Origin of the sequence: Microbacterium sp., from assembly GCF_047607465.1 — a bacterium.
Classification (GTDB): domain Bacteria; phylum Actinomycetota; class Actinomycetes; order Actinomycetales; family Microbacteriaceae; genus Microbacterium.
This window is the reverse complement of record NZ_JASGCY010000050.1, coordinates 1-52,934: the sequence shown is the minus strand read 5'-3', so window position 1 is coordinate 52,934 and position 52,934 is coordinate 1. Positions and strand designations below refer to the sequence as shown.

General features: G+C 65.4%; 58 protein-coding genes. 5 read left to right on the top strand and 53 right to left on the bottom strand.

The features are described 5' to 3' along the window. Positions 1-42 precede the first annotated feature (42 nt). The 4 genes from QM568_RS06780 to QM568_RS06765 form a co-directional block, all read right to left on the bottom strand. Positions 43-1,173: a UDP-N-acetylmuramate dehydrogenase gene (locus tag QM568_RS06780; RefSeq protein ID WP_415137121.1), complete on the bottom strand. Its 1,131-nt coding sequence runs from the start codon at positions 1,171-1,173 to the stop codon at positions 43-45. Then, positions 1,173-1,571, bottom strand: a complete 399-nt coding sequence (locus QM568_RS06775; RefSeq protein ID WP_415137117.1) for a MaoC/PaaZ C-terminal domain-containing protein — start codon at positions 1,569-1,571, stop codon at positions 1,173-1,175. The genes QM568_RS06780 and QM568_RS06775 overlap by 1 nt, the downstream gene beginning before the upstream one ends. Continuing rightward, on the bottom strand, positions 1,571-2,026 hold the full coding sequence (locus tag QM568_RS06770) for a MaoC family dehydratase N-terminal domain-containing protein (protein WP_415137115.1): 456 nt from the start codon (positions 2,024-2,026) through the stop codon (positions 1,571-1,573). The genes QM568_RS06775 and QM568_RS06770 overlap by 1 nt, the downstream gene beginning before the upstream one ends. Before the next feature lie 343 nt (positions 2,027-2,369). Further along, positions 2,370-3,164, bottom strand: a complete 795-nt coding sequence (locus QM568_RS06765; protein ID WP_415137113.1) for a sulfite exporter TauE/SafE family protein — start codon at positions 3,162-3,164, stop codon at positions 2,370-2,372. Positions 3,165-3,286: 122 nt separating this feature from the next. On the opposite strand from QM568_RS06765, the gene QM568_RS06760 reads away from it, so the two are divergent. Beyond that, positions 3,287-4,861: an AMP-binding protein gene (locus tag QM568_RS06760; protein WP_415137111.1), complete on the top strand. Its 1,575-nt coding sequence runs from the start codon at positions 3,287-3,289 to the stop codon at positions 4,859-4,861. Positions 4,862-5,014: 153 nt separating this feature from the next. On the opposite strand, the gene rplQ is transcribed toward QM568_RS06760, so the two are convergent. From rplQ to QM568_RS06720, 8 genes are all read right to left on the bottom strand, one after another. Beyond that, entirely contained in the window at positions 5,015-5,548 is a 534-nt protein-coding gene (gene rplQ / locus QM568_RS06755) for a 50S ribosomal protein L17 (RefSeq protein WP_415137109.1), read from the bottom strand. 64 nt (positions 5,549-5,612) lie between these two features. Then, on the bottom strand, positions 5,613-6,602 hold the full coding sequence (locus tag QM568_RS06750) for a DNA-directed RNA polymerase subunit alpha (RefSeq protein ID WP_067121133.1): 990 nt from the start codon (positions 6,600-6,602) through the stop codon (positions 5,613-5,615). Between the two features lie 139 nt (positions 6,603-6,741). Continuing rightward, complete coding sequence (gene rpsK / locus QM568_RS06745) at positions 6,742-7,140, bottom strand: 30S ribosomal protein S11 (RefSeq protein WP_045249905.1); 399 nt, start codon at positions 7,138-7,140, stop codon at positions 6,742-6,744. Between the two features lie 31 nt (positions 7,141-7,171). Beyond that, on the bottom strand, positions 7,172-7,546 hold the full coding sequence (gene rpsM / locus QM568_RS06740; RefSeq protein WP_067354346.1) for a 30S ribosomal protein S13: 375 nt from the start codon (positions 7,544-7,546) through the stop codon (positions 7,172-7,174). A gap of 178 nt (positions 7,547-7,724) precedes the next feature. Next, complete coding sequence (gene rpmJ / locus QM568_RS06735) at positions 7,725-7,841, bottom strand: 50S ribosomal protein L36 (RefSeq protein WP_005050492.1); 117 nt, start codon at positions 7,839-7,841, stop codon at positions 7,725-7,727. Positions 7,842-7,904: 63 nt separating this feature from the next. Further along, positions 7,905-8,126 carry a translation initiation factor IF-1 gene (gene infA, locus QM568_RS06730; protein ID WP_005050493.1) on the bottom strand — a complete coding sequence of 74 codons (222 nt, stop codon included), beginning with the start codon at positions 8,124-8,126 and terminating at the stop codon, positions 7,905-7,907. A gap of 168 nt (positions 8,127-8,294) precedes the next feature. Then, a complete protein-coding gene (locus QM568_RS06725) occupies positions 8,295-10,031 on the bottom strand; it encodes a choice-of-anchor A family protein (RefSeq protein ID WP_415137106.1) in 1,737 nt (578 codons plus the stop codon). 248 nt (positions 10,032-10,279) lie between these two features. Next, positions 10,280-10,987: a DsbA family protein gene (locus QM568_RS06720; protein WP_415137104.1), complete on the bottom strand. Its 708-nt coding sequence runs from the start codon at positions 10,985-10,987 to the stop codon at positions 10,280-10,282. 277 nt (positions 10,988-11,264) lie between these two features. Between QM568_RS06720 and QM568_RS06715 the strand changes: the two genes are divergently transcribed. Continuing rightward, entirely contained in the window at positions 11,265-12,290 is a 1,026-nt protein-coding gene (locus tag QM568_RS06715) for a hypothetical protein (protein ID WP_415137102.1), read from the top strand. A 436-nt stretch (positions 12,291-12,726) separates the two neighbouring features. Here QM568_RS06715 and map read toward each other — a convergent pair whose 3' ends face one another. The 32 genes from map to QM568_RS06555 form a co-directional block, all read right to left on the bottom strand. After that, positions 12,727-13,554 (bottom strand): type I methionyl aminopeptidase, encoded by an 828-nt coding sequence (gene map, locus QM568_RS06710; protein WP_415137100.1) that lies wholly within the window; start codon positions 13,552-13,554, stop codon positions 12,727-12,729. A gap of 1 nt (position 13,555) precedes the next feature. Beyond that, positions 13,556-14,176: an adenylate kinase gene (locus tag QM568_RS06705; RefSeq protein WP_415137098.1), complete on the bottom strand. Its 621-nt coding sequence runs from the start codon at positions 14,174-14,176 to the stop codon at positions 13,556-13,558. After that, positions 14,173-15,495 carry a preprotein translocase subunit SecY gene (gene secY / locus QM568_RS06700; protein ID WP_415137096.1) on the bottom strand — a complete coding sequence of 441 codons (1,323 nt, stop codon included), beginning with the start codon at positions 15,493-15,495 and terminating at the stop codon, positions 14,173-14,175. Before secY ends, QM568_RS06705 begins: the two co-directional genes overlap by 4 nt. A 102-nt stretch (positions 15,496-15,597) precedes the next feature. Then, on the bottom strand, positions 15,598-16,218 hold the full coding sequence (gene rplO, locus QM568_RS06695) for a 50S ribosomal protein L15 (protein WP_415137094.1): 621 nt from the start codon (positions 16,216-16,218) through the stop codon (positions 15,598-15,600). Then, positions 16,218-16,403, bottom strand: coding sequence for a 50S ribosomal protein L30 (gene rpmD / locus QM568_RS06690; protein WP_045256206.1), 186 nt, complete (start codon positions 16,401-16,403; stop codon positions 16,218-16,220). Before rpmD ends, rplO begins: the two co-directional genes overlap by 1 nt. Then, the gene (gene rpsE / locus QM568_RS06685; RefSeq protein ID WP_415137091.1) at positions 16,403-17,059 is read right to left on the bottom strand and encodes a 30S ribosomal protein S5; all 657 of its coding nucleotides are present in this window, start codon (positions 17,057-17,059) and stop codon (positions 16,403-16,405) included. The genes rpmD and rpsE overlap by 1 nt, the downstream gene beginning before the upstream one ends. Before the next feature lie 20 nt (positions 17,060-17,079). Continuing rightward, positions 17,080-17,439, bottom strand: a complete 360-nt coding sequence (gene rplR / locus QM568_RS06680; protein ID WP_415137119.1) for a 50S ribosomal protein L18 — start codon at positions 17,437-17,439, stop codon at positions 17,080-17,082. A 2-nt stretch (positions 17,440-17,441) separates the two neighbouring features. Then, on the bottom strand, positions 17,442-17,978 hold the full coding sequence (rplF, locus tag QM568_RS06675; RefSeq protein ID WP_415137089.1) for a 50S ribosomal protein L6: 537 nt from the start codon (positions 17,976-17,978) through the stop codon (positions 17,442-17,444). A 6-nt stretch (positions 17,979-17,984) separates the two neighbouring features. Beyond that, positions 17,985-18,383: a 30S ribosomal protein S8 gene (rpsH, locus tag QM568_RS06670; protein ID WP_415137087.1), complete on the bottom strand. Its 399-nt coding sequence runs from the start codon at positions 18,381-18,383 to the stop codon at positions 17,985-17,987. Between the two features lie 143 nt (positions 18,384-18,526). After that, positions 18,527-19,117: a 50S ribosomal protein L5 gene (rplE, locus tag QM568_RS06665; protein ID WP_415137085.1), complete on the bottom strand. Its 591-nt coding sequence runs from the start codon at positions 19,115-19,117 to the stop codon at positions 18,527-18,529. After that, the gene (gene rplX / locus QM568_RS06660) at positions 19,117-19,476 is read right to left on the bottom strand and encodes a 50S ribosomal protein L24 (RefSeq protein WP_415137083.1); all 360 of its coding nucleotides are present in this window, start codon (positions 19,474-19,476) and stop codon (positions 19,117-19,119) included. The genes rplE and rplX overlap by 1 nt, the downstream gene beginning before the upstream one ends. Before the next feature lie 2 nt (positions 19,477-19,478). Further along, positions 19,479-19,847 carry a 50S ribosomal protein L14 gene (rplN, locus tag QM568_RS06655; RefSeq protein WP_067354309.1) on the bottom strand — a complete coding sequence of 123 codons (369 nt, stop codon included), beginning with the start codon at positions 19,845-19,847 and terminating at the stop codon, positions 19,479-19,481. After that, the gene (gene rpsQ, locus QM568_RS06650; protein ID WP_415137081.1) at positions 19,844-20,161 is read right to left on the bottom strand and encodes a 30S ribosomal protein S17; all 318 of its coding nucleotides are present in this window, start codon (positions 20,159-20,161) and stop codon (positions 19,844-19,846) included. The genes rplN and rpsQ overlap by 4 nt, the downstream gene beginning before the upstream one ends. Further along, the gene (gene rpmC, locus QM568_RS06645; RefSeq protein WP_050722500.1) at positions 20,161-20,478 is read right to left on the bottom strand and encodes a 50S ribosomal protein L29; all 318 of its coding nucleotides are present in this window, start codon (positions 20,476-20,478) and stop codon (positions 20,161-20,163) included. Before rpmC ends, rpsQ begins: the two co-directional genes overlap by 1 nt. Continuing rightward, on the bottom strand, positions 20,478-20,897 hold the full coding sequence (gene rplP, locus QM568_RS06640; RefSeq protein ID WP_067354305.1) for a 50S ribosomal protein L16: 420 nt from the start codon (positions 20,895-20,897) through the stop codon (positions 20,478-20,480). The genes rpmC and rplP overlap by 1 nt, the downstream gene beginning before the upstream one ends. Then, positions 20,897-21,649 carry a 30S ribosomal protein S3 gene (gene rpsC, locus QM568_RS06635; protein ID WP_415137078.1) on the bottom strand — a complete coding sequence of 251 codons (753 nt, stop codon included), beginning with the start codon at positions 21,647-21,649 and terminating at the stop codon, positions 20,897-20,899. The genes rplP and rpsC overlap by 1 nt, the downstream gene beginning before the upstream one ends. Further along, the gene (rplV, locus tag QM568_RS06630) at positions 21,649-22,050 is read right to left on the bottom strand and encodes a 50S ribosomal protein L22 (protein WP_415137076.1); all 402 of its coding nucleotides are present in this window, start codon (positions 22,048-22,050) and stop codon (positions 21,649-21,651) included. Before rplV ends, rpsC begins: the two co-directional genes overlap by 1 nt. Further along, positions 22,050-22,331, bottom strand: coding sequence for a 30S ribosomal protein S19 (gene rpsS / locus QM568_RS06625; RefSeq protein ID WP_045249922.1), 282 nt, complete (start codon positions 22,329-22,331; stop codon positions 22,050-22,052). The genes rplV and rpsS overlap by 1 nt, the downstream gene beginning before the upstream one ends. Positions 22,332-22,343: 12 nt before the next feature. Beyond that, positions 22,344-23,183 (bottom strand): 50S ribosomal protein L2, encoded by an 840-nt coding sequence (gene rplB, locus QM568_RS06620; protein WP_415137073.1) that lies wholly within the window; start codon positions 23,181-23,183, stop codon positions 22,344-22,346. A 22-nt stretch (positions 23,184-23,205) separates the two neighbouring features. Continuing rightward, on the bottom strand, positions 23,206-23,529 hold the full coding sequence (rplW, locus tag QM568_RS06615; RefSeq protein WP_067194548.1) for a 50S ribosomal protein L23: 324 nt from the start codon (positions 23,527-23,529) through the stop codon (positions 23,206-23,208). Beyond that, entirely contained in the window at positions 23,526-24,188 is a 663-nt protein-coding gene (rplD, locus tag QM568_RS06610; RefSeq protein ID WP_415137071.1) for a 50S ribosomal protein L4, read from the bottom strand. Before rplD ends, rplW begins: the two co-directional genes overlap by 4 nt. Positions 24,189-24,190: 2 nt before the next feature. Continuing rightward, complete coding sequence (gene rplC, locus QM568_RS06605; RefSeq protein ID WP_415137069.1) at positions 24,191-24,850, bottom strand: 50S ribosomal protein L3; 660 nt, start codon at positions 24,848-24,850, stop codon at positions 24,191-24,193. Positions 24,851-24,858: 8 nt separating this feature from the next. Next, complete coding sequence (rpsJ, locus tag QM568_RS06600; RefSeq protein ID WP_017201594.1) at positions 24,859-25,167, bottom strand: 30S ribosomal protein S10; 309 nt, start codon at positions 25,165-25,167, stop codon at positions 24,859-24,861. A 1,023-nt stretch (positions 25,168-26,190) separates the two neighbouring features. After that, positions 26,191-26,403: a hypothetical protein gene (locus QM568_RS06595; RefSeq protein ID WP_415137066.1), complete on the bottom strand. Its 213-nt coding sequence runs from the start codon at positions 26,401-26,403 to the stop codon at positions 26,191-26,193. An 88-nt stretch (positions 26,404-26,491) separates the two neighbouring features. After that, the gene (locus QM568_RS06590; RefSeq protein ID WP_415137064.1) at positions 26,492-28,066 is read right to left on the bottom strand and encodes a sugar transferase; all 1,575 of its coding nucleotides are present in this window, start codon (positions 28,064-28,066) and stop codon (positions 26,492-26,494) included. Between the two features lie 70 nt (positions 28,067-28,136). Beyond that, complete coding sequence (locus tag QM568_RS06585; protein WP_415137062.1) at positions 28,137-29,900, bottom strand: DUF4012 domain-containing protein; 1,764 nt, start codon at positions 29,898-29,900, stop codon at positions 28,137-28,139. A 44-nt stretch (positions 29,901-29,944) separates the two neighbouring features. Then, a complete protein-coding gene (locus QM568_RS06580) occupies positions 29,945-32,023 on the bottom strand; it encodes a hypothetical protein (RefSeq protein ID WP_415137060.1) in 2,079 nt (692 codons plus the stop codon). Positions 32,024-32,063: 40 nt separating this feature from the next. Continuing rightward, on the bottom strand, positions 32,064-33,410 hold the full coding sequence (locus tag QM568_RS06575) for a UDP-glucose dehydrogenase family protein (protein ID WP_415137058.1): 1,347 nt from the start codon (positions 33,408-33,410) through the stop codon (positions 32,064-32,066). 293 nt (positions 33,411-33,703) lie between these two features. Then, positions 33,704-34,795 (bottom strand): NPCBM/NEW2 domain-containing protein, encoded by a 1,092-nt coding sequence (locus tag QM568_RS06570; protein WP_415137056.1) that lies wholly within the window; start codon positions 34,793-34,795, stop codon positions 33,704-33,706. Between the two features lie 179 nt (positions 34,796-34,974). Next, positions 34,975-35,529, bottom strand: coding sequence for an acyltransferase (locus QM568_RS06565; protein WP_415137054.1), 555 nt, complete (start codon positions 35,527-35,529; stop codon positions 34,975-34,977). Between the two features lie 7 nt (positions 35,530-35,536). Then, positions 35,537-36,820 (bottom strand): hypothetical protein, encoded by a 1,284-nt coding sequence (locus QM568_RS06560; protein ID WP_415137052.1) that lies wholly within the window; start codon positions 36,818-36,820, stop codon positions 35,537-35,539. Positions 36,821-36,867: 47 nt separating this feature from the next. Continuing rightward, positions 36,868-38,157 carry a hypothetical protein gene (locus QM568_RS06555; RefSeq protein ID WP_415137050.1) on the bottom strand — a complete coding sequence of 430 codons (1,290 nt, stop codon included), beginning with the start codon at positions 38,155-38,157 and terminating at the stop codon, positions 36,868-36,870. Between the two features lie 300 nt (positions 38,158-38,457). Between QM568_RS06555 and QM568_RS06550 the strand changes: the two genes are divergently transcribed. Beyond that, the gene (locus tag QM568_RS06550; RefSeq protein WP_415137048.1) at positions 38,458-39,627 is read left to right on the top strand and encodes a glycosyltransferase family 4 protein; all 1,170 of its coding nucleotides are present in this window, start codon (positions 38,458-38,460) and stop codon (positions 39,625-39,627) included. On the opposite strand, the gene QM568_RS06545 is transcribed toward QM568_RS06550, so the two are convergent. Together QM568_RS06545 and QM568_RS06540 are read right to left on the bottom strand one after the other, a co-directional pair. Further along, a complete protein-coding gene (locus QM568_RS06545; protein ID WP_415137046.1) occupies positions 39,622-40,668 on the bottom strand; it encodes a polysaccharide pyruvyl transferase family protein in 1,047 nt (348 codons plus the stop codon). The two genes, QM568_RS06550 and QM568_RS06545, sit on opposite strands and share 6 nt — an antisense overlap. Positions 40,669-40,705: 37 nt before the next feature. Beyond that, positions 40,706-41,653, bottom strand: a complete 948-nt coding sequence (locus tag QM568_RS06540) for a glycosyltransferase (RefSeq protein WP_415137044.1) — start codon at positions 41,651-41,653, stop codon at positions 40,706-40,708. Between the two features lie 276 nt (positions 41,654-41,929). Here QM568_RS06540 and QM568_RS06535 point away from each other — a divergent pair, with 276 nt between their 5' ends. Further along, positions 41,930-42,832 carry a glycosyltransferase family 2 protein gene (locus QM568_RS06535; RefSeq protein WP_415137042.1) on the top strand — a complete coding sequence of 301 codons (903 nt, stop codon included), beginning with the start codon at positions 41,930-41,932 and terminating at the stop codon, positions 42,830-42,832. Between the two features lie 103 nt (positions 42,833-42,935). On the opposite strand, the gene QM568_RS06530 is transcribed toward QM568_RS06535, so the two are convergent. The 4 genes from QM568_RS06530 to QM568_RS06515 form a co-directional block, all read right to left on the bottom strand. After that, complete coding sequence (locus tag QM568_RS06530; RefSeq protein WP_415137040.1) at positions 42,936-44,117, bottom strand: acyltransferase family protein; 1,182 nt, start codon at positions 44,115-44,117, stop codon at positions 42,936-42,938. Between the two features lie 35 nt (positions 44,118-44,152). Continuing rightward, positions 44,153-45,250: a glycosyltransferase gene (locus tag QM568_RS06525; protein ID WP_415137038.1), complete on the bottom strand. Its 1,098-nt coding sequence runs from the start codon at positions 45,248-45,250 to the stop codon at positions 44,153-44,155. A gap of 98 nt (positions 45,251-45,348) precedes the next feature. Beyond that, the gene (locus tag QM568_RS06520) at positions 45,349-46,578 is read right to left on the bottom strand and encodes a hypothetical protein (RefSeq protein WP_415137036.1); all 1,230 of its coding nucleotides are present in this window, start codon (positions 46,576-46,578) and stop codon (positions 45,349-45,351) included. Between the two features lie 169 nt (positions 46,579-46,747). Then, positions 46,748-47,416, bottom strand: a complete 669-nt coding sequence (locus QM568_RS06515) for a VanZ family protein (RefSeq protein WP_415137034.1) — start codon at positions 47,414-47,416, stop codon at positions 46,748-46,750. A 145-nt stretch (positions 47,417-47,561) separates the two neighbouring features. On the opposite strand from QM568_RS06515, the gene QM568_RS06510 reads away from it, so the two are divergent. Then, positions 47,562-48,749 (top strand): ATP-binding protein, encoded by a 1,188-nt coding sequence (locus QM568_RS06510; protein ID WP_415137032.1) that lies wholly within the window; start codon positions 47,562-47,564, stop codon positions 48,747-48,749. A 211-nt stretch (positions 48,750-48,960) separates the two neighbouring features. Here the strand turns inward: QM568_RS06510 and tuf are convergent, their stop codons facing one another. From tuf to rpsG, 3 genes are all read right to left on the bottom strand, one after another. Then, complete coding sequence (tuf, locus tag QM568_RS06505; protein ID WP_415137030.1) at positions 48,961-50,154, bottom strand: elongation factor Tu; 1,194 nt, start codon at positions 50,152-50,154, stop codon at positions 48,961-48,963. A 148-nt stretch (positions 50,155-50,302) separates the two neighbouring features. Further along, positions 50,303-52,411 (bottom strand): elongation factor G, encoded by a 2,109-nt coding sequence (gene fusA / locus QM568_RS06500; RefSeq protein WP_415137028.1) that lies wholly within the window; start codon positions 52,409-52,411, stop codon positions 50,303-50,305. 78 nt (positions 52,412-52,489) lie between these two features. Next, a partial coding sequence (rpsG, locus tag QM568_RS06495; RefSeq protein ID WP_415137026.1) for a 30S ribosomal protein S7 occupies positions 52,490-52,934 on the bottom strand: 445 nt, incomplete at its 5' end.

Genomic DNA, 52,934 nt, shown 5'->3' with positions numbered 1-52,934 from the left:
GGGGGCGCGCGGGGGCGCGCGGGGGCGGGCGCGGGGCGGGGGCTAGAGCTCCACGCCGATGAGGACGGGCTCGGGCTGCAGCACGAGGCCGAACTCGGCGTGCACGCGGTTCTGGATGAACCGGGCGAGCTCGGCGACCTCGGCGGCCGTCGCCCCGCCCCTGTTGGTGAGGGCGAGTGCGTGCTTGGTCGAGACCGCGGCGCGCGAACGCGGGAGCTTGAACCCCTTGCGGATGCCGGACTGCTCGATCAGCCATGCGGCGCTGACCTTGACCTCGGCGGGCGCCGGCTGCGGCTGCGGCACGAGTCCGTCGTAGGAGGCGAGCGGGATCACGGTCACCGCATCGAGGTCGGGGCTCACCGGCCACTGCGGGCACTCGGGCGGCAGCGCGCGCGCGACGCGCTCGGAGACGATCGCGTTCTGGAAGAAGGAGCCCACCCCGTGCGTGTCGGGGTCGTGCTCGTCGAGCAGCATGCCCTTCGCGGCACGGATGGCGAGGATCCGCTCGCGCACCCAGCTCAGCGGCACGGGCGCGTCGTCGGTGAGGCCGAGCGCGCGGCGCAGCTGCTCGCCCCGCACGACCCGCTCGCCCGCGACGAGAAGGTCGACGGTGATGGAGAGGATCACGGCACGACGCTGCGGCTCGCCGCCGTAGTGGTGCTTGAAGACCGAGGTGCGAAAGCCCAGGCCGAGATCGGATGCCGACACCGTGAGCACCTCGGAGGCGTGCTCGTCGAGCAGCTCGACCTCGACGAGGGTCTCCTGCACCTCCTGGCCGTACGCGCCGATGTTCTGCACGGGAGCGGCGCCCACCGTTCCCGGAATGCCGCTCATCGCCTCGAGACCCGCATAGCCGTGCGCGACGGCGTAGGCGACGAGGTCGTCCCACGCGTGGCCGGCCTGTGCGCGCAGGCGGATGCGTCCGGGGTACGGGGAGGGCAGCTCCTCGATGCCGCTCGTCAGCACGCGGATCACGGTCCCATCGAACGGCGCGTCGCCGACGAAGAGGTTCGACCCGCCGCCGAGCACGAACCAGGCGTCGCCGCGCGACCAGACCTCCTGCAGTGCGTCGATCAGTCCCGCGGTCGTCGTCGCTTCCAGCATCCGCTCGGGGGCCGCTCCCGTCTGCAGCGTCGTGAGCTCCGCGAGGCGGATCGGCTCGATCTCGCGCATCACAGGGCGACGCGCAGCTGCGCCTTGACCAGCACCGTCGCCTCGCCGAAGGTCACCTTCAGATCGATGCGCGCGGCGGTATCGTCGACGGTGCCGACCGTCGCGAGCACGTGCACGTCTGCGCCCGTCTCGGGGTCGACGACGACGGGCTTGGTGAAGCGCACGCCATAGTCGAGGATCTTCGCACCGGGCTCGAGGGCGGCCACGACCGCCGAGGAGGCGATGCCCATCGTCAGCATCCCGTGTGCGAGCACGCCGGGAAGGCCGACCGCTGCGGCTACGTCGTCGCGGTAGTGGATGGGGTTGAAGTCGCCCGATGCTCCCGCGTAGCGCACCAGCGACTCGCGGGTGAGGTGCACGGTGCGCTCGGCGACGACGTCTCCGACGGCGAACGGCATCAGGCGGCCCCTTCTTCCGAGCCGACCAGCAGCACGCTGGTGGCCGTGACGACATGGGCGCCGTCAGCATCCGTGATCTCCGCCTCGCTGGTGATCATGGCGTTACCGCCCATCGAGCGGATGCCGGTGACGCTGAGCTTTCCGGTGAGCTCGTCGCCCGCCACGATCGGACGGGTGTAGGCGAAGCGCTGCTCGGCATGGATCGTGCGGGCGAGCACGATGCCGGAGTCGGGCTCTGCGAGCAGCTGCTGCAGGGTGTGGTCCTGGATGACCATCGCGAACGTCGGCGGCGCGACGACGTCGGCGAAGCCCGCGGCGCGCGCGGCCTCGACGTCGGTGTGCTGCGGGGCGTCGGCGAAGACCGCGCGGGCGAACTCGCGCACCTTCTCACGTCCGACCAGGTAGGGGGAGGTCGGGGGGAACTCCCGACCGACGAGTTCTTGGTTCACTGCCACCCCTGAATCCTACCCGCGCCCCTCCCCTTCCCCCTCTCCCCTCCTCCCCCTTCTCTCTCCCCCTCCCCCTCCCTCCTTCCCCACCTCCCCTCCCTTCCTTTCGCCGAGAAACCACTTCGAGCGCGAAACAGCACGCCGCAGGCGGTGTCTCATGTCGAAAGTGGTTTCTCACCGGGAGGAGCGCCAGCATCCCCCCTCCCCATCTCTTCTCGTCGAGAAACCATTTCCAGCGCGAGACACCACGCCGCAGGTGATGTCTCACGTCGAAAGTGGTTTCTCGCCCAAAGAGAAGTGGTTTCTCGCCCAAAGAGAAGAGGAGAGAAGAGGAGAAGAAGAGAGAGGGTCAGCGCGCGCGGCCGCGGATGGCCCTCAAAGCCATCTGCACGGCGATGACGGCGAGGTAGACGGCGAAGAGGACGTTGCCGGTGAAGGGGTCGACGACGGTCGCGAGCCACGCACCGAGCGCGGTCGTCGCGCATGCCGCAACGCCGAGGAGCGCGGCGGCGACGAGGTCGACGTTGCCCCGGCGCACATTGCCGTAGGTGCCAGAGAGCGCCGTGGGGATCATCATCAGCAGCGACGTGCCCTTGGCGACGAGATCGCTCGTGCCGAACGCCAGCATCATGATGGGAACGACGACGATACCCCCGCCGACGCCGATGAGCCCGGCGAGGATGCCGGTGACCACTCCCACTCCGACGAGCGCGATCCCGTTTACCCAGCTCAGCTCGAACACGGCATCCCGCGATGGGATCACCACGAACAGCGTCACGATCACGACGATGAGAAAGCCCACGAACGCCCAGCGCAGCACGGTCTGCGACAGCCGCGCCAGCATCCGCGTCCCGATCTGCGCGCCCACGACGGAGCCTGCGGCGAGGATGAGCGCGGGAATCCACGCGACGGCGCCGTTCGCGGCGTAGGAGATCACGCCGACGAGTGCCGTGGGCACGATCGCCGCGAGCGATGTGCCGGCGGCGAGCCGCTGGTCGAAACGCAGCAGCAGCACGAGCAGCGGCACGATCACCGTTCCGCCGCCGACGCCGAAGAGCCCGGAGAGGATGCCTGCGAGCAGACCGATTCCGATAAACGCGGCATACGCGCGCGGCCCTCTGCTCACCCGTTCGCGCTCGACCACCCGCCCAGTCTACTCTCGGGCCACCCGTGATCCGACCACTCTGCCCCTGGGACTCAGTGCCTTTGTGTGCGAAACTGGATCGCGCCGACAGCGTCGTCGCGCACTCGATCGAAGGAGATCACATGGTCCGCAGTTCCAGCCCCGATGTCGAGATCCCCGCGGTCTCCGTCCACGAGTACCTCTTCGGAGACCTCGACGAGTCCCGTCTCGACGCGGTCGCCATCATCGACGGCCCGAGCGGGGCCGAGACGACCTACCGCCAGCTGCTCGGCCAGATCGATCTGTTCGCGGGCGCCCTCGCCGCCCGCGGAGTTGGTGTGGGCACGACGGTGGGCATCCTGTGTCCGAACGTTCCGGCGTTCGCCACGGTGTTCCACGGCATCCTCCGCGCCGGCGCCACGGCGACGACGATCAACTCCCTCTACACCGCGGACGAGATCGCGAACCAGCTGACGGATGCCGGTGCCACCTGGCTCGTGACGGTCTCGCCGCTGCTGCCTGGGGCGAAGGCGGCGGCCGCCTCCCTCGGCTTCGACGACGACCACGTCATCGTGCTCGACGGCGCCGACGGGCACCCGTCTCTGCCGGCGCTGCTCGGCGAGGGTCGGCCCGCCCCCGAGGTCGCGTTCGACCCGGCGACGCATCTCGCGGTGCTGCCGTACTCCTCCGGCACCACCGGTCGCCCGAAGGGCGTCATGCTCACGCACCGCAACCTCGTCGCGAATGTCGCCCAGTGCCGCTCGACGATCACCCTCGGCGACGAGGACCGCGTGCTCGCCGTGCTCCCGTTCTTCCACATCTACGGCATGACGGTGCTGCTGAACTTCGCGATCCGTCAGCGGGCGACGCTGGTGACGATGCCGCGGTTCGACCTCGTCGAATTCCTGCGGGTCGTGCAGGACCACCGCACCAGCTGGGTGTTCATCGCTCCCCCGATCGCCGTCGCCCTGGCCAAGCATCCGCTCGTCGACCAGTACGACCTGTCCGCGGTCAAGGTGATCTTCTCGGGCGCCGCGCCGCTCGACGGCGCGCTGGCCACGGCGGTGGCGAACCGGCTGGGCTGCGTCGTGTGCCAGGGCTACGGCATGACCGAGACGAGCCCGGTGACGCACACGATCCCCGTCGACCGCGTCGACATCGATCGCGCGAGCGTTGGGCTGCTGCTGGCGAGCACCGAGGCCCGGCTCGTCGCCGAGGACGGGTCGGATGTCGAGGTCCCCGCTGATGGCCCGAGCGCCCCCGGTGAGCTGCTGATCCGCGGACCCCAGGTCATGCAGGGATACCTCAACCGCCCGGATGCGACCGCCGAGATGATCGACGCCGACGGCTGGCTGCACACCGGAGACGTGGCCACGGTCACCGCCGACGGCGTGTTCCGCATCGTCGACCGGCTCAAGGAGCTCATCAAGTACAAGGGCTATCAGGTGGCCCCGGCGGTGCTCGAGGCCGTGCTGCTCGAGCATCCGTCGATCGCCGACGCCGCTGTGATCGGCGCGCTCGACGACGACGGCCAGGAAGTTCCGAAGGCGTTCGTCGTGCTGCAGCCCGGCGCCGAGCTCTCCGCCGACGACGTCACAGCCTTCGTGGCCTCGCACGTCGCCCCGCACGAGAAGGTGCGTCAGGTCGAGTTCATCGACGCGATCCCGAAGAGCTCGTCGGGCAAGATCCTCCGCAAGGATCTCCGCGCCCGCGCCTGACTCCCCCTCCCCGTTCCGGTCGCGAACCTGGTCGGATCTCCGACGCGATAAGAGCCAGGTTCGCGACCGGAGCGGATGCTGGGAGGAGCCAACGGGTACGACGAAGCCCGCCGCCCCGGAACGGGATGGCGGGCTTCGTGGTGGAGCGGATGCTTACTCGGACTTCTCCTCGGCAGCAGCCTCGACGGTCTCCTCGGCAGCAGCCTCAGCCTCGGGAGCCTCGACCTCGGCGGTCTCCTCGACCGGAGCCTCCTCGACGACCTCGACGGGCTCAGCGGCCTTCTCCGCCTTCGGCGCGGCCTTGGCGGGCTTCTTCTTCGGGGTGACGGGCTCGAGGACGAGCTCGATCACGGCCATGGGCGCGTTGTCGCCCTTGCGGTTACCGACCTTCGTGATGCGGGTGTAGCCGCCCTCACGGTCGGCGACCAGCGGCGCGATCTCGTTGAAGAGCACGTGCGCGGCGTCCTTGTTGGAGCGCAGCACCGTGAGCGCACGACGACGCGCGTGCAGGTCGCCGCGCTTGCCGAGCGTCACGAGACGCTCTGCGAGCGGACGCAGGCGCTTCGCCTTGGTCTCGGTCGTGGTGATCGACTTGTGCGTGAACAGCTGTGCGGCGAGGTTGGCAAGCAGCAGGCGCTCGTGGGCGGGGCCGCCTCCGAGGCGGGGACCCTTGGTGGGCTTGGGCATATCTAACTCCTGGTCAGGAAAAGGTCGGGTCAGCTGGCCTCTGCCAGATGACAATCCGGGTTGGTCAGAAAGACTCGTCTTCGCTGCCGCCGTAGAAGTGGGCGCCGTCGAAGCCGGGCACCGAATCCTTGAGCGACAGACCGAGCGAGATGAGCTTGTCGCGCACCTCGTCGACCGACTTCTGGCCGAAATTGCGGATGTTCATGAGCTGCGTCTCCGACAGGGCGACGAGCTCCGAGACGGTGTTGATGCCCTCGCGCTTGAGGCAGTTGTACGAGCGCACAGACAGGTCGAGGTCTTCGATCGGCATCGACAGCTCGCTGGAGTTCACAGCCTCCACCGGCGCAGGGCCGATCTCGATGCCCTCGGCCTCGACGTTCAGCTCGCGAGCGAGGCCGAACAGCTCGGTGAGAGTCTTGGCCGCCGAGGCGACGGCGTCGCGCGGGCTGATCGCCGACTTCGTCTCGACGTCGAGGACGAGCTTGTCGAAGTCGGTGCGCTCACCGGCACGGGTCGCGTCGACGCGGTAGCTGACCTTGAGAACGGGCGAGTAGATCGAGTCGATCGGGATCTGACCGGCCTCGGCGTACTCGTTGCGGTTCTGCGTCGCCGAGACGTAGCCGCGTCCGCGCTCGATGGTGAGCTCGAGCTCGAACTTCGCGGTCTCGTTGAGGGTCGCGATGACGAGCTCGGGGTTGTGCACCTCGACACCGGCCGGAGCCGAGATGTCAGCGGCGGTGACCTCGCCGGCGCCCGTCTTGCGCAGGTACGCGGTGATGGGCTCATCGCGCTCGCTCGAGACGACGAGCTGCTTGATGTTGAGGATGATCTCGGTGACATCCTCCTTCACGCCGGGGATGGTGCTGAACTCGTGCAGCACGCCGTCGATGCGAACGCTGGTGACAGCCGCACCGGGGATCGACGACAGCAGGCTGCGGCGCAGCGCGTTGCCGATCGTGTATCCGAAGCCGGGCTCCAGAGGCTCGATGATGAACCGGCTCCGGTTCTCGACGATCTTTTCCTCGGTCAGTGTGGGACGCTGTGCAATAAGCACTCTGTGTTCCTTTCGATCACATGCCCGCTATATGACATGTGGTGGGTGAGGTCTTGAGTTGTGACGTTTCCGTCTGCCCGGGAGCGGGCGGCGAGCCACCCGGCCTCACGAAGAGGCCGAGCGGCTCAGCCTGCCGGTCTCAGACGCGGCGACGCTTCGGCGGGCGGCAGCCGTTGTGCGCCTGCGGGGTGACGTCCTGGATCGAGCCGACCTCGAGGCCTGCGGCCTGGAGCGAGCGGATCGCGGTCTCGCGACCCGAGCCCGGTCCCTTCACGAAGACGTCGACCTTCTTGACGCCGTGCTCCTGAGCCTGGCGGGCAGCCGACTCGGCAGCCATACCGGCGGCGTACGGGGTCGACTTGCGCGAGCCCTTGAAGCCCACGCCACCCGACGAGGCCCAGCTGATGACAGCGCCGGACGGGTCGGTGATCGAAACGATGGTGTTGTTGAACGTCGACTTGATGTGGGCCTGGCCCAGCGCGATGTTCTTCTTCTCCTTGCGGCGCGGCTTGCGCGCGGCGGCCTTGGGTGCAGCCATGAAAGTGTTCTCCTAGTCCCTGGGCCGCTGCTTAGCGGGCCTTCTTCTTGCCGGCGACGGTGCGCTTCGGGCCCTTGCGGGTACGGGCGTTGGTCTTGGTGCGCTGACCGCGGACCGGGAGACCACGACGGTGGCGGAGACCCTCGTAGGAGCCGATCTCGACCTTGCGGCGGATGTCTGCGGCGACCTCGCGGCGCAGGTCACCCTCCACCTTGTAGTTGCCTTCGATGTAGTCGCGCAGTGCGACGAGCTGGTCGTCGGTGAGGTCCTTGACGCGGATCGACTCGTCGATCTCGGTGGCCTTGAGGATCTCGACCGAGCGGGTACGGCCGACGCCGTAGATGTAGGTAAGGGCGATCACCACGCGCTTGTCGCGCGGGATGTCAACGCCGGCAAGACGTGCCATGCGGTTCTCCTGAGTGTTGTGGAGGTGTGGAGCAGGATCGGTGCCCGGGCCTCCGCCCCGAGGTGTCCCCCACCGCAGTGGGATCTGATCCTGCCTGTATGTTGCGGTCATGGAGCGAGACGAAACGCCTGTTGCCCATGCGACCTGTATTGAGTTGTGAGACAGATCAGAAGAGTGATCAGCCCTGGCGCTGCTTGTGGCGCGGGTTGCTCTTGCAGATCACCATGACGCGGCCGTGACGGCGGATCACCTTGCAGTGATCGCAGATGGGCTTGACGCTGGGGTTGACCTTCATGATGTTTCCTGTTCGCTGTCTTCGTACCGCCCCGTCAGGGGCAGGCCGTTACTTCTCGACCGATCAGCGGTAGCGGTAGACGATCCGGCCGCGGGTCAGGTCGTAGGGGCTGAGCTCCACGACCACGCGGTCCTCGGGGATGATGCGGATGTAGTTCTGCCGCATCTTTCCGGAGATCGTTGCCAGAACCTTGTGTCCGTTGGTGAGCTCAACGCGGAACATCGCGTTGGGCAGCGCCTCGGACACGACGCCCTCGATCTCGATGACACCGTCTTTCTTAGCCATAGCCTCGCTGACGCTTGTGCAGACCGGTCGATCTGCGGTGGGTGATGGGAGTTGCGGCACCTGACCGATCCGGACACGCCGAATTCAAGGCACAAGGCACCAAAGATCAATAATAGCTCACGGCGGTGACCCGGGCAAGCCGAGCCACCGCCGTGAGAGGCGTTGCCGTCAGACCTCGGTGCGACGCGCGCGTCCCGCGAGGAGCAGGATGCTGCCCCCGATGAGGACGACCGCGCCGGCGCCGATCAGTCCGAACGGAGCCCGACCGCCGGTGGTGGCCAGGTTGTCGGTGCCGTCCGTGCCCGTGGTGGCGCCGTCGGTGTCGGCGGCGTCTGCGTCGGCGGCGTCAGTGTCGGCGTCGGCGGCGTCAGCATCGGCGGCGTCAGCGTCCGTCGCGTCAGCGTCGGCGGCGTCAGCGTCCGCAGCATCGGCATCCGTGGCATCTGCGTCAGTCGCGTCAGCATCCGTCGCGTCAGCGTCCGTCGCATCGGCATCCGCAGCATCTGCGTCAGTGGCGTCAGCATCCGTCGCGTCAGCGTCGGCGGCATCGGCATCCGCAGCATCCGCATCCGTGGCGTCAGCGTCCGTTGCGTCGGCATCCGTCGCATCGGCATCCGTGGCGTCAGCGTCGGCGGCATCAGCGTCCGCAGCATCCACATCCGTGGCGTCAGCGTCCGCAGCATCCGCATCCGTCGCGTCAGCGTCGGCGGCATCAGCATCCGCAGCATCCGCATCCGTGGCGTCAGCGTCCGTCGCATCGGCATCCGTCGCGTCATCGTCGCCGTTGTTCGCCGTTGGCCGGCACTCGAGCGGGCTCGTGCGGAACGGGTAGTTGTGGTGCTCGTTGCCGACGCCCTGCATGAGGATCGAGCCGTTCGTGTAGAGGCGTCCGTTGGTGCTGGCCGTGAACGAGAGAGTCGGCTGCGTCGGGTCGGGGTTCACGCCAGGCACCAGAATCGAACCGAGCACCTGCGAGGATCCACCGAGGTGGACGCTGGTTGCGTCCGTGAAGTTCCAGAGAGTGCGTGTCGCCACGGCGCCGAAGCCGTTCTGCGTTCCGTCAGCGAGGTCGACGCGGACGCCGTCGTCAGAGAAGTAGTTCGGCGCCCAGTCGACCGGCCCGCCCGTGACATTGATGATCACGCTCGCGCTGTCCCCGATGCCGGTGAACTTGATCTCCTTGCTGGCAGTGAGCTGCTCAGCGGTGACAGTGAACACCTCTTCCAGCGCACCGGTGCCCGCGAACGTGAGCGTGAGGCCGTTGACCGTGTTCGTGACGGTACCGGTCGGCGTCTTGCCTGCGTGGCTAGCCGAGGTGCTGGTGATGACGCTGCCGAAGTTCTCGTAGCCATCGAGCGCCGCAGTTCCCATCCCTGTGGTGAGGTCGCCGCCGTTGGTTTTGAACTGCGCGCTCGGTGCGACCGGGCTTGACACGCCGCCGACGCGGACGTCTCCGCCCCCGACGAATCCGCCAACGTTCGCGCCCACGTCGATGCTGTTGCCCGTGGTGGCGACGAGGTCTCCCCCGACGACGAGCATGGGTGATCCGGGCGATGGCACGACACCTGAGCCCACACCGACCGTGCCGATGTTGAATCCGCGCGGCGGGGTCATGTCGAAGGTCGCATCGCCGCCGACGACGAGCACACCCTCGACCTCGGCCGAACTCGCCGAAGCCGTGAAGTTCCGGCCCGCATAGATGGCGACGTTATTGTCCGTGAAGATCTCCCGCGTTCCAGTCGGCGATTCGATGGTGCCAGGGCTCGCGATCTCCTCCGATGTGGGGCAGCTGCCTATTGCCGCCTGCGCCGGCGTGAGCGAGCCGAAGGCTCCTGCCGCCAGAACACCAGCCGTGACCATGACAGTCCCGAGCACGCGCTTCGAGCGCGCGAAAGTACTTTCCATTGTTCCCTCCCCAGGTAACGTTCTCAGGTTTGTTATGTTAGCTAACAAACTCGGGGAGCGCAACCCGGCGACGGGACACACGAAGAGTGCGCGCGAAACAGTGACCGTGAGGGCAGGGGAAACGGGCTGATCTCGGGACAATGCCCGCCGCCCAGCGAGCCGCCCCCTGTTCCTGGCGTTCTCAACGCAGGCACGGATAAGGGCTCGCGCGCGCCTTGACCTCGGGCGCTACGCAGAAGCCTGCGCGCTCACTCGCCCGTGTTCTCCTCATCGGGCGCGGTGGTTGCGCTGACCTCGGCGAGCAGGTCTTCGAGCTTGCTGATCTCGCCGGCGTTGAGGTCGAGGCGCGTGCCGTCGATCTCCACGGTCGGCGTTCCCTGGATCTCATGCGACTTGGTCTGCGAAGTGACGAAGTTCTTGTAGGTGCCGTCGGTGATGCAGCTCGCGGCGTCGCCGGCGCCGACCTGCTCGGCGATCGCGATCAGCTCTTCGTCGGTGAGGCCGGTGGAGTTCTCCTCCGGCTGGTTGGCGAAGAGGGCGTTGAAGAAGTCGAGCGCGGCATCGGGCGCCTCGTCGGCGACGCAGTACATGGCGCTGGCCGCGCGCGTGGAGAACTTGGTGTTCTGCGAGTAGCGGTCGAGGATCGACACCGGGTGGATGTTCAACGTGATCTCGTCGGACGCCGCCGCCTGCTGCAGCTGCTCGCCGAACTGCTGCTCGAAGCTGTTGCAGATCGGGCACATGAAGTCGACGAACGTGTCGACCTCGGTGTCGCCCTCGCCGAACGTGATCGCACCCGTCTCCTCATTCACGACGGAGCTCTGCGGAGCAGTGCCGGGCCCGGTCGCCTGGGCGTTCAGCCACCAGACGAGGCCCCCGAGGCCGATGAGCAGCACGACCACGGCCGAGGACACACCGACGACGAACCAGTTCGTGCTCTTCTGGGCGCTTGCCATTGCATTCCGATCTTTCGAGCTCACCCCGGTGAGTCCCCTGCAAGTCTGTGAGGCGCAGAGCGCCAGCATCCATTCTGCCTGGTCTTTCCTATGTATCCCCTCTCCCCCTATTCGGCGAGAAACCACTTCCCGTCCGAGACACCCCCGACGCGGTGGTGTCTCGGGTCGCAGGTGGTGTCTCACCCGTACTGCACAGAGGCGGACGAGGAGCGAGTTCTGCACGGATCAGCACGGGCGAGCGGATGCCGGCGAGCAGCGCCCGCGCGAGGCGGACAGGATGCTGGACATGCCCCTGCTCCTCTCGGCCCGCGCGACGACGGCGTCGCCCATCGATCTGCTCACCTCCGCCGAAACGCGCCTGCTGCGCATCGACACGTCGTCGCCGCGGTTGATCCGCGTGCGTCGGGGCGTCTACGCCGATCGCGAGGAGTATCAGGGACTCACCGGCGCGAAGCGCTACGCGGTGCGGGTGCATGCGTTCGTGCGCGCGCATCCCGATGCGATCCTCTGCCTGGAATCGGCGGCCGTCGTCCTCGGGCTGCCGTCGTTCGGCGAGACGAGGGATATCCACATGTACTCGCCCGAGCGCCGACGTTCGCGGCGGTTCGGCGACGTCGTCGTGCACACGAGCCAGGATGCGCGTCGAGTCGAGCGGATCGATGGCGTGCGGGTCACTTCGATGCTCGACACCGTCGCCGATCTCGCTCGAGTGCTGCCGCCGGCACGGGCGATCGCCGTCGTCGACAGCGCCATCGCACCGGCGCAAGGCGGGATGCTGACACTCGACGAGCTGCGCGCGCACGTCCGTCCGCAGGTGAACCGCCGCGGGATCCTGCGGCTCGAGTGGACGTGGGACAACGCCTCCGCCCTGTCGGAGTCGCCGCCCGAGTCGCTCAGCCGCGTCGTCATCGACTGGAACGGCTTCGAGACGCCGATCCTGCAGCAGGTGTTCCACTACGAGGGGTTCGAGGACCGTGCGGACTTCTACTTCGAGGGCTCGCGCACCATCGGCGAGTCCGACGGCTGGCAGAAGTATGAGCTCGACGAGCCAGTGAAGGCGGCGAAGCACCTCGCCGACGAGAAGCGACGCGAAGACCGGCTGCGGCGCCACCGGCATCCGTTCGCCCGATGGGATCAAGCGGATGCCTGGAGGTCGACACCTCTGCGCAATGCGCTGCTCGCCGCGGGCGTCGAGATCGTGCGCCCCGCGCAGACCGAGATGCTGCGCACGCTCTCCGACCGCTCGCGCGACGTGCCCTTCGCGCCGCATCCGCCCGCCCCTCCCGGCCCCTCCCGCTGGTGAGCCCCTGGCGGCCCGCCCCAGCCACCCGCCCCAGCCACCCGCCCCTGCCGCCCACCCCAGGTGAGAAACCACTCCCCGCCCCGAAACACCACCCCGCAGGAGGTTTCTCACGCCGAAACTGGTTTCTCGACAGAAGGGCCGACGCCAGCATCCACCCCTGCCGCCCACCCCAGGTGAGAAACCACTCCCCGCCCCGAAACACCATCCCACAGGAGGTTTCTGACGCCGAAAGTGGTTTGTCGACGAAAGGAGCAGCGCCAGCATCCACCCCTGCCCCCACCCCTGCCGCCCACCCCAGGTGAGAAACCACCTCCGCCCCGAAACACCACCCCGCAAGGGATGCCTCACGCCGAAACTGGTTTCTCGACAGAAGGAAGGAGGAGAAGGAGAGAGAGGGAGGGAGGGAGGAGAAAGAGAGAGGGAGAGAGAGGGCGGGTCAGGCCAGGGGGGTCGGCGTCACGCCGAAGGCGGCGAGACCGGCAGCCCCGCCGTCAGCGGCGGTGAGCACCCAGATGCCGTCGGCGTGCACGGCGACGCTGTGCTCCCAGTGCGATCCGTCGGAGCCGTCGACGGTCGAGACCGTCCAGTCGTCGTCCTCGACGAAGGTCTCATCGCCGCCGGCGGTGACCATCGGCTCGATCGCGAGCACCAGGCCGGGCTTGATCTCGGCGCCGGGATCGGGCGTGCGGTAGTTGAAGACGCTCGGCGCCTCGTGCATCTTGCGTCCGATGCCGTGGCCGACATACTCGCGGAGGATGCCGTACTCCCCCTGCGCCTCGATGTAGTCCTCGATCGCCGCGCCGATGTCGCCGACGTGCGAGGCCGACACCATGGCCGCGATCCCGGCCCACATCGAGCCCTCGGTCACGCGAGAGAGCTCCTGACGCCGCGCGATGAGCGCAGCATCCGCTTCTCCCGGCACGATGAACGTGCGCGCGCTGTCGCCGTTCCAGCCTTCGAACTGCGCACCGCAGTCGACCGAGACGATGTCGCCCGCCTCGAGGACGCGGGATCCGGGGATGCCGTGCACGACCTGTTCGTTCACCGACACGCACACGGTGTGCCGGTACCCGCGCACGAGCTGGAAATTCGACTCGGCGCCGCACGCGAGGATCGTCTGCTCAGCGATCGCGTCGAGCTCGAGCGTCGTCGTCCCCGGCAGCACCAGCGGCGCCACCGCATCCAGGGCCGCGGCCGTGATGAGCCCCGGCTCGATCATCGAACGCAGCTGGGCCGGCGTCTTGTAGATCGAACGGCGGAACATCTCAGACCGCGACGCGCAGGCCGCGGGCATCGAGCGCGCGGAAGATGCGGGCGGTGATCTCGTCGAGGGAGCCGACGCCGTCGATCGTGTCGACGATGCCACGCGGAGCGTACACCGACAGGATCGGCGCGGTCTCCTTCTCGTAGATGTCCAGACGGTGCGCGATCGCCTCGGGCGTGTCGTCGGCGCGGCCCTGCTCGGTCGCGCGCAGCGCGAGGCGGGCGATGCTCTCCTCACGCGGCACGTCGAGCACGATCACGGCGTCGAGCGGCTCGCCGCGCGAGTGCAGGAACTCGTCGAGGTGCTCGACCTGCGCGGCGTTGCGGGGGTAGCCGTCGAGCAGGAAGCCCGCGGCCGCGTCGACCTGCGTGAGCCGGTCACGAACGATCGCACTGGTGAGCTCGTCCGGCACGAGGTCGCCGGCGTCGAGGATCGCGGTCACCTGCTGGCCGAGCTCGGTGCCCTCCTTGATGTTCGCGCGGAAGATGTCACCGGTGGAGACCACGGGGATGCCGAGCCCGCCGGCGATGCGCGCACCCTGGGTGCCCTTGCCCGAACCCTGCGGCCCGACGATGAGCAGGCGCGCGGTCGGGCGGTCGTCGACGGTTTCAGAAGCGGTCATCGAAGCAGCCCTTCGTAGTGACGCTGCTGCAGCTGGGCATCGATCTGCTTGACCGTCTCGAGACCGACGCCGACGATGATGAGGATCGACGCGCCACCGAACGGGAAGTTCTGGTTGGCGCCGACCGTCGCCAGGGCGATGAGCGGGATGAGAGCGATCAGGCCGAGGTAGATGGAACCGGGCAGCGTGATGCGGGTGAGCACGTAGTCGAGGTATTCGGCGGTGGGGCGACCGGCGCGGATGCCGGGGATGAACCCGCCGTACTTCTTCATGTTGTCGGCGACCTCGACCGGGTTGAACGTGATCGCGACGTAGAAGTAGGTGAATCCGATGATCATCAGGAAGTACGCGACCATGTAGACCGGGTGGTCGCCCTTGGTGAAGTACGTGGAGATCCAGGTGACCCAGCCCGCGGGCTCCGAGCCGTCGGTCGGCGTGTTGAACTGGGCGATGAGCGCCGGGATGTACAGCAGCGACGAGGCGAAGATGACCGGGATGACTCCCGCCATGTTGACCTTGATCGGGATGTACGTGTTCGTTCCGCCGTAAGTGCGGCGTCCGACCATGCGCTTGGCGTACTGCACCGGGATGCGACGCTGCGACTGCTCGACGAAGACAACGAGACCCATGACGATGACGCCCACGGCGATGACCAGAAGGAAGGTCTCGAAGCTCTTGGTCTGCCAGATCAGCGCCATCGCGTTCGGGAAGGTCGCGGCGATCGAGGTGAAGATCAGCAGCGACATGCCGTTGCCGATACCGCGCTCGGTGACGAGCTCGGCGAACCACATGATGAGGCCGGTGCCGGCGGTCATCGCGATGATGATGAGCAGCTGCGCCCACCACACGTCGTTCGTGAGCAGGGTCTGGCAGGCGGCGACGTCGGTGTTGCCGAAGAGCTGGCCGCTGCGCGCGACCGTGACGAGGGTCGTCGACTGCAGCAGCGCCAGAGCGATGGTGAGGTATCGCGTGTACTGGGTGAGGCGGGCCTGGCCGGCCTGGCCTTCCTTGTGCAGCGCCTCGAAGTGCGGGATGACGACGCGCAGGAGCTGCGTGATGATCGTCGCCGTGATGTAGGGCATGACGCCGAGGGCGAAGATCGACAGCTGAAGGAGTGCGCCACCGGAGAAGAGGTTGACCAGCCCCAGGAGGCCTTCGGTACCGGCGTTCTCGGCGAGACACGCTTCGACGTTCGGATAGTTCACGAACGGAGCGGGGACGTTGGAGCCGAGGCGGTAGATGGCGATGATCGCCAGTGTGAAACCGATCTTCCGACGCAGATCTGGCGTGCGGAAGATCCGCGCGATGGCGCTAAACAAGAACGTTCCTCCTGAAAAGGTTGCCCATCCTCGAGGGCAGGCTGAAAGACCAGGGTAACTCAAAAGAGGGGCCGGACATCTCCGACCCCTCTTCTGCTGTGGTTACTTGACGGATCCGCCCGCAGCCACGATCTTCTGCTCGGCGGAACCCGAGACCTTGTCGACCGCGACGGTGAGCTTCACGGCGATGTCGCCGTTTCCGAGAACCTTGACCTTCTCGTTCTTGCGAACGGCCCCCTTGGCGACCAGGTCGCTGACGGTGACGTCGCCACCGGAGGGGTACAGCTCCGCGAGCTTGTCCAGGTTCACGACCTGGTACTCGACGCGGAACGGGTTCTTGAACCCGCGCAGCTTCGGGGTGCGCATGTGCAGCGGCATCTGCCCACCCTCGAAGCCGAGCCGGACGGTGTTGCGGGCCTTGGTGCCCTTGGTGCCACGGCCAGCGGTCTTGCCCTTGGAACCCTCACCGCGACCGACACGGGTCTTGGCGGTGTTGGATCCGGGAACCGGACGCAGGTGGTGCACCTTCAGCACGCCGGGACGGGATGCCGGAGCATCCTTCTTCTCGGCGGGCTTCTTGGCAGCCGGCTTCTTCTCAGCAGCGGGCTTCTTCTCGGCGGCAGCCTTCTTCTCAGCAGCCGGCTTCTTCTCGGCGGCAGCCTTGGTGGCCGCTGCCTTCTTCGGAGCCTTCTCGGCGCCTTCGGCTTCGTTCTTCTCAGCCATTAGTCGATCTCCTCAACCTTGACGAGGTGGGCGACAGCGCGGACGTAGCCGCGGGTCTGCGCGTCGTCGGGGCGGACGGTGGTGTCACCGATGCGCTTCAGACCGAGCGAACGCAGCGTGTCGCGCTGATTCTGCTTCTCGCTCACCTTGGACTTGATCTGCGTGACCTTGAGCCGGGCGGCCATCAGGCACCTACCTTCTGTGCGGCGAGAGCCTCGGCCTCGGCACGGACGAGACGCGCCGGTGCGACCTGGTCGAACTCGAGGCCACGACGCGCGGCGACCGCACGGGGCTCCTCGAGCTGCTTCAGAGCCGTCACCGTGGCGTGCACGATGTTGATCGTGTTCGACGAGCCGAGCGACTTGGACAGCACGTCGTGGATGCCGGCGCACTCGAGCACGGCGCGGACCGGACCGCCGGCGATGACACCGGTACCGGCAGCGGCCGGACGGAGCAGGACGACGCCTGCGGCCGACTCGCCCTGCACGGGGTGCGGGATGGTGCTGGCGACGCGCGGAACACGGAAGAAGTTGCGCTTGGCCTCTTCGACACCCTTCGAGATCGCGAGGGGCACCTCACGAGCCTTTCCGTAGCCGACGCCGACCAGGCCGTTCCCGTCGCCGACGACCACGAGGGCGGTGAAGCTGAAGCGACGTCCACCCTTCACGACCTTCGAGACGCGGTTGATGGTGACGACGCGCTCCAGGAACTGGTTGTCACCGCGGTCGCGCGAGTTGCGGTCGCGGCCGCCCTGGTTGCGGTCGCGGCCGCCGCGGCGACCCTCACGCTGGTCGCGAGCGGGCTCGGCGGCCTCGGTCGCGGCAGCAGCCGTCTCGGTCACTTCGTTCTCCTTGATGTCACTCACAGTGCCAGCCCCCCTTCACGGGCGCCTTCGGCGATGGCGGCGACACGACCCGCGTAGCGGTTGCCGCCACGGTCGAACACTGCCTCGGAAATGCCGGCGGCCTTCGCACGCTCGGCGACGAGCTCGCCGACCTTGCGGGCCTTGGCGGTCTTGTCACCCTCGAACGTGCGCAGGTCGGTCTCGAGCGTGGACGCCGACGCAACGGTGTGACCCTTGCTGTCGTCGACGAGCTGCACGAAGACGTGGCGGGCCGAACGGTTGACGACGAGGCGCGGACGCACCTCGGTGCCCACGACCTTCTTGCGAAGGCGGGCGTGACGACGCGCGCGGGCGTCGGACTTCGACTTGAGAGCCATGATCACTTACCACTCTTTCCGGCCTTGCGACGCACGACCTCGCCGGCGTAACGCACACCCTTGCCCTTGTACGGCTCGGGCTTGCGGATCTTGCGGATGTTCGCAGCCGCCTCGCCGACGGCCTGCTTGGAGATACCGCTCACGGTGAGCTTGTTGGTGCCCTCGACCGTGAAGGTGATGCCGGCGGGCGGGTCGACCAGGACCGGGTGCGAGAAGCCGAGGGCGAACTCGACCGAGTCGCCCTTCTGCGCCACGCGGTAACCGGTGCCGACGACCTCGAGGCCCTTGGAGTAGCCCTGGGTCACGCCGATGATGTTGTTGTTGATGAGGGTGCGGGTCAGACCGTGCAGCGAACGCGAAGCGCGCTCGTCGTCCGGGCGGGTGACGAGAACCTGGTTCTCCTCGACCGACACCTCGATGGGGCTAGCGACCGTGAGGGTGAGCTCACCCTTCGGGCCCTTCACCTGAACCTCACGGCCGTCGACCGAGACGGTCACGCCCGCGGGCACGTCGATGGGAAGTCGTCCAATACGCGACATTTCGGATTACCACACGTAGGCGAGAACTTCTCCGCCCACGCCCTTCTGCTCAGCCTGACGGTCGGTGAGAAGACCGGAGGAGGTGGACAGGATGGCCACGCCCAGACCGCCGAGGACCTTGGGGATCTCCGTGGACTTCGCATATACGCGCAGGCCCGGCTTGGAGACGCGCTTGATGCCGGCGATCGACCGCTCGCGGTTCGGGCCGTACTTCAGGGTCAGCGTGAGGTTCTGGCCGACGCGGGCGTCTGAGGTCTCCCAGCCCGCGATGTAGCCCTCCTGCTGGAGGATCTCGGCGATGTGCGTCTTCAGCTTGCTCGAGGGCAGGGTCACGGAGTCGTGATGCGCCGAGTTCGCGTTGCGCAGACGGGTCAGCATATCTGCGACCGGGTCTGTCATTGTCATTGTTGTTTTCCTTCGTTCATGAGGTTCCGGCTGCCGTTACACAGCAGACGGCCTGCGATGAGCACGCAATCTTCAATTGTACGGCATGGTGGGAGCCGGATGCTGCGGCGAACGCAGCATCCGGCTCCCGCCTGTGCCGGCCCTTACGCCTGGGCGTCGTCCGTGCGGAACGGGAAGCCGAGGTGACGCAGCAGCGCACGACCCTCGTCATCCGTCTTCGCGGTGGTGACGACCGTGATGTCGAAACCGCGGACGCGGTCGATCTTGTCCTGGTCGATCTCGTGGAACACGCTCTGCTCGGTGAGACCGAACGTGTAGTTGCCGTTGCCGTCGAACTGCTTGGCCGACAATCCGCGGAAGTCGCGGATGCGGGGCAGGGCGAGCGAGACCAGACGGTCCACGAACTCCCAGGCGCGGTCGCCGCGAAGCGTGACGTGCGCGCCGATGGGCTGACCCTCGCGCAGCTTGAACTGCGCGATGGACTTGCGGGCCTTGGTGACGATCGGCTTCTGACCGGTGATCCTGGTGAGGTCGTCGACCGCACCATCGATCACCTTGCTGTCACGAGCAGCCTCGCCGACACCGGTGTTCACGACGACCTTGACCAGGCCGGGGATCTGCATGACGTTCGTGTAGCCGAACTCGTCCTGCAGAGCCTTCTTGATCTCAGCGTTGTACTTCGCCTTCAGGCGGGGCTGCACCTTGACAGCCTCCGCAGCGTCAGTCGTTGCCATCAGAGGTCCTTACCGCTCTTCTTCGCGTAACGCACGCGGACGGTGCGCTTGACGCCGTCCTTGGTCTGCTCCTCGACCCGGTGGCCGACCTTGGTCGGCTTCTTGGTCGAGGGGTCGACGACGGCGACGTTCGAGATGTGGATGGGAGCCTCGACGGTCTCGAGGCCACCGGTCTTGGTGCCGCGCTGGGTCTGGCCGACGCGCGTGTGCTTCGTGACGTAGTTCACGCCCTCGACGACGACGCGGTTCTGCTCGACGAGGACGTCGAGGACCTTGCCCTGCTTGCCGCGGTCGCCGCCCTTGGCCTGGGTGCGTCCGGTGATGACCTGAACCAGGTCACCCTTCTTGATCTTCGCCATGATCAGATGACCTCCGGTGCCAGCGAGACGATCTTCATGAACTTCTTGTCACGAAGCTCACGACCGACCGGGCCGAAGATGCGGGTGCCACGGGGCTCCCCGTCGTTCTTCAGGATCACGGCGGCGTTCTCGTCGAACTTGATGTACGAGCCGTCGGGACGGCGGGTCTGCTTCACCGTGCGGACGATGACCGCCTTGACGACGTCGCCCTTCTTGACGTTGCCACCGGGGATCGCGTCCTTGACGGTCGCGACGATGGTGTCGCCCAGGCCCGCGTAGCGGCGGCGCGAGCCGCCGAGAACGCGGATGGTGAGCAGCTCCTTGGCGCCGGTGTTGTCGGCGACCTTGAGGCGGGACTCCTGCTGAATCACTTGGCCTTCTCCAGAATCTCCACCAGACGCCAGCGCTTGGTCGCGCTCAGCGGGCGGGTCTCGTTGATGAGGACCAGGTCGCCGATGCCGGCGGAGTTGGTCTCATCGTGCGCCTTGACCTTCGAGGTGCGGCGGATGACCTTGCCGTAAAGCGGGTGCTTCACGCGGTCCTCGACCTCGACCACGATGGTCTTGTCCATCTTGTCGCTGACGACGTAGCCACGACGGGCCTTGCGGTACCCACGGGCGTCCACGTCGCGGACGTCGTGCGCAGCGTGCTCGACCTCAGCGGCTGCAGCCTTCTTCTCAGCCATCACTCGGCCTCTTCCTTCACAGCGTCGTCGGCGGCATCCGCCTTCTTCGCCTTCGACTTGGACGCCTTCTTCGCCGGAGCCTCGACGGGAGCCGGCGTCGCACGGATGCCGAGCTCGCGCTCACGGATCACGGTGTAGAGGCGCGCGATGTCGCGCTTGACGGCGCGGATGCGGCCGTGGCTCTCCAGCTGGCCGGTGGCCGACTGGAAACGGAGGTTGAACAGCTCCTCCTTCGCCTTGCGCAGCTCCTCAACGAGGCGCTGGTCTTCGAACGTGTCGAGCTCTGCCGGAGCGAGCTCCTTGGTGCCGATCGCCATTACGCGTCGCCCTCCTCGCGCTTGATGATGCGTGCCTTGAGAGGCAGCTTGTGGATTGCTCGGGTGAGTGCTTCACGAGCGAGCTGCTCGTTGACACCTGCGACCTCGAAGAGGACGCGACCCGGCTTGACGTTGGCGACCCACCACTCGGGCGAGCCCTTACCGGAACCCATGCGGGTCTCAGCCGGCTTCTTGGTGAGCGGGCGGTCGGGGTAGATGTTGATCCACACCTTTCCACCGCGCTTGATGTGACGGGTCATCGCGATACGAGCGGACTCGATCTGACGGTTGGTCACGTAGGCCGGGGTGAGCGCCTGGATGCCGAACTCGCCGAACGACACCTTGGTGCCGCCGGTGGCCTGGCCATCGCGCTTCGGGTGGTGCTGCTTGCGGTACTTGACCTTACGAGGGATAAGCATCAGGCAGACGCTCCTTCTGCGACGGGTGCGTCGCTACGAGGACCACGGCGACGGTCGCCACGGTCGTCGCGACGCGACTTCGGTGCGTTGGCCTGCTCGCGAGCAAGCTCCTTGTTGGTGAGGTCGCCCTTGTAGATCCAGACCTTCACGCCGATGCGGCCGAAGGTGGTCTTGGCCTCGTAGAAGCCGTAGTCGATGTTCGCGCGCAGCGTGTGCAGCGGCACACGACCCTCGCGGTAGAACTCCGAACGGCTCATCTCGGCGCCGCCGAGGCGGCCGGAGACCTGGATGCGGATGCCCTTGGCGCCAGCGCGCTGCGCGCCCTGGAGACCCTTGCGCATCGCACGACGGAACGCCACACGAGCAGAGAGCTGCTCGGCGATGCCCTGGGCAACAAGCTGAGCGTCGGCCTCGGGGTTCTTCACCTCGAGGATGTTCAGCTGGATCTGCTTGCCGGTGAGCTTCTCGAGGTCGCCGCGGATGCGCTCGGCCTCAGCTCCCCGACGACCGATCACGATGCCGGGACGGGCGGTGTGGATGTCGACGCGGACGCGGTCACGGGTGCGCTCGATCTCGATGTTCGAGACGCCGGCGCGGTCGAGCTGCGTCTGCAGCAGACGACGGATCTTGATGTCCTCGGCCACGTAGTCGGCGTAGCGCTGACCCGGCTTCGTCGAGTCCGAGAACCAGCGAGACACGTGGTCCGTGGTGATGCCGAGACGGAAGCCGTACGGGTTTACCTTCTGGCCCATTACTTGCTCGCCTTCTTGTTCGTCGACGCGCCCGCGGCAGCCGGGGCGGCCTCGGGGGTCGAGAGCACGACCGTGATGTGGCTCGTGCGCTTCTTGATCTGGAACGCGCGACCCTGTGCACGGGGCTGGAAACGCTTGAGCGTCGTGCCCTCGTCGACGTACGCGTTCTTCACGTACAGGTCCTGCTCGTCGAGGTACTCGCCGTCGCGATCCGCCTTGACCTGCGCGTTGGCGATCGCCGACGCGACAAGCTTGTAGATCGGCTCGCTGGCGCTCTGCTGCGCGAACTTCAGGATCGCGAGCGCCTCCTGGGCCTGCTTGCCCTTGATGAGCGCGACGACACGACGAGCCTTCTGCGGGGTCACGCGGATGTGCTTCACGCGTGCGATGGATTCGACCATTAGCGGCGCCGCCCCTTCTTGTCGTCCTTCTCGTGGCCGCGGAAGGTGCGGGTGGGCGCGAACTCGCCCAGCTTGTGACCGACCATGGTCTCGGACACGAACACAGGAATGTGCTTGCGACCGTCGTGGACCGCGATCGTGTGACCCAGCATGGCCGGGATGATCATGGACCGGCGGGACCAGGTCTTGATGACGTTCTTCGTGCCGGCTTCGTTCTGGCCGATCACCTTGCGAAGCAGGTGCTCGTCGACGAAGGGGCCCTTCTTAAGACTGCGAGGCATCTTCTCTTACTCCTACTTGCGCTTCTTGCCGGCGTTACGACGGCGCACGATGTACTTGTCGCTTTCCTTGTTGGCGTGGCGGGTGCGACCCTCAGCCTGACCCCAAGGAGAGACGGGGTGACGACCACCGGAGGTCTTGCCCTCACCACCACCGTGGGGGTGGTCGACCGGGTTCATCGCGACACCGCGGACGGTCGGGCGGACGCCCTTCCAGCGCATACGGCCGGCCTTGCCCCAGTTGATGTTCGACTGCTCGGCGTTGCCGACCTCGCCGATGGTCGCGCGGCAGCGCGCATCGACGTTGCGGATCTCGCCCGAGGGCAGACGCAGCTGGGCGTAGGGGCCGTCCTTGGCGACGAGACGGACGGATGCACCGGCCGAACGCGCCAGCTTCGCGCCGCCGCCGGGGCGGAGCTCGATGGCGTGGATGACGGTACCCGTGGGGATGTTCTTCAGCGGGAGGTTGTTGCCCGGCTTGATGTCCGCCGCGGGGCCCGACTCGACGATGTCGCCCTGCTTGAGCTTCGCCGGCGCGAGGATGTAGCGCTTCTCGCCGTCGAAGTAGTGCAGCAGCGCGATGCGCGCGGTGCGGTTGGGGTCGTACTCGATGTGAGCGACCTTGGCGTTAACGCCGTCCTTGTCGTCGCGACGGAAGTCGATGACGCGGTACTGGCGCTTGTGGCCACCACCGATGTGACGGGTCGTGATGCGGCCCTGGTTGTTGCGACCGCCGGTCTTCGAGAGCGGGCGCAGCAGCGACTTCTCCGGCGTCGATCGGGTGATCTCGGCGAAGTCAGCCACCGACGAGCCGCGGCGGCCCGGGGTCGTGGGCTTGTACTTGCGAATAGCCATTATCTAGTCCTTATCCCCCGGGTCAGCCGACTGCCGTGAAGATGTCGATGGTGCCCGACTTCAGGGTCACGATGGCGCGCTTGGTGTCCTTGCGCTTGCCGGTGCCGAAGCGGGTGCGACGAGCCTTGCCGACGCGGTTGATGGTGTTGACCGCCGCGACCTTGACGCCGAAGATCTTCTCGATGGCGAGCTTGATCTCGGTCTTCGAAGCGCGCGGGTCGACGAGGAAGGTGTACTTGCCCTCGTCGATGAGCCCGTAGCTCTTCTCCGACACGACCGGCTTCAGGATGATGTCGCGCGGGTCCTTGTTCAGGGCCGTCTGGAGAACAGATGCCTGCTCGCTCATGCGGAGACCTCCTGGGCTGCGACGGTCTTCGAGGCGATGAAGCCCTCGAGAGCCGCCTGGGTGAAGACGATGTCGTCGGAGACGAGCACGTCGTAGGCGTTGAGCTGGTCGAAGGTCAGCACGTGAACACCCGCGAGGTTGCGGATGCTCTTGAGTGCGAGCTCGTCGTCACGCGTGATGACCACGAGGACGTTCTTCGACGAGGCGACGGTCGCGAGGAAGCTCGCGGCGGCCTTGGTCGAGGGCGTGCCCTCGATGCCGAAGCCGTCGATCGCGTGCAGACGCTCGCCGCGGAAGCGGTCGCTGAGCGCGCCCAGGAGGGCGGCGGCGATCATCTTCTTGGGGGTGCGCTGCGAGTAGTCGCGCGGCTTCGGGCCGTGGACGATGCCACCACCGGTCATGTGCGGCGCACGGATCGAGCCCTGACGGGCGTTACCCGTACCCTTCTGCTTGAAGGGCTTGCGGCCGGCACCGGAGACCTCACCGCGACGCTTGGTCGAGTGCGTGCCCTGGCGTGCGGCGGCGAGCTGCGCGACGACGACCTGGTGGATCAGCGGAATGTTCGTCTTGACGTCGAAGAGCGCGGCGGGCAGCTCGATGGAGCCGGCCTTCTTGCCGTCGGCCTTGAGGACGTCGAGCGCGAGAGTCGAGTCAGCCATGATCAGGCACCCTTCACTGCGTTGCGGACGTAGACGATGCGGCCGCGAGCACCGGGGACGGCGCCCTTGACGAGCAGCAGACCCTTCTCGGCGTCGATGGCGTGCACCGTGAGGTTGAGGACGGTCACGCGCTCGCCACCCATACGGCCGGCCATGCGCATGCCCTTGAAGACGCGGCTCGGGGTCGACGATGCGCCGATGGAGCCGGGCTTGCGGTGGTTGCGGTGCGCACCGTGCGATGCCGAGACGCCTTTGAAGTTGTGGCGCTTCATGACACCCGCGGTGCCCTTGCCCTTGCTCGTGCCGACGACGTCGACGAGCTGGCCGGCCTCGAAGGTGCCGTCGACCGTGAGCTCCTGGCCCAGGGTGTAGTCGCCGGCATCCGCGGTGCGGATCTCGGTGACGTGACGGCGGGGGGTGACGCCCGCAGCCTCGAAGTGAGCCGTGAGGGGCTTGTTCACCTTGCGGGGGTCGATCTGACCGTAGGCGATCTGGACGGCGTTGTAGCCGTCCTTCTCGGGGGTGCGGATCTGGGTGACCACGTTCGGCGCGAGCTCGATGACGGTGACGGGAACGAGCTTGCCGTTCTCGGTCCACACCTGGGTCATGCCGAGCTTGGTGCCGAGCATGCCCTTGGAAATCTTTGCGTTGATGTCAGCCATGTCGAACCTCAGAGCTTGATCTCGATGTTGACATCGGCCGGCAGGTCGAGGCGCATCAGCGAGTCGACGGCCTTGGGCGTCGGGTCGACGATGTCGATCAGACGCTTGTGGGTGCGCATCTCGAAGTGCTCGCGGCTGTCCTTGTACTTGTGGGGCGACCGGATGACGCACACGACGTTCTTCTCGGTCGGAAGGGGCACGGGTCCGACGACGGTCGCACCCGCACGGGTCACGGTGTCGACGATCTTGCGTGCGGACGTGTCGATGACCTCGTGGTCATACGACTTCAGGCGAATGCGGATCTTCTGTCCCGCCATTGTCTGCTCTCTCTCTTTAGGCGTCTTACCGTCCGGGGCCGGGTGGCCCTGGGGCATTGGACGCGCGATGGCGCTGTTCACGCACCACTGTTCTGCTGTCAGCCCGCACGTCTTTCGATGAGCGGACGCCGACCCCCGTCACGCATGACGGAGCCTCGTGGAGGAGGCGTCGGAATGTTCTGCCACCCGCGGCCTAGGTCCCTGCGCCTGATCCCGCGAAGGATGACGCCGCCTATGCACTCTCGTGATGGTGATCCGGCACGCGCAGAGCACGCCGAAATGTCGAACCTGTCTATTCTGCCATGGCCCAATTCGGTTCCGCAAACCCGGGCGTGTCGCGGTCGTTCCCCCGGGTCGCTTGGCGCGTCGAAGCGTCAGGTGCGCGGGGCGAGGCATCCCCATGCCTCGCCCCGCTTGGGGAGGGCGTTCGGTGCGAGGGGGCACACCGAACGCGAGAGAGCCGGCGTGAAGGAACGCCGCGCCTCTCGTTCGAGGGCGTGGCGGAGCTCCCGCCGCGCAGACGGGGTGACGCTCAGGCGCGGATGGCGCGCGCGTCGCACGATGATCCCCAAGATCGTTCCCCAGTATTCAGGCGCGGCTCGGCCGCACGAGTTCGGGACGTCGAACCCCTTCGACAGTCCTCGACCGCAAGATCCCCAGGCGGTCTCGTCCACTATACGCGGTGGATGCTGAGAACGCGAGCACCGGGCCGCAGAATCCGCCCCGTCCCCTCGCCCCCGGCATCCGCCCGGCCCCGGCCTCGGCACAGATGCACGACCCGGGTACACCTGCACGACCGAATCGCCAGAATCCTCGTGCATCCGTTCCCGCGTCGTGCAGGTGTCCCCGGGCGATCGGGATCACGGCGGTTCCGGATGCCGGGTCGGCCGGCACCGGCTCGTCCTCGACGACGCGCGGGGCGATCGGGCAGACGTCGACGTCAGGAGGGTTCTGCCACCATCCGGCATCCGACACACGAAAGGGGCGGGATCCTTCCGGACCCCGCCCCTCGTGCGATTCAGCTCAATCGTTGCCGACGGCCTTGTCGACATTGTCGCGCACATCATCGATCTGCTCCGCTGCTCCCGGAGCGACCTTCTTCGCGAAGTCCGCGACGCCGTCGAGGATCTTGTCGCTGATGCCCTCGGCCTCGTCGCTCTTGAGCGCGGCTTCGACCTTCTCCTTGTTCTCCTCGTAGAGGTCCTTGCCCTTGTTGACGACGTCCTCGATACCCATGTGAATCCCCTTCTGAGGTGTACACCGACCGGATCGGTCGGACACAGACATTCTGCATCGATCGGGCACCGAACGAAACCCCGAAGACTCAGTGTGCAGATGCGCCGGGCGCGACGACGGCCTTGACCGTGCGGAACAGGATGACGATATCCTGCGTCAGCGACCAGTTCTCGACGTAGTAGAGATCCAGGCGGATCGCCTCCTCCCAGGACAAGGACGATCGGCCGCTGACCTGCCAAAGACCGCTCATGCCGGGCTTGACGAGCAGACGGCGATAGGCGATGTCGTCGTAGAGCGCGACCTCCGCGTCGCGCTGAGGGCGAGGGCCGACGAGACTCATCTCGCCGCGCAGCACGTTGATCAGCTGCGGCAGCTCGTCGATCGAGTGCTTGCGCAGGAAGCGTCCGACCTTCGTGATGCGCGGATCATCGTTGACCTTGAACAGAGGCTGGTCGCTCTTGCCTTGGAGGTCGAGCAGCGTGGCGAGCTGGTCGTCGGCGTTGGCGACCATCGAGCGGAACTTTCGCATGCCGAACGTGTGGCCGCCGCGCCCGATGCGCTCCTGGTGGTAGAAGATCGGCCCAGGCCCCTCGATGCGGATGGCGATCGCGGTGACGAGGAAAACCGGAGAGAGGGCGAGCAGGAGCAGCGACGATCCGACGACGTCGAAGGTGCGCTTGATGAAACGCTTGCTGCCCTCCATACGGGGGAAATCGACGTGCACGAGCGGCAGGCCGGCGACCGGTGTGGCGTGCAGCCGCGGACCGGCGACGTCCGTGAGGGCCGGGGCCATGATGAGCTGAATATCGCGATCCGAGACGGCGTATCCGAGGCGACGCATCGTGTCGGGGTCGAGGTCGTCGGAGCCCGCGATGATCAGGGCATCGATGTGCGCGGCGTCGAGTGCGCTCTCGGCATGGGCGATGTCGCCCAGGACGGCGAGATCGGGCACTCCTTCTGACGGCACCCCGTTGGTGATGACGCCGACGATCTGGTACCCGCTGCCGATGGAGCGTCTGATCTGACGCGCGATGTGATGGACCTTCGCCGCCTCGCCGATGATGACGGCGCGATGCAGGAACTCGCCTTGCGCCTGGCGTCGGCGCAGCCACTGGCGCCAGATCCAGCGCGAGAGGACCAGCAGCACGAGCCCGAGCGGGAAGATCACGGCGACGAGAACACGCGACAGATTCATCCCGAGGAAGAAGACGAGGGCGACGGTGGTCGCGAAGACGGCGATCGTCGCGTTGACGACCCGCCGATACTCGAGGAAGCCCTGACCGACCATGCGCCTGTCCCGGCTGTCGGAGGCGTCGAGCCCGATCAGCCACATGACGCCGATGATGACCAGCGTCGCGGCATAAGACAGGCGGGGTCCGCCCGACCACGAAACCGCTGACGACAACCCGGGCGTCGCGATCCACAAACCGGTGATGAGCGTGATGACGATCACGAGCAGATCACTGTAGAACAGACGCCCGGCGTACCGGCGGGTCCACTCGCTGCGCCGTCGCGGATGAACGATCGGCACTCCAGGGGGCACGGCCATGTGCTCGGCGGGTGCGGTCGATGCCGACGCATCAATACGTGTTCGCGCGGCATCCAATGCGATGCCGACCACCCCCTTCGATATTGCTGCTTCGTCGGCGATTCCGAGTCCCACCCGGAGGAAAGACTCGCCTGATTTTACTCCAATCGCAGGGCTTTCCCAGCGCGTCGAGGGCGCCGGCTCATCACCGGCACGCGTCGTCGACCTCGATCGTCGTCTGATTGATCATCGGGTTCGTCTGCACGGCGAGCGGGCCGAACTCCCCATCCCCGGCGAAGGTCGCGGTCATTTCGACCGTCTCCCCTGGATCGAACCACGCCTCGAAAGCGACCACGGGACGCCCGAGGTCATCGATGCCCTGATGCATCACGCTGATCTTCTCGCCGTTCACGCTGACCTCGCCGGTCGCCGTCGTTCCCGGGGGACCGTAGACGTACACCCAGTCCCGAAACGTCGTGCCGAACACCATGCTCTGCACATACCGGGGAAGCGCGTCGGCCTCCTTCTGCGAGATCGGCAGAGAAATGCCGGCTCTGACGGTGAACGTCGCGCCGCCCGCGGCGCACGTGGCCGCGGCCGCCACCGTGGTCTGCGTGTAGTAATCGATCTTCGACCCGTTGCTGTTGTTGAAGTAGACGCCGACGGTGGTCGCCTTCTCGTTGTCCGTCGGAAGGATGCCGCTGGCACGGGTGCCCGCGACCGCATCCGTCAGCTTCTCGTCGTCGCTCCAGACGAGGATGCTCCCCCGCGAGGCGCTCTCGTTGATCGCCCAGAGCATGTCCTTGATGTTGAACGAACCCGACTTGACCTTGTCGAAGATGGAAGTGGCCGCGACGGCGAAGAAGCCGTCGACGAGGTCGGGCTGCTCGTAGCTGTCCCAGCGCTTGTACACCTCGTTGAGCAGGAGCGAGACCGCGTTCTCGCTGGTCAACGTGTCGCCGGTGGGAAGGTCGATGGGCCCGGTCGCCTTGAGTATGCGCGCAAGCGCCAGAGGATCGATGGACACGACGCCGTCGATCTGGTCCGGTGCGATGTCGCGTTGCCACCAGGCCCGCATGATCTGCGCCGCCGTCGGGAAGTCGGGGCGGCTCATACTCGTGTTGAGGTGGTCCACGAGGTAGCTCGTGTAGAGGTCTTCTGCGCTCTGAGGCACCTCGACGTCGACGCCAACGCCATTGCGATAGCTGCCGCTGTCCCCCTGCGCCCCCATGGAGATGCTGCCGGCTTCGGCATGGACCATGGCCTGCGCCGCCGCGCTGCCGCCCAGCGCGAGCGACTCGGCGTTGTTCTGGAAGACGAGGAGATAGTTGCGTGGCCCGTCGGCGCCGAGCAGAGTGGGGAGCAAGGCGATCGCGGGAGCCGCGGCGCTGGTGACCTCTGCGACCTGATCCACGCCCGACCGCACCGGGCCGATCAGTGCCGACGACGATTGAACAGCCGTGATCTCGGCGGCGAGCTGCGAGATGCGGCCGTTCTCGGCTTGGGCGACGGCGAGCAGCGTCGGCAGGATCTCCCCGTCGCCGGCGCCGAGGACCGGCTTCGCGACGTCGTTCACGAGGGCATCGAGAGCCTGTGCCGCGAGCCGTACGCCGCGGAGGTTGTCCCCTGCGACCGGAATCCATTCGAGCGCACCCCAGACGGGATCGGATGCTGCCGACGCCGCCGCTTCGGCGTGCCCTGAGAGAGCGTCGATCGACGCTTTGACATCGGCGTCGCCGGACTGGATCTGCGCGACGAGGCTCTGCGCGGACTCGAGCTCGTTCTTGACGGTCAGCGCACGCAGCCCGACCCACACCGCGACCGCGAGCAGGACGATGAGGGCGATGAGCACCACCAACCAGACGGTGCGAGCGCGTGCTCTCTTCGGCTTCCTGGACGTACGCGGTTCGGTCGCGGTCTGCTGCGCCTGGGCGATCAGCCGCGCCTCTCTTCGGGTCTGAGGGGGCACCACGGAAGTGTACCCGTGCGCTCCCGGCTTCTGCTGATCGCCGCTCATCGTGCGTCTTCGTCGTCCTGTGCCGAATGGATGAAGACCGGCGAGGCGGTCAGCGGGATCGTGACCGTGCCGTCGACCGGCGCGATGACGGTCGTCCCGCCGCTCATGTCGACGACCGTGACGGAACCGTCGGCGGCGAAGCTCCGCTCGATCTCGCCGCCGGGCGCCCAGGCCACGCGCACGGCGTCGTCGCCGGTGCCGAAGACGTGGACTTGGACGGCCTCGTCCGACTCCTCGGCCGAATGGGCGAGCCCGCCGATCTGCGAGATGAGCGACGCCTGTGCGAACGCCGCCGGTTTCGGGGATCGCGCCAGCACGTTCGCACGCGGATTGTGCTCGTAGAGGCCGAAGTTCGCCTCGCCTGCCGCTGCGTCTTCCTTGTCGTTGACGAGGTCGTACCAGAAGAACTTCTCGACACCGGCCGAGAGCGAGTCGACTTCGGTGCGCACGAGCCACTCCGCCTGCTCGACGACCGAAACCCCACCGGGGTTGTGACTCGGGTAGCCGAACTCGGTGATCCAGACCGGCCGGTCGGCACCACCATACTCCTGCATATCCGCGTGCGACTGCTGGATGATCGGCGAGAGACTGTCCGGTGACCGGTCGCGCCACGCCTCGTACGGGTGGTAGCTGATCACGTCGGTGAGCGCGAGACCGCCGTTCTGCCAGAGCGCGATGAACCAGTCGCGGTCGTAGTACGCGGTCGAGCCCGAGACGATCGGCATCTCGGGGAACTCGGCCTTAACCTGACGATGCACCGATTCCAGAAGCGGCATGTAGCACGCGGCGCTCTGGCCGCATGGCGCATCGCTCGTGCGATGGTTGAACTCATTGAACACCTCCAGACCGACCATGTCGAAGGTGCGTGCGACCTCGCGGGCGTACGCGCCGTACGCTTCGACGGCCTGCGGCGTGTTCGGCGTGCGGGCGCTGCCGTAGAGCGTGTTGCCGTATGTGAGGAGCCCCAGAAGGCCGACCCCGTTCGCGTGGAGCTCACCGAATCCGACCTGATACTCCGGCGCCCAGACGTACTCGCCCGGCGACTTCTCGTTGCGGGCCCAGGTCACATCGTTGCGTGCTTCCGAGAAGCCGAGGCTGGCCGCCATCATCCCCGAACCGTCGAAACCGACGCGCTCGACATGGGTCGCGACACCGAACCTGGAGTCCTGCTCCAGGGTCAGGCCGGGAGTGTCGATCACCGCGATGTCCGTCGAGATCGAAAGACCGGCGGCGTCCGTCACTGAGAGGGAGTAGTGACCCTGCGGGAGGCCGTCCAGCGGAACCGGGGCGAGTCCGGCATCCACCGTGGTGTCGCCGACGACAGGCTCACCGCCGGATGTGGGTGTCGCCGTCCACTGCACCACTCCGGGAGACAGGGAGACGGCGAGCGCCGCGTGATCGGTCGAGAAGATCAGGGAGTCGTTGACAATCCCCTGCGGCGACGGTGCCTGTTCGAAGGAGCCGTTGAGGATCGCATCCGTCCCCTCCTCGTCGACGAGCCTCACGTCATCGATGCCGAAACCCTCGACCGGTCCGTTCAGGACGACATCGAGGGTCACCGGGGGCTGGTCTACCGCGGTCGTGAAGGTGAACTCCACGTCCTCCCACTCGGCATTCAGATCAGGAAGATCAAAAGCCTCACCGGCGACGGCAAGCTGGACCCCTGTGGGGAGCCGCTTCTCCTCCAGCAGACGCACTGACGCGGTGAGCGTGTATTCCGTGCTGGGCGCCAATGCGACCGGAGCGCTCGCGACGACGAGCTTCTCGCCGGCCGTCGGCGCATCGACCCGAAGCGCGACCTTGCCATCTGCCGTATCCCCGACCTCGGGGAGAACAGCCGCGACCACCGTGCGTCCGGCGAGCGTCCATCCGTCGACTGCCGCGCGGGCCGTCGCGACCCGGGGCACGACGGCATCCGGTTCGGGTGTCGGTGTCGGTGTGGACGCCGCTGGAGTCGCCTTCGGCTCGGGGTAATGGTTCATTGCGAACGCAGCCGCCACCACGCCGCCTCCGACCACGACGACAGCAGCGCTGACGAGAATGGCGAGCGTCTTCTTCGAGATCCGCTTAGGCATGACGCAGCAGTCCCCCTGCTTGTATTGGTGAAGATCCGGATTACGGTCGGCCCATGCCGAAGTAGCGCCATCCCTCGGCGCGCCACGCCGCGGCATCGAGACAGTTGCGGCCGTCGACGACCGCCTTCGCGCCGACGAGGCTCCCGGCATGCTGGGGTGTCAGCACACGACGGTACTCGTCCCATTCGGTCACCACGATCACCGCATCTGCTGCTCGCAGCGCGTCATCGAGGTCGTCGGTATACGCGAGCTGCGGGTGCGCCCGTCGCGCGTTGTCGATCGCAGCGGGGTCGGTGACGACGACCTGCGCTCCCAGGCCGTGCAGGCGCACGGCCACGTCCAAGGCGGGAGAATCACGGATGTCATCGGAGTGCGGCTTGAACGCCGCCCCCAGCACCGCGATCTTCTTTCCGAACGCGTTCCCGCCGGATGCCTCGACCGCCAGCTCCACGGCTCGCTCGCGTCGGCGCAGGTTGATCGCGTCGACCTCCCGGAGGAACCCGACGGCGTCGCCCTTGCCCAATTCCTCCGCCCGGGCCGAGAAGGCTCGGATGTCCTTCGGCAGGCACCCGCCCCCGAAGCCGATCCCGGCACCCAGAAACCGGCGTCCGATGCGCACGTCGTGCCCGATCGCATCGGCGAGCTGCGTCACATCGGCACCGACCGCTTCGGAGATCTCAGCCATCGCGTTGATGAAGGAGATCTTGGTGGCGAGGAACGCGTTCGCCGCGACCTTGACCAGCTCGGCCGTCGCGTAGTCGGTGACGATGAACGGCGTACCGGTGGCGACAGCGGGGGCGTAGACCTCACGGAGAATGTCTGCGGCACGCTGCCCGCCTGCGGTCGCCTCCCCCGTCGCGGTTCCGTCGATGCCGTCGGACACCGGTACCCCGACGACCAGGCGATCGGGCTCGATGGTGTCCTTGACGGCCCAGCCTTCGCGCAAGAACTCCGGGTTCCAGACGAGGGTCGCCCCGCTGCCTTCGATCCGTGTCGCCAGGCGGGCTGCGGTGCCGACGGGGACCGTCGACTTGCCGGCGATCAGATCCCCCGGCTTGAGGATGGTGCGCAACGAGTCCACCGCGGCATCGACGTAGGTGAGATCTGCAGCATATCCGCCCTTCTGCTGCGGAGTGCCGACGCCGATGAAATGGACAGTGGCCGCCGCGGCGTCCGCGATGTCCGTGGAGAAGGTCAGACGTCCAGCGGCGAGACCATCTGCGAGGAGCTCCTGCAGATCGGGCTCGAAGAACGGCGCGACGCCGCTGGAGAGCTGTTCGATCTTGCGCTCGTCGACATCGATGCCGATCACCTCATGACCGATCGAAGCCATCGCCGCGGCGTGCACGGCTCCGAGATAGCCGCAGCCGACAACAGAAAGACGCAACAGACGCTCCCCCGCTCCTTTTGACGTGGCCAAGCCTATCGCGACGACAGCAACGTCCCTGAATCGAGGTTGGCCCGGAATCCCGGACAGGTGGCTTGGTAGATGACGCTGCCAGTGCGAGCCGGTGGCGTTCGTGTTCCAGCGAGATGGGGCAGCCGCCAAACGCTCCTCGACGCTCGTCTCACCTACGGGCTTGAGACGGGCTTCGACATGTGGTGCAGAGCAGGCCGGCTACGGCTCAACGAGTATGCCTTCGACGAACGCTTCGTCCGTCGAAGGCACACCCGTTACGACTATGGCTGGTTGGAGCAAAGAACCTTCGCGTTCCCCCAGCCCGTACTTTGGCCGTTAGACGTGATACCCAGCCGGATACGGAACCCCCCGCTCACGTCAAGCTCCAAGCGCTGAGCTTGACCGAGACTCGCCGTCCCGTTCGCACGGTCCAGACCATCGACCGAGACGAAGAAGTTGGATGTCGACCCGGACGCAGCGGAATCCAGAATGCCTACGTAACCAAGGAAGGACGTGCATTTGTAGGAAAGATTGTACTCAGCCCAGCCCGCATATCCCCCCCACGACGTGGAACCGCCAGTCTTGATCACTCTCTGGAACGACGTTCCTCCGATGGAAGTCCACGTGCTTGTGTGACTATCATCCACGTCGACCCACTCGAGATCGTTGAGGTAATACCACTTGTACACCGTCACGGTCTTGGCGCCGCTTACGGTCGCCGGAGCGGAAGAATCCCCGCTGAATCGAAGGCGGATGTTCTGGGCGCCACCCTCATTGAGCGCGAACCGACCGCTGAACCGACCGTCTGCGCCGACCGCGATCGTCGCCGAGTTGTCCATCCACGAGCCGTCGCGCTGAATCTGAACGCTGAGCGTCTTGTTGCGGAGACCGGGTGTCGTCCAGCCAGACACCCATGTCTTCTGACCGGCTTGAACGTTCGCTCCGAAACTACCGATCGTGATGGTTTGGTTGACCGTGAGCAGCTTGACAAGACTCGTGCTCCCCGCCAACGATCCTGCCCCCGTGTACACGATGCGGAAAGAGGTGTTCCTCACCGGCACACCGGTGTTGAACGCGACCTTGCCTTCGCTGTTGGTCTGCGCCTTGCTCTTCAGCGTCCAGGTCGACTGACCGGCCGGCCGCATCTCGAGCTGCACCGTCTGCCCTCGCACGGGAGCACCGTAAGAGCGGAGGGCCCCCACGACGGTCGTCGACTTGTTCGGAGCGACGGTGGACTGAGAGAGATAGATGCCGAGCGTCGTAGGCGCCTTCGTCGCCGCGGCTGCCGGGCCTGCGCCGCCGAGAAGAAGCGCCAGCGCTGCGGCCGACGATGCGAGGACGAGTTGCCAACGCCGTCTGAAAATTAACTTCACTTTGTGACCCCCAGGAATCTGCGCCCGTCACTGTGAAGCTTCGGGAGAGAATCGATATACCGATGCGATCGGTCGATCGCATCAGCCCGATGCTAGTGGGTGCCGACGCTTCGGACAAACACGGCACCCGAAGCCATGTGCTCGACGCTTGCGAGAAGCTCGGCTCGAGCGCATGGTGCCTACCACCACCAGTTCTTCGAGCGCGCGGTCCGCAGCTCGTACTCCATGGGGTAGGGGCGACGAGCGATGACGCGGGCAGGTACGCCTCCGACGACGGTGTACCGATCCACGGCCTTAGTCACAACTGCGCCGGCAGCTACGACCGCCCCCTCTTCGATCCTGGTTCCGGGGAGCAGGGTCACGCGGGCACTGAGCCATACACGATCCCCTACCGACACTGGCGCCGACACGAAGCCGAACGATGGGGCTTGCCAGTCATGTTCAGCTGTCCAGATGTTGACACCAGATGAAAGATTGACGTGATCCCCGATCGTCAACCCGCCACGTGCGTCGAGAATGGCGTTATCACCGATGCTGGTATTCCGTCCGATCGTCAGACGGCGCGCTCGACGAACCTCCAGCCCATGATGAATCGTGACCCCTGGACTGATCTTCGCTCCCCAGGCGCGCAACATGGAAACCCGCATGATGTGCACAGGCGAGTATGATGCCAACTTGATTGAGATCAGCTCGAGGTCGTCGGCGCGCTTCTTTAGCCACAGCGTTATCCCCATAGAACTCCTATCCTTTCCTGGCAAGATATTCGAATCTACGTTCGGAGACATGAGCCAGAATGGCCAAGGTGAACACAACAGCCGGGAAGTTGGTATAGATCGGGGAGAAAGCGAGATCCCAGACGCACCAGGCTGCAAGAAACCAGATGAGCAATGGATAACGACGTGTCGTTGAACCTCGGGTGCAGAATCGAATGAGAACAAAGACTGCCACCGCTAGGAAAATGACCGTTGCAATCGGGCCGAAGTTCACCCAGAGGTCACCATAGGTTGAATGCAACTTGAAGCGAGTCGGATCGACGTCCGGCCCGGAAGGCGCGGCACTCCCGAGCATGTAAGTGTTCACGTGCTGCCAGCTTGGTTCCACCTTGGACCGTTCGAAAGCATCGTGAATGAGCTCTACGTCCTGGGGTTGAGGGACGGCGCCGGGGCCATACCCCCACGGGTGGGCAGAGAAGAGTGCGTTCGTCGCAACCCACTCATAGCGACCGCCGGTCAGCAGGTCCCCTGCTCGCTGAAGTTGTGACGCACTTGCTTCCTGGGCACGCGAACCTAGCGCACCCGCTAAGACAAGCTGCGTGAAAGCGAAAGCTGCGATGATCGACACCGCGGCTGCGGACGCGAAGAAGAGCAGCGGTCGCGCATCGACCCGGCGAATCTGGATTCGCCGACGTCGAAGAAGTGATCCAAGAGCCCACATCACCAGACTCATTGCGCAGAAGACTAGAAGACTGCGATAGCTCCCTGCGATGCTCAGCACAGCGATAACGAGAATGGAGATAATGCTGAGCAGCGATCGGCGGAGCAGGGCCGACAACGCGAGCAACAGGAGGCACACCGGATAGCTCAGCGAATACTTCCACGTGTTATCATTCACTACCAATCCAGTTGGTATGAAGTCGAGTAGCTGTCCGACGGCGAAAGCGATCGACGTGGCTTCCAGTCCGTATCGGACGAAGCTCCACGCGAATACGCCGATCGGCAGCCCGCTGGTTACCAGCAGTCCAAGCGCACTCGCCGCTACGCCAAGGTCCTGCCCGCCGCCCGAGGGGTTGAGCGAGAACAAGACTATTCCACTTATCGCAAGGAGAATCAGAGATCCACACAAGGCGAGCAGTACCCGCGAACGTGTGATGTACCGTAGGGTGAGCGGCAGAAGAAGTAGGGCAAGAATTTGGCCGACCGGAAAAGGGCCAGCCGAGATATTCGGGCTTGCGACGAGCGCAACCGCGATCAGCGGGACGAAGTACCGTTCCAGGCGCCCACGGGTTCCTTCCAGTCCTTTTGCCAATCGGTTCCTTTGGGCGGCCCGGGATGCCCGCTTTGGACTCTTTGCCGTCACCGCCCGCCGCCCTGTGGTAGCCGGCGAACCAAAACGGTTACGACCGGGATTTGAACCAGGACGATGCCGAGTATCGTCGCGAGCATCACACCTGGGGCCCCGAGCAGGGGGATCAGCCAGATGGCGAAGCAGATCTTCGCGATCAGGGCACCGAGCATACCCACACCCTGACTACGGAGCTGGTGGGGTAGAGTCAGCGCGCTCGTTCCAGGAAGAAGGACCGCCTGGAGCGCAACGGTCAATCCGATGAGGGGCGCCATCAGCGGATCGGTATCGGAAATGCCCGCAAGGAAGAGGTAGACCGGGAAGATAGCCCAAACTGCACCGCCCACGGCAACGCCCAACCCCGCAAAACCTAGCGTGTGGCGAGTTACCAGCGCTGGCGTCAACTCCGATTGAATCCTCAATCGTGTGTAGTGCGACCACAGGAACGAACCGATAGTCCCCAATGCTGATTGCGCCGCCGAGTAAAGAGAAATGCAGGTGGCATAAATACTGAGCATGACAGGAGAGCCGACCTGAGAAAGCATCACTCTGTCAAAGGAGAACAGAAGCATTCCCCCTAGCATGAACATCAAACCTGATGACCCATGCTGCACGACTCGAGCGTATCTCTTGCGTCCTATTCGCTGCGGCGCGATCGGAGGCCTGAAACCGTTGGGGATCCCGCGCAACGCAAACACCCAGCCGAGAGCGGACGCGAGAAGGGAGCAGACGAGCGGGAAGAACGCGAAAACGACGATGGGCGCGCCGACGCCAGCGGCGATCGCTGTCAGCGTGACGGAAGCGATGGGGCCAACTGCCTGAAGCACCACAACGGTGTTCACGTGCTGCTGGCCGATGAGGAGACGATACGCGGGCCCGGTAGCGACCCAGAGCCCGCACAATGCCAGGAACAGTGGCATGTAAGCGTCCGGGTTCCCGAGCAGGGTGGAAGCGGGGCCGAGGATCACGCGCCACACCCCGAGCCAACCCGCGATGATTCCCACTCCTGCGACCAGGATGCCGACGCCGAGGAGGATCCAGATCGTCGTCGAGAGTGAAAGCCGGAGGTCGGACGAACTAGAGGTGGTCTTCGCTCTGGTGGCTAGATTCGTTAGTCCGATGCTCAGTCCGAGGTCCGCGATCGGCATGAAGGCGACCACGGTCGCGACGAGCGAAACCGCACCGTAAGCCTCGAAGCCGTAGGCGCTTGTGATGATGCGAATCGAACCCAGAGTCGCCAAGAACGTAAGAGCGAGTGCCGCGATCTTGATCGCGCCTAGCGAAGCGATCGACTTGAGCACGGGGCAAGCTTACAAACGATTTCCGCTGAGGGTGAACAGTCCGACGTGCCTCAGCTTCTTTGAGCGAGAAGCTCACCTGCGCGGAAGGCCAGAGCCCGATGGCCGCGAAACGTCACGTCACGAACGGGCTCAGCGCCGCATACGGGTTCACCGCAGACCGAGGATCCTCCTGGCAGTGCGTCATCGATGCAGGCATCCTCACCGACGAGCAGGCCCGGACCGAGACCGAGACCGAGTCGATGACGTCACCTGAACTGACCGCGTGGAACGTTCCTCCGTGCCCTCGCATAGTCTTGGCTTGTGTCCAACCCGACCCACACACCCCACGTCTTGCATCTCGACCACTCAACCGAATACGGAGGAGCCGAACTCGCGCTCCAGCGCCTCCTCAGCGACCAGGACCGAGGGTGGGATGCGAGCCTCCTTATCCCCCGAGGTCTGGATGAGGGGGTCTTTCACGGGCTCTCAGCAAAGAACGTGAAAATTGTCCGGGCCGGGCGACCGCAGAAGCCGGGGGCAACGCAAACCGGCCTGTTGGGCGCGATGGGAGTAGCCGCAGACCTACTGCGCAATGCATATGCGATCCGAAAGACGATCAACTTCGATCTCGTTGACGTGGTGCATGCGAACTCGACACGCTCCGCGGTTTACGGTGCCATCGCCCTCACAGGCCACCGCACGCCGTTTGTCGTCCACCTACGGGATCGTATCGAGGCCGCTGCCCTCGGTCGTATAGGTCTATTGGCTTTCAGGCTGCTTTCGGCGCGACGAGCAACGACATACATTGCGAACTCCGCTGCAACAGCCGAAACGATCCGACCGCTATTACGAGGTCGGCAGTCCGTTGCTATCATTCCCAGTGCGATCGGAGTCCGTCGGGCGTCATCGAGCAGAACGCCCGCCGATGGTCGATTGCGATTTGGCATGGTGGCTCGGCTCGACGACTGGAAAGGGCAAGATCTCCTGATCGAGGCATTCGCCATCTCCGGCCTGGATACGGAAGCATCGCTCGTCTTTTATGGTGACGCAGCATTCGGTAAGGAATCTTACGCCGCGAAGCTGCGGCAGCAAGTAGCCAGTCTCGGACTCAACAACGTGCAATTTCTTGGATTCACGCACGACATCGAAACTGCAATCGACTCGATCGATGTCTGTATCCAGTATTCAAGCAGGCCAGAGCCTCTGGGACAGAACGTACTTCAGTACCTTGCCAGAGGGCGCGTCGTTATCGCATCAGACGAAGGAGGTCCCGCTGAATGGGTGAGCGACAATAGCAACGGGTTGCTCGTGAAGCCGCGCGACCCCCAAGCGCTAGCCAAGGCGCTGAAACTCTTAGCCGACTCACCAGAAATCCGCACGCGCCTCTCGGCCGCAGCGCTCGCGACCGCAGACTTGCCTACCGACGAGTCGATCGCCCGTCAGCACGCACGAGTCTTCCGTGCCCCTGCCGACGGAAACCGAGTCTCATGAAAGTTCACTGAGGGCGTCTGAAATCTCGGACAGAGTGTCACGTGCTTCACGGATCGCCCTACCGACCTCGTCGGCGTAGACCCGCACCCGTTCCGATTCCAGACGATCAAGCGACTCCACTTCGCTGCCGTGCGGCACCACGACCCAAGCGAGATTCAGAGCTCTGAAATGTCTCGCCATCTTCTCGGTAGCCGCTTCGCACCACGCGAGTGGTACAGCGCCCTCAGTCGATGCAATGAGCAACCCGTGAAGACGGTCGCTGATCATGAGAGACATGCGCGCATATTCCAGACGAACGCGCCGTTCTTGCTCTGCGTGATCGGTGCCGTCTTCGAATGGGACGACACGTCCGCCCAGTGCGCGAGCAAGTCGATGCGCCCGTTCCGTGTCACGAACGACTTGGGCGACAACGACGATCTCAAGATCCAACCGTTCTGCTAGGCGACGAACCGCTTCAAGCCACAGCTCTGATGGATACGGGCGATCGAACCGCAAAGACACCCCTAGTGAGACGCGTTCGCCGGTCACCCCTGCCGAGTCAAGCGCAAGAGCCCAGTCGGGCATCCAGGGAGCAGGAGCAAACACCTCGGAGGTTCCCTCGTCGCGCCAACGAATCAGATCTGATGCTGCATGCAGAGGCTTAAATAGCCACCCTCGAAGTCTAGGGACATTTGGTACCGCTGCGCCTAGCCACACAACCTTTGCACCACGTCTCTTTAGAGCCTTGAGTGCCGGGACGAGCTGCAACATCATGAGCGTGTAGCGATTCGAAAGGCTGAACTCCCCGGCATTCAGAGCCACGAGAATCTGGTGTTCCGTGGAGTCCCGTATGGCACTACGCAGCCAAGAGGTGAGCGATGATTCGGTTCGGTCTGAACCGTCAAGGCCCAAACCGCTCGCATAGCTGTTCGATCCGTTGGCGATGTAGGCGACGACGGGACCCCGCGACTTCAGTGCGCGAATATACCCTCGGCGCAACGCGGAGTCTCCAACATTATCGTCCTGACCCGTAACCCACGCATACACCATCTGTTTCTTCATCGCGCACCTTCCTCAACGACGGCATTCCTCGTAATCATCAGAGTATTTTGCTCGACGTCGGCCGGTCGAGTACTGCTCGATAGAGCTTTGCGTGTTCGTAGCGTATCTTTTCCCATGAACGCGCCGACAGGTCGGGGCTAGAGTCGCGAGGAGTGTCACCCACCACTTGCAGAGCGCGATGAATGTCGTCTGCGCTTACAGGCGGGGTGAAGATCTGCACCCATTCGCTCCCTACTTCGTCCCTCAATGCCCTCGTCGTTGCTGAATCAGGAACGAGAATGGGCCTTGAGAGCGAAAGTGCCACAATCGCAACGCCCGAGCTATGCAGGTTGCGATATGGCAATATCACCAGCTGAGACTGAGACACTTCGCCGACCAGCTCCGCGTCGGAGACGAACCCGAATCTCGCAGTTACTCGCCCATCACGCTGGGTGGATCGAACGATGGCCTCACGCAATCTGTTGTCCATGACCTTGCCGACGATTCGCAGTGACGCGCTATTGTCGTCGAGCTCGTCGAAGGCAGAAACGAGTTCTTCAACACCTTTATAGGGGCGGATGAGTCCGAAGAACAGGCACCTCCCCGCCTCCATCTCCAACCGTGGATGCGGGGCAAATGCTTCGTGATAGTTTCCATGCGGTATGACCGCCGCGGGCGCAACAGGCTTCCTGTCTGGCTCTGGGACCAGATGAATCTCGGCGCGCGTGAGCGCCTCGAATCCGTGAACGACTTTGTTGAGGCGACCGTCGCCCCAGTCTTCGTGCGGAGCCACGTTATGCACTGTGTATACAACCGGAATGCGGCAACGCTTCAATCTCATTATCAGTGCGCGTACACGCCAATAGCTGAAAAGGGCTGCCGGACCAGATCCTCGTCGAAGCAGACCCTCGGGCCAATGCAAATGGAAGATATCGTAGAGCCCGAATAATGCTCTGCGCCAAGAGAAGAAGAGGATCTCAATTCCGTCTCCAGCGACGGCAGCCATGTGGTCCGCATACTTGGTGTCGCCATCAGGCTTCCGCATGGAGTGCAATACTCTCACTCGACCCCGAGCCGTCCTGCGCGCACTGATCCTCAACTTTTTCCCTCCACTCATCCGTCCACTCGATTACTGGCCGGGGAGTCTAGGGATAGCCTAGAGTACTTGCTGTGCCCGTTGGCTCTGGCGGTCGCGGGCAGAGGCGGACCACGTCTGGCACGGTCACCACATCACGATGACGAGTACGGGCTCCGAGCCAAGCAGACAAACGGAAGTGGAACCTTGCGCTACGTCGTGATCGTGAACTTCAACTCATCCGATGTCCTGGCTGACTGCCTCGCTTCGCTTCGCGATGATCGGGTGCATGTCGTCGTCGTTGAGAACGGGTCAACCGTAGCCGGTGAGCTCGAGCGCTGCGAAGCCCTCCTGGCCCCGCTGAGCAAGGCGACTCTTGTGTCGAGTCTTGACAACAGAGGCTTTGGCGCCGGGGTCAACCTTGGCGTGTCAGCCGTCCCGCTGACGCCCTCAGACGTTGTTTGGGTTCTCAATCCGGATACGGTGATTCCTGATGGAGCTTTCGACTCGCTCGAGCAAGCCCTTGTCGATCTTGGCGACGTGATCGTCTCACCGGTGATCACGTCTGGTACGCACGGTGAACTCATATGGTTCGCCGGAGGGACGCTGGATCTGCGTCGAGGTAGCAGCCGGCACGTATCGTCGGTTCCCGAAGCCACGGCGCCTATCCCGTGTTCATTCATGCCGGGTGCGGCACTGATGTGCACCGGCAGGACCTGGGAGAAGATCGGTGGATTCAGGGAGGACTTGTTCCTCTATTGGGAAGATGCGGATCTCTCACTTCGCGCTAGCGACCTGGGCATCCCGATGTTCGTGATCCCTGGTGTACGCGTCTGGCATCAGGTCGGCGCGTCTTCCGCCCGGGAGGGGAAGTCGACTATCTGGTACTACTACATCTCTCGGAACCGACTGATCGTGTGTTCGACCGGGTTCTGGTCCGCCTTGCGAATTCTGTTCGGACCGGGGCTTGCAACGACCGCTCGGCTCGCGATGCGAGCATTGTCCGAGCGGCAACGCCCAATCAAGAAGTTCTGCGCTTATGTGGCTGGGACGTCCGCCGGGCTTCAACGCTCAATAGGTTACGCGCGCAAGGGAACCCAGCCTCAGTGACGCGTGGTTCGTCAGTTGCGTCGTTTCAAGTCGAGAGGGCTGACCTCCACCTACCTCGATACTTCATCGGGTGTCTGATCTCGGTTGGGCGAGCAAGTGGCGCTCAACCGCGATCCTCGTGGCGCTCAGAAAAGGGAATACGCACGGCGCGGGCCAAGCGGTGGCTCGGCGCCTCCACGAACCGATAGAAGAGATACGCAAGAGGAAATGACAGCGCGATCGCCGTCACAGCCGCCCACGTCGCGTTGTCCTCGCCGAAGATGAAGGCCATCGACAGGACCAACGGCTCATGCGTCAGGTAGAGGCTGAACGAGATCAGCCCCATCCACTGCAGTGCGGGCAGGCGAAGCATCGCAGCGAAGGGAGTGTCCACGATCGCTGCGATGACCGCGAGGAGTGCGCCCAGAGCAACCGCGGGAAGAAGCAGACGCGGGTCGATCCCGAACGGGCGCAGGATCCAGGGAAGAACGAGCAACGACGGGATCAGCAACGCAGCGCCCCATCTCGCATATCGGTCTCTCCTCTTTCGGGGTTCGTCCGCCGACAACGGGTTCTCATGAACGCTGAAGCGCTTCCTCACGGCCGGAAGCACCACCGCGAGCTGCGCTCCGAGGAAGAACATCGGTAGATAGTTGAGCGCGTCGAGCCCGTAGAAGCTCCCGAACCCCACGGCGATCAACGCGATCGACATCGTCAGCCACGCCCAACGAGCCAGCTTGACCGCCAAGAACACCAGGATCGGAAGGAGGATCGAGAACCAGATCTCCCACTTCAGCGACCAGAGCGGACTGACGAACCCGCCCTTCTCACCGATCAGGAGAATGTCGCGCGGTATCCGATAGTCGTCGATCACCACCGACCTTGCCTGCACCCAGAGGCTGGTCATCTCCTCATCCCGCGGAACGAGCAGGACCCAGATGATCGCCACAGCAACAGCGCCCCATGCCGGAAGATACAGTCGCACGAGACGTTGCGGGTAGTACGAAGCCCACGAGAACCGCCGCCCTCTGCCGATGACGGGCAAGGTGAGAACCAGCCCGCTCAAGACGAAGAACACCAGCACCGCGGACTGTCCGGCCCACACGACATGCAGCGGTGTGTAGGTCATCGCGCGCATCCACGGGCTTGCGTCGGTATATCCAGTCATATACGGCTCGGCGAACGACGGGACGACGAGCAGAGCATGATGCAGTAGAACCACGAGCGCGGCGAGCCCGCGCAATCCGTCCAACGCGCGAATCCGAGACGTGACGGCCAACGTCTCCGGTTCACCGTGCTTCGGCAACCGAATCTCCTAAGACGTTCATGGAAGACCGCCGCTCACCCGGCGTGCCTCGCGATGAACTCGGCGATGCGGCCTTGGAAGACGACCGTCCCGAACTCCGCAGCCCGCGCGACGCACGCATCCGCCGCCGAGGCGACGGCACGATCGACGGCCGCGGCGAGCTCGGCATCCGAGTTCCAGTCGTGCACGTGCGCCCCCGTGACGCCGTCCACGACCGACTCGACGGCTCCCCCCACGGCGTTGGCCAGCACCGGAGTCCCAGAAGCCATGGCCTCGACCGGCACGATGCCGAAGTCCTCGATCGGAGCGAACACGAGCGCAGCCGCTCGACGATACAGTGCCCGAAGCAGCGGGAACGACGGGTGATGCAGGAATCGCACATCGACGCCGCTCTCCGCCGCGACGGCCCGCAGGCGCTGCTCGTCCGACCCCTCACCCGCCAGCACGACGGGCCGGCCCGAGGCGCGGCCTGCCGTGATCGCCGCATCCAGCCGCTTGTACGGCACCCAGCGGGACACGGCGAACAGGAAACCGTCCGGGAGGCCGTCGAGCACCGCCCGGTCCGCATCGGACAGGACGGGCTCCTCGGCGAAGTCTTCGACAGCGACGGGAGGATAGATCACCTCGGCGTTGCGCTCCCAGGTGTCGGCGATCCGCTCGGCGACGAAGCTGCTGTTCGCGGCGATCGCAGCCGGCTCCTGGGCCCGTTTGCGATCGAGCGGCTTGAGGGCGGCGGAGATCAGCTTGGCGGGCAGGGACCCGCCGCGGCCGTCCAACTCCGGCACCCAGACATAGCGCGCCGGCGTGTGGGCGTACACGAGCTTCGGGGCGTCTCGTGCAGGGCCCGCGAAACGCGCGTGATGGGCGAAGAGATGACTGCTGGTCAGCACCCAATCGGCGTCCTCGGCCGGAAGCCCGCGCCACGCGATGGGCATGAGCGGAAGGGCGAGCGCCTTGCTGCGACGCAACGGGGTACGGGCCAGCCAGGTCTCGTTGACGCCGGAGAACCTGCCGTCGCTGTCGTCCCAGAGAGCGTAGCGTGCAGCATCCGGGAACGTCTCGCCGAGCACCTCGAAGACGTTCTCGGACCCCCCCGTGCGAGCGAGCCACTCGTGAACGAGAATCCCGCTCAAAATCCACCCCCCGAGAGTTGACGACCTGTCAATCCTAGCGGCGGGCAGAGCGCTGCTCTGCGGATGGCATCCGCAGGTGTCCGGACGCTCTCAGCGCGTCAGGCGCGAGCGGCCGCCAGGGCCCGACGCCCCAGCAGGAAGATCGAAACGCCGCCGAGCACGAGAATCACGCCCGTCGTCGCGACGCCCGACGCGAATGCCGACTCGATTCCGGTGATCGCCAGATCATCAGTCACCACGATCCCGATGAACGCTGAACCGCTCGTCGCCCCGCGCACCTCGATCTTGTGGTCGCCGAGGTCCGTGCCTCCGGCGATGCCGACGTTCACGGAGATCGCTCCCTGCGCATCGGCGACCGCGTCCGTCAGCTTCCACGGGTCGGAGTGCAGCCAGATCTCCAGGGCTTCGCCCGGGGCGAACCCCTGAGCGCGCACTGTGACGTTGCCTCCGGCAGGAACCGAGGTGCTCGACACGCGCACGATCGGAGCTGCCGGCTTCTCGGTCGGGCTTGCGCTCTGCACCGGCTCAGGAACGACTTCCGATCCCTCAGCTCCGGCAGGAGGCGTCGTCTTCTCCGGATCCTCAGGAGTCGATGTCGGCTCGGCTGTCGGCTCCGGCGTTGGTGTCTGCGTCGCGCAGTCGCTCACCTCGTCGTACGTCTTCGCGCCGAGCGTCTTCGTCGCATCGCCGTCGCGCTCCACGACAGTGACCGTCGTGGGTCCTGTCGATGCGATCGGGAACTCCACGATCGCGCGACGATCGGAGTCCAGCTCGACCGGAAGCGTCTCGTCGATGTCCGCGCCGACGATGGTGGCCTCGATCGTGACGCCGTCGGGCTCAGCGGTCCCGACCTGCACCGTCGCGGTACCGGTGAGACGACCGTCATCGGTGCAGACGGGGTCGCTGAAGGCCACCGTCTCATCGACCGGGGGCAGGGTCGATGTCGGGTCGTCGCCGCCAGGCGCATCAGGGCAGGATGTCGCCGCCGCGAACTCACCGCTCGCATGCACGACATCGTTCAGAAGCCATTCGACGACGTGGGTGTCGGAATCGGCGAAGACGCTGGTCGTCGCGGAGACCGTGGCGACGACGTCATCGGCTTCCCCCGTGAAGGTCTTCGCCTCGCCGACGACGCCATCGACGCGGAGAGCGGATGTGACCGTGTCACCGATATCGAATGTGACCGCGCCGTCAGCGATGACCGTGAAGCCGTCATCTGCGCACTGGGCCGTCAGCACGACGTTCGCATCAGAGACCTCAGCGTGTGCCGGGGATGCTGCTGCGACGCTGATCAACGTCAGCGCCACAGCACCGACGAGAGACCCCATGCGCGCACCCGTACTGCGTCGGGAGCTGCGATCGCGGCTGAGTCTCGTCATGGTCTTGTCTTTCGGTCGGCTGACACCCGGTCGAGAAGCGGGTCGGCGTCGACATTGAGGCTTCAGCGAATCCTATCGCGAGATGGGGCTGCCGACGGCGAGAATGACTCGATCGATATCAGAGGTGCAACCGCTCCGTCGGAGCATCATCCGACGCCCAGAAGTCCGCATCGAGCACGCGGGTCACCGGATCGGGCTCGACGCTGACAGGGGTCGGCTGCGCCGCCCACGCCGGCTGCGCCGAGCGCCGTGCCGCTCTCTCGGCGTTCTGTCGCTGCAGCTGCGCGGCCGCGTACCTGCGCTCCCAGAGCTCGCGCTCGATCTTCGTGCGATCTCGCGCGTCGATCATCGCGCGCAGCACCATCGCCAGCAGCAGGCCGATGTAGCCGCCGATCGTGTTGGCGAGCACATCGAACAGTGTCGAGACGCGCTGGTCGAGCGCGATGCCCTGCACATACTCGATGCAGCCCGAGAAGGCCGGGATCAGAAAGAGCGCGACCCACCACGCCTTGCGCGCGAGAGCGAGACCGAGCAGGAAGCCGAGCGGGACGAACATGGCGATGTTCGCCGTGAACTCCAGCGTGTCGTAGCCGAACCAGGTCGGCACACCGATGTTGTGCAGCGCCTTGAGCACCCGCGACGCGATCCCGTCGAACTCCAGCTGCTTCGGCTGCGGCCACATCGTCACGACGAGCACGAACGCCACGTACACGATCAGCAGCAGCGTCGACACCCACAAACGCGCGTAACTGCGGGGCGGCGGCGGGCCGACATGGATCTCGCTCACGGGCGCCGTCCTTCAAGCTCGGGGAACGAGAGCCATGCTAACCAGCACGGCTGAGCATCCGCCCTACTCATCGCTGCGATCATCCGCCGATCACGCATGGCATCCGCTGCCGTGCAAATTTACGATGTGCTGGAAAATTTGCACCATGGAGATCGTCCGACGAGGTACCCGCGAGCAGCTGGTCGAGCACCTGGCATCCAACGCTGCGGTCTTGCTTCTCGGCCCGCGGCAGGTGGGCAAGACCACATTGGCGCGCGAGATCGCCGACTCGCGGCCGCACGGCGCCGTCTATCTCGATCTCGAGAACCCCACTCACCGACGCAGACTCTCGGATCCGGGCGCCTACCTGCGCGCTCAGGCACCGCGACTCGTCATCATCGACGAGGCACAGCGCGATCCCGAACTGTTCGACGTTCTCCGCGGCGTCATCGACGACAATCGTCGCGCCGGTCACCGCTACGGTCAGTTCCTGCTGCTCGGGTCGGCCTCGCTCGACCTCGTCGGGCTCACCGAGAGCCTGGCCGGTCGAGTGTCCCACCTTGAGCTCACCGGGATCCGCGTCGACGAAGCTCACGCCACGGATATCTCCGCTGAGCGCCTCTGGCTGCGCGGAGGCTACCCCGACAGCGTGCTCGCTGACAGCGACACATCCTCCCTCATGTGGCGCGAGAACATCGTGCGCTCCTATCTCGAGCGCGACGTGCCCATGTTCGCGCCGCGCATCCCTGCCGAGACTCTCCGCCGGCTCTGGACGATGATCGCGCACACCAGCGGCGGCCTGCTCAACGCCTCGTCACTCGGCCAGGCACTCGCAGTGAAGGGCCAGACGATCGATCGCTATCTCGACCTTCTCGCCGACCTCTACCTCATCCGCCGACTTCCTTCTTGGCACGCCAACGTCGGCAAGCGCGTCACCAAAGCCCCGAAGATCCTGATGCGCGACAGCGGGTTACTGCACGCACTCTTGGGGCTCGAAACCATCGATGACGTCCTGGGGCATCCCGCAGCGGGTCACAGCTACGAGAGCTTCGCGATCGAGAATCTGATCGCTGCCGCGGGCAACAGGTATCGCCCGCACCACTATCGCACTGCGAAAGGCGACGAGATCGATCTTGTGCTCGAGCGGGGCGGTGTCCCCGCGTACGCGCTCGACGTCAAACGCTCAACGGCCCCCGATGTCAGCGCAGGTCTCTTGCGTGCCCGCAACGACATCGGGGCGCCCAAGACATACGTCGTGCACCCCGACACCGGTGATGAGCCTTATCCCGTCGGGGACGTGACCGTCATCGGATTGCGTGAAATGGTGAAACGGCTGCTCGACGGAACCGCCTGAAGATACCCGCCCGATCGTCACCCGACGTCCATGTGCCGGGCTTCGCTGTCAGCCGCTGCGAGGTCTGGACAGCACCGGTGATCCTCGGAATCCATCAGCCGCCTCTGAGACACCCTGCGACCGCGCGGAGCAGGTCACCGAGGCTCGCAGCATCCGGGTACGACAAAGGGGCCGAGCCCGAAGGCCCGACCCCTTTGCGAGTAAGGAGTACTTACTTGACGATCTTCGTGACCGTACCGGCGCCGACGGTGCGTCCACCCTCACGGATGGCGAAGCCGAGGCCCTCCTCCATGGCGATCGGCTGGATCAGCTCGACCGTCATGTCGGTGGTGTCGCCGGGCATGACCATCTCGGTGCCCTCGGGCAGCGAGATGACGCCGGTGACGTCGGTGGTGCGGAAGTAGAACTGCGGGCGGTAGTTCGTGTAGAACGGGTTGTGGCGGCCACCCTCGTCCTTGGACAGGATGTACGCAGTGCCCTCGAAGTTCGTGTGCGGGGTGATCGAACCCGGCTTCACGACGACCTGGCCGCGCTCCACGTCCTCACGCTTGGTGCCGCGCAGCAGCAGACCGCAGTTCTCGCCGGCCCACGCCTCGTCGAGCTGCTTGTGGAACATCTCGATACCGGTGACGGTCGTCTTCTGCGTCGGGCGCAGACCCACGATCTCGACCTCGGAGTTGAGGGCCAGGGTGCCACGCTCGGCGCGGCCCGTGACGACGGTGCCACGACCGGTGATCGTGAAGACGTCCTCGATCGGCATGAGGAACGGCTTGTCACGGTCGCGCTCCGGGTCCGGAACGCTGTCGTCGACGGCCTGCATGAGCTCGAGGATGGCCTCGGTCCACTTCTCGTCGCCCTCGAGGGCCTTGAGAGCAGAGACGCGCACGACGGGAGCGTTGTCGCCGTCGAAGCCCTGCGAAGAGAGCAGCTCGCGGACCTCGAGCTCGACGAGCTCCAGGATCTCCTCGTCGTCGACCGCGTCGGACTTGTTCAGCGCGACGAGCAGGTAGGGCACGCCGACCTGCTTGGCGAGCAGAACGTGCTCGCGGGTCTGAGCCATCGGGCCGTCGGTGGCGGCGACCACGAGGATCGCGCCGTCCATCTGAGCAGCACCGGTGATCATGTTCTTGACGTAGTCGGCGTGGCCGGGGGCGTCAACGTGCGCGTAGTGGCGCTTCGGGGTCTCGTACTCGATGTGCGAGATGTTGATGGTGATACCACGCTGACGCTCTTCCGGCGCCGAGTCGATGGAAGCGAAGTCGCGCTGCACGTTGGTGTCGGACGGGAACTTGTCAGCAAGCACCTTCGAGATCGCTGCGGAGAGCGTGGTCTTGCCGTGGTCGACGTGACCGATCGTTCCGATGTTGACGTGCGGCTTGGTCCGCTCGAACTTGGCCTTAGCCACTGGGTCCTCCTCAGGACGTCGTTGTAGAGGTGCCGGGCACTGGATTGCGACCGGTTCTCTACGGGTTAGGTTCTCAGTTTAGTAGAGAGGGAATGTGAAGTTGTAGGTGCCCTGGGAGCCGGACCGGAGTCCGGCTCCCAGGAAAGGGTTACTCGCCCTTGGTCTTCTGGACGATCTCGTCGGCCACAGCGCGGGGCACCTCGGCGTAGGAGTCGAACTCCATCGAGTACACCGCACGGCCCGAGGTCTTCGAGCGCAGGTCGCCGATGTACCCGAACATCTCGGACAGCGGCACCGAGGCGCGCACGACCTTGACGCCGGCGGCATCCTCCATCGACTGGATCTGGCCACGACGCGAGTTCAGGTCGCCGATGACGTCGCCCATGTACTCCTCAGGGGTACGGACCTCGACGGCCATCAGCGGCTCGAGCAGCACGGGGTTCGCGCGGCGCACGGCCTCCTTGAAGCCCATGGAGCCGGCGATCTTGAACGCCATCTCCGAGGAGTCGACGTCGTGCGAAGCACCGTCGAGCAGGATCGCCCGCACGCCCACCATCGGGTAGCCGGCCAGCGCACCGGTCGCCATCGCGTCCTGGAAGCCCTGGTTGGTCGGCTCGATGTACTCGCGCGGGATGCGACCACCGGTGACCTTGTTCTCGAACTCGTAGGTCTTCTCGGCGTCGAGCTCGAGCGGCTCGATCGTGAACTGGATCTTCGCGAACTGACCCGATCCACCGGTCTGCTTCTTGTGCGTGTAGTCGTGCTTCTCGACGGCCTTCTTGATCGTCTCGCGGTACGCCACCTGGGGCTTGCCGACGTTCGCCTCGACCTTGAACTCGCGCTTCATGCGGTCAACGAGGATGTCGAGGTGCAGCTCGCCCATGCCCTTGATGGTCGTCTGACCGGTCTCGGGGTTGAGCTCCGTGCGGAAGGTCGGGTCCTCTTCGGCGAGCTTCTGGATCGCGAGACCCAGCTTCTCCTGGTCGGCCTTGGTCTTCGGCTCGATGGCGACCTCGATCACCGGCTCAGGGAACGTCATCGACTCGAGCACGACCGGCTGCGCGATGTCGGCGAGGGTGTCACCGGTGGTGGTGTCCTTCAGGCCGATGACCGCGTAGATGTTGCCGGCGGTGAGCTTGTCGACCGGGTTCTCCTTGTTGGCGTGCATCTGGAAGATCTTACCGATGCGCTCCTTCTTGCCCTTGGTCGAGTTGACGACCTGAGCACCGGACTCGAGCTCGCCCGAGTAGACGCGCACGTAGGTCAGACGACCGAAGAACGGGTGCACGGCGACCTTGAAGGCCAGAGCCGCGAACGGGTCCTTCGCGTCGGGGTGACGCTCGATGATCTTCTCCTCGTCCTTCGGGTCGTGCGCCTCGATGGCTGGCACGTCCAGGGGCGAGGGGAGGTAGTCGACGACGGCGTCGAGCATGGGCTGCACGCCGCGGTTCTTGAACGCCGAGCCGCAGAGGACCGGGTAGATCTCGCTGGCGACGACCATCTTGCGGATGGCGCCCTTGATCTCGGCGATGGTGAGCTCCTCGCCGCCGAAGAACTTCTCGAGAAGCTCCTCGTCGGTCTCGGCGACCGTCTCCAGCAGCTGCTGGCGGTACTCCTCGGCCTTGTCCTTGAGGTCGGCCGGGATCTCCTGGATCTCGTACGACGCCCCCATGGTCACATCGCCCTTGGCGTCGCCGGGCCACACGAGTGCGCGCATCTCGACGAGGTCGATGACACCGACGAAGTCGTTCTCTGCGCCGATCGGCAGCTGCAGCACGAGCGGCTTCGCACCCAGGCGGTTGATGATCGTATCGACCGTGAAGTAGAAGTCCGCGCCGAGCTTGTCCATCTTGTTGACGAAGCAGATGCGGGGGACGTTGTACTTGTCGGCCTGACGCCACACGGTCTCGGACTGGGGCTCGACGCCCTCCTTGCCGTCGAACACGGCGACAGCGCCGTCGAGCACGCGCAGCGAACGCTCCACCTCGACCGTGAAGTCCACGTGACCGGGGGTGTCGATGATGTTGATCTGGTTCTTGTTCCAGAAACAGGTCACGGCGGCAGACGTGATCGTGATGCCGCGCTCCTTCTCCTGCTCCATCCAGTCGGTGGTCGACGCGCCGTCGTGCGTCTCGCCGAGCTTGTGGTTGACGCCCGTGTAGAACAGGATGCGCTCGGTCGTGGTGGTCTTGCCGGCGTCGATGTGCGCCGAGATGCCGATGTTGCGATAGCGCTCGATGGGGGTCTTGCGAGCCATGATGAAACTCTTTCGTGAAACGGACAGGCCCGCTCGTGGCGGGCCGCATTCCAGGGGAGGAACGGGGAGAGGTTGCGCTTAGAAGCGGAAGTGGCTGAATGCCTTGTTCGCCTCGGCCATGCGGTGCACCTCGTCGCGGCGCTTCATGGCGCCGCCGCGGCCTTCGGTGGCCTCCAGCAGCTCGTTGGCCAGGCGCATCGCCATCGACTTCTCGCCGCGCTTGCGGGCGGCCTCCTTGATCCAGCGCATCGACAGCGCCAGGCGGCGCACCGGGCGCACTTCGACCGGCACTTGGTAGTTGGCGCCGCCGACGCGACGGGACTTGACCTCGACCATCGGCTTGACGTTGTTGATGGCGACGGTGAACAGCTCGAGCGGATCCTTGCCGCTCTTCTTCTCCATCTGCTCCAGCGCGCCATAGATGATGCGCTCGGCGACCGCCTTCTTGCCGCCCTCCATGATCACGTTCATGAACTTGGAGAGCTCGACATTGCCGTATTTGGGATCCGGCAGGATTTCACGC

Coding starts and splice junctions, on each gene's coding strand:
- QM568_RS06545 (WP_415137046.1), bottom strand. CDS start 40,668: ATGAAGAAACAGATGGTGTATGCGTGGGTTACGGGTCAGGACGATAAT.
- QM568_RS06595 (WP_415137066.1), bottom strand. CDS start 26,403: ATGGGTATCGAGGACGTCGTCAACAAGGGCAAGGACCTCTACGAGGAG.
- QM568_RS06540 (WP_415137044.1), bottom strand. CDS start 41,653: ATGGCTGCCGTCGCTGGAGACGGAATTGAGATCCTCTTCTTCTCTTGG.
- QM568_RS06760 (WP_415137111.1), top strand. CDS start 3,287: ATGGTCCGCAGTTCCAGCCCCGATGTCGAGATCCCCGCGGTCTCCGTC.
- rpsM (WP_067354346.1), bottom strand. CDS start 7,546: ATGGCACGTCTTGCCGGCGTTGACATCCCGCGCGACAAGCGCGTGGTG.
- fusA (WP_415137028.1), bottom strand. CDS start 52,411: ATGGCTCGCAAGACCCCCATCGAGCGCTATCGCAACATCGGCATCTCG.
- rplB (WP_415137073.1), bottom strand. CDS start 23,183: ATGGCTATTCGCAAGTACAAGCCCACGACCCCGGGCCGCCGCGGCTCG.
- rplO (WP_415137094.1), bottom strand. CDS start 16,218: ATGGCTGAGAAGAACGAAGCCGAAGGCGCCGAGAAGGCTCCGAAGAAG.
- QM568_RS06565 (WP_415137054.1), bottom strand. CDS start 35,529: ATGGGGATAACGCTGTGGCTAAAGAAGCGCGCCGACGACCTCGAGCTG.
- rplQ (WP_415137109.1), bottom strand. CDS start 5,548: ATGCCCAAGCCCACCAAGGGTCCCCGCCTCGGAGGCGGCCCCGCCCAC.
- QM568_RS06520 (WP_415137036.1), bottom strand. CDS start 46,578: ATGGGGTCTCTCGTCGGTGCTGTGGCGCTGACGTTGATCAGCGTCGCA.
- QM568_RS06775 (WP_415137117.1), bottom strand. CDS start 1,571: ATGCCGTTCGCCGTCGGAGACGTCGTCGCCGAGCGCACCGTGCACCTC.
- rpsJ (WP_017201594.1), bottom strand. CDS start 25,167: ATGGCGGGACAGAAGATCCGCATTCGCCTGAAGTCGTATGACCACGAG.
- rpmJ (WP_005050492.1), bottom strand. CDS start 7,841: ATGAAGGTCAACCCCAGCGTCAAGCCCATCTGCGATCACTGCAAGGTG.
- QM568_RS06510 (WP_415137032.1), top strand. CDS start 47,562: ATGGAGATCGTCCGACGAGGTACCCGCGAGCAGCTGGTCGAGCACCTG.
- rpmD (WP_045256206.1), bottom strand. CDS start 16,403: ATGGCCGCCCGGCTCAAGGTCACGCAGATCAAGTCCAAGGTGAGCGAG.
- QM568_RS06725 (WP_415137106.1), bottom strand. CDS start 10,031: ATGGAAAGTACTTTCGCGCGCTCGAAGCGCGTGCTCGGGACTGTCATG.
- rpsC (WP_415137078.1), bottom strand. CDS start 21,649: ATGGGCCAGAAGGTAAACCCGTACGGCTTCCGTCTCGGCATCACCACG.
- rpsH (WP_415137087.1), bottom strand. CDS start 18,383: ATGACAATGACAGACCCGGTCGCAGATATGCTGACCCGTCTGCGCAAC.
- QM568_RS06705 (WP_415137098.1), bottom strand. CDS start 14,176: ATGACCGCTTCTGAAACCGTCGACGACCGCCCGACCGCGCGCCTGCTC.
- rplE (WP_415137085.1), bottom strand. CDS start 19,117: ATGGCAACGACTGACGCTGCGGAGGCTGTCAAGGTGCAGCCCCGCCTG.
- rplR (WP_415137119.1), bottom strand. CDS start 17,439: ATGGCTCTCAAGTCGAAGTCCGACGCCCGCGCGCGTCGTCACGCCCGC.
- QM568_RS06720 (WP_415137104.1), bottom strand. CDS start 10,987: ATGGCAAGCGCCCAGAAGAGCACGAACTGGTTCGTCGTCGGTGTGTCC.
- rpsS (WP_045249922.1), bottom strand. CDS start 22,331: ATGCCTCGCAGTCTTAAGAAGGGCCCCTTCGTCGACGAGCACCTGCTT.
- rplC (WP_415137069.1), bottom strand. CDS start 24,850: ATGGCTGACATCAACGCAAAGATTTCCAAGGGCATGCTCGGCACCAAG.
- QM568_RS06780 (WP_415137121.1), bottom strand. CDS start 1,173: ATGCGCGAGATCGAGCCGATCCGCCTCGCGGAGCTCACGACGCTGCAG.
- rpsQ (WP_415137081.1), bottom strand. CDS start 20,161: ATGGCTGAGAAGAAGGCTGCAGCCGCTGAGGTCGAGCACGCTGCGCAC.
- QM568_RS06715 (WP_415137102.1), top strand. CDS start 11,265: ATGCTGGACATGCCCCTGCTCCTCTCGGCCCGCGCGACGACGGCGTCG.
- rplW (WP_067194548.1), bottom strand. CDS start 23,529: ATGAGCGAGCAGGCATCTGTTCTCCAGACGGCCCTGAACAAGGACCCG.
- rplP (WP_067354305.1), bottom strand. CDS start 20,897: ATGCTTATCCCTCGTAAGGTCAAGTACCGCAAGCAGCACCACCCGAAG.
- rpmC (WP_050722500.1), bottom strand. CDS start 20,478: ATGGCGATCGGCACCAAGGAGCTCGCTCCGGCAGAGCTCGACACGTTC.
- QM568_RS06580 (WP_415137060.1), bottom strand. CDS start 32,023: ATGCCTAAGCGGATCTCGAAGAAGACGCTCGCCATTCTCGTCAGCGCT.
- rpsK (WP_045249905.1), bottom strand. CDS start 7,140: ATGGCTGCACCCAAGGCCGCCGCGCGCAAGCCGCGCCGCAAGGAGAAG.
- rplF (WP_415137089.1), bottom strand. CDS start 17,978: ATGTCGCGTATTGGACGACTTCCCATCGACGTGCCCGCGGGCGTGACC.
- rplX (WP_415137083.1), bottom strand. CDS start 19,476: ATGGCGAAGATCAAGAAGGGTGACCTGGTTCAGGTCATCACCGGACGC.
- infA (WP_005050493.1), bottom strand. CDS start 8,126: ATGGCTAAGAAAGACGGTGTCATCGAGATCGAGGGCGTCGTGTCCGAG.
- map (WP_415137100.1), bottom strand. CDS start 13,554: ATGTTCCGCCGTTCGATCTACAAGACGCCGGCCCAGCTGCGTTCGATG.
- rplD (WP_415137071.1), bottom strand. CDS start 24,188: ATGGCTGACTCGACTCTCGCGCTCGACGTCCTCAAGGCCGACGGCAAG.
- rplV (WP_415137076.1), bottom strand. CDS start 22,050: ATGGTCGAATCCATCGCACGCGTGAAGCACATCCGCGTGACCCCGCAG.